This is a genomic window from Kitasatospora sp. NPDC058406, assembly GCF_042722765.1.
Lineage (GTDB): Bacteria > Actinomycetota > Actinomycetes > Streptomycetales > Streptomycetaceae > Kitasatospora.
Map to the genome: position 1 here is coordinate 1 of NZ_JBHXKE010000013.1, position 56,598 is coordinate 56,598.

Consider the following 56,598-nt stretch of genomic DNA (forward strand, 5'->3'; position numbering starts at 1 on the left):
CCGCCTTCGACCTCGCGGCCGCACGATGGACCGCCATCGGCCGCCCCTACCCCGCCGCCCTCGCCACCGAACGCGCCGCCCGCACCCGCACCGACCTCGACGACGTCTCCGCCCGCCTCACCGCACCGATCGCCACCTTCGAACACCTCGGCGCCACCTCCGACGCCGCCCGCTGCCACCGCACGCTACGGGAACTCGGCAAAGCGACCTCCAACCCCCGCGGCCGGGCCGGCTACGGCGACCGCCTCTCCCCCCGCGAAGAACAGATCCGCGACCTCCTCACCACCGGCGCCACCAACAAGGACATCGCCGCCGCACTCTTCCTCTCCACCCGCACCGTCGAGAACCACGTCGCCCGCGTCCTCACCAAACTCCGCACCACCCGCGCCGACCTCACCCGGACGAGCGGCGAGAGGGACTGACGTCCGGTCCACCACCGGGGAGGCGAGCCCGGATCCTCGAGGCGAGCGCTGCGGCGAGCCGGCCTGGACGTCCAGCGCTTGACGGCGGGCCGGCGGACCGCTGTCCGCGGCGGAACCGACCGGGATCGACCCACCGGCCGGTGACCCGGCAGGGACGCCGGCTGTCCCGACGAGGGTGCCGGCCCGCGCGGCACCGGGCAGGCCAACGGCAGTCCCGGCCCCGACCGGCCTGATCACGGTTGCGTAACGCGACGGGCTCCCGCGCCGGCTTCCGGCTCCTTCCCAGCGACGCGGCGCACACCCGTGGAACACGCGGCACATCCACCCGCCCCGGGCCGCCGCCGTCCGTCGGGCCACCGCCCGCCCGGCGGTCCGAACCGTTCACGAACCGCCCCGGAACGACACACCGGCAGCGCAGCCGGCGGCAAGGAACCGTCAACCGTCCCGAAGGAACAGCATGCCGCTCCGCCCGAGTCCGACGACCGCCCGCAACGCCCGACGGCTGGCCGGCGCCGTGCCCCTTGCCCTCCTCACCCTCGGCGCGACCATCGCCCCGGCCGCCGCGGACGACTCCAGGTCGTACGACTTCGAGAGCATCGCCGCCAAGGAATGGCCGTTCAGGGCCGTCAACGGCGAAGGCTCCGTGACCACCGCTCCCGCGCCCGAGCGGGCCGGCACCGCGGCGCGGTTCACCGTGCCCGACGACGGCCACTCGTTCCGCTCCGAACTCGCCCTCAAGGGCCTGAGTGCGGGGACTCACCGCTTCGGCTTCTCCCACTACCTTCCGAACGAGTGGAAGCAGGTCGACGACGACATCATCGTCGCCCAGTGGTTCAGCACCCAGCCGGACAGCGAAGGGGTCAAGCCGGTCGTCGCGCTGGCGGTCCACGGCGGCGAGTGGCGGCTCAAGGTGCACTGGCTCAAGGACCTGGCCACCTTCGAGGAGTACGAGTCGGTGATCCCGCTCGGCACGGTGCAGCTCGGGCACTGGAATCGCTGGGCCCTGGACATCACCTGGTCCACCCCGTCCACGCCCGGCTCGATCACCGTCACCCGGGACGGTGTCCAGGTCGGCGCCCATCGCGGGAACAACAACTACCACCGCGGCGAGCCGCCGCACTTCAGGACCGGCGTCTACCGTCCGGCCTGGCGGCCGGAGAAGCCGAAGCACCCGACCGGCGGACCGGACATCGTGCTGTTCGTCGACGACATCGTCATCACCACGGGGCCGGCGGGCGCCCCGGCCCCGGCGGTACCGACCCCGGCGGTCCCCGTGGCCCCCACGACACCGGCGGCGTCGGCTCCGGCCTCCGGCGCCGCGCGCACGAGCCCCGCCGCCCCCGTGTCCGGCCCCGCCGCGTCGGCACCCGCCGCAGCAACACCCACCGCGTCCGCACCGGCCGCGACCACGTCCGTGAGGTCCACGCCCCCCACCCCGACGGCCACCGGGACCACGGCCGCCGCGGCCCCGGCCGGCACCGCCTCGTCGGCTCCGGCGGCCGCGGCCCCCGCCGGGCCGTCGACCGAGTCCGGCCCGGCGACCTCCTCCCCCGAGCTCTCCAGCACCGGGGCGAGTACGGACATCGCGCTCGTGGGGGGAAGCGTCGCCGTCGTCGTCGGCACCTTCCTGCTCCGCCGCCGCAAGCAGCCGGGCCGTCATCGGTGAGGCCCCACCGCCCCGATCGACCGGGTGCGGGCCACCCAGGCCGGGGCCCGGGCGGCTGACGGCTTCCCCGACCGTTCGGCGGATGCGACCGTCGCCGCGAGCGGCCGGCGGGACCGGCGGGACGCACTCCGGGCCCGCGGACGGCCCGCTCATCCCGATGAACGGACCGGGAGGGATCGACCGGCCGGCTCAGCCGTCGGGTCGAGCGCGTCGCGCAGCATGGTGCGTGAGGTAATGCCGAGCCGCTCGTAGATCTGGTACAGGTGCGCTCCGACGGTCCGGTGAGAGAGGAAGAGGCGCTCGGCGATCTGCTTGTTGGTGAGTCCGGACGCGGCGAGGCGGGCGATCTGCAGCTTCTGCGAGGTCAGTCCGTGGATGCCCGGGGCCGCGGGCCTCGACCTCCGGGAGCCCGTCGCCCGAAGCTCGTACATCGCGCGTTCGGCCCACGGCCGCGCGCCCAGCTCCTCGAAGGTCGCCAGCGCGGCGCGCAGCTGGGTTCTGGACTCGGAGGTCGTGCGGGCGCGGCGCATCCGTTCGCCGTAGGCGAGTCGGACCCGGGCGTGGTCGAAGCGCCACCGGTCGCCCCCGGGGGTGTCCACCGCCAGGGCGAAGAGACGCAGGGCCTGCTCGTCGTCGTCGGTGCACAGGGCTGCCGAGGCCTCCGTCAGCATGGCGTGTCGGGAGGACACGGTGGTGATGCCGGCCTCGCGCATGGCCCGGACGTGTGCGGCGGCCTCCTCGCGCCGGTTGATCCGGACGGCGGCTTCCACGAGGTTGGCGGCCACCCACAGGGCGTGGGGGGCGTGCGAGGCCAGGGTTCCGGCCGGGCTCACCGCGTCGGCGTGGTCGTAGGCGAGCGTGAAGTCCCCGCGGCCCAGGGCCGCGACGGCGGCGGCGTGGTGGGCGTAGTGGGCGGCGCAGGGCGCACCGTGGTCCGTGGCCCAGCCGATGATGACGTCGGCCGTCGCGAGACTCTCGTCCGCGTGGCCCCGGGCGCCGAGGACGACGGACCTGATGTAGAGGAAGTACCAGGCGAACGCGCTGTATCCGTGCTCCTCGCACGCCTGCAGGCCCTCGTCAGCGAGGTCCAGGGCCTCGTCCCACAGTCCGGTGAGGTAGTCGTCCAGGCACAGGTGGATGAGCGCGGAGATGTAGCGCCTGGCCGGGCCGCCCTCGCGTCCCGCCCGCACCACCTGCCAGGCCGGTTCGCGGACCTCGCCGAGGCGGTCGAGGTAGAGGGCGCCCGTGCCGACGCGGGTGATCCGCACCGGGTCGGGCTCACCGGCCAGGGAGGCCACGAGGACGTCGAGTTGTCCGTGCGCCGCAGCCCCGGTGCGGGCGGGGTCGGAGAACGTTCGCCCCAGGACGGCCAGGATGGGGGGCGGCTGGGGGGTGAGGCGTCCCACCGCCCGGTAGTAGACCTGCCACAGGTCGTGCCGGGCGCCGAAGAAGCAGACCACGGCCAGGACGTGCAGCGCGTCGACGAGCGCCTTGTCGCCGGCGCGGTACCGGTGGGTGCCGGCCGCGGACTCGATTGCCTCGCTCAGCAGCCGGTGGGCCGTGGCCACGTCGCCGTTCCCGTTGAGGAGGAGCAGGGCCGAGGCGGTGGCGGAGTGGAGGGAGTCCTCGCCCTCCGGGGCGGCCTGGCGGGCGTCGTCCAGGAGACGTCGGGCGCTGGAGAGGGCTCCGGTGGACTCCGCTCCCAGGTAGGCGGCCTCGGCGAGGCGACGGCTGCGGTTCGGCCCTTCGGGAGAGAGCGAGGCCGAGCGGATCAGCGTCCGCATGGCCCCGGCGGCGTCCCCGCGACGCAGGGTGAGGCCCGCGGCGTGCTCCAGGAGCGCGGCGACCTCCTCGTCGGGCTCCAGGGTGGCCTCGCCCAGGTGCCAGGCTCGGCGCTCCGGCCGGTCGGCCAGCACGTGGGCCAGCGCCGCGTGCGCGGCGCGCCGTTCACCGCTCAGCGCCTGCCCGACCACCGCGGAGCGGATCAGCGGATGGCGGAACCCCAGCCGCTGCCCGCCCTCCTCGATGTGCACCAGCCGCTCGCGCTCGACCGGCGCGAGGTGCTCCAGGCCGTGCCCGGCTGTGGCCCGGCGGGCGGCTGCCTGCAGTACGCCGAGGTCGCCGGTCCCTTCCAGGGCCGCGAGCAGGAGAAGGCTCCGGGAGGGGGCGGGCAGCCCTGCGACCCGGGAACCGAACAGCGTCTCCAGTCGCCGGGTGAGGGGCAGCACGGCGGGCGAGTCGGCAGCCGCGGGCCGCAGCGCGGCCGGCAGTTCCAGGAGCGCCAACGGATTGCCGCCCGCCTCGGCCAGCAGTCGGCGACGCGCACCGCGGGCGAGCCCCGGGAACCGGCTGCCGAGCAGCCGGGCCGCCGACTCGTCGTCGAGGGGCGGGAGGTCGTACGCGGGAAGGCCACCGGTCTCGTGCGGGTGCGCGTCGCCGGTGCGCGCCGCCGCCACGAAGCTGACGCCCAGACCGCCCAGACCACTGAGCCGCCGGGCGACGAAGCCGAGCACCGCGGCACTGGCACGGTCGACCCAGGGAAGGTCGTCGACGACGATCAGCAGCGGCCTCCCGTCGGCCACCGCCTGAAGGAGCCGCACCACGGCGTTGGAGACGAGCAGCTGGTCCGGCGGATCCCCGTTCTCGAAGCCGAGCGCCACGCGCAGCGCGCGGCGCAGGTCCGCGTCCAGGTCCTCCAGTGCACCCAGGGCCGGGAAGAGGAGCTGGTTGAGGCACGAGTAGCCGCAGTCGGCCTCGAATTCCAGGCCCGCCGCCCTGAGCACCGCGACACCGTCCGCACCCGCGGAGCCGGCCAGCGCGTCCAGCACGGCGCTCTTCCCCACACCGGCCTCCCCGGCCAGCAGCAGCGCACCACCGCCCGCCCCGAGGCGCAGCCGCTCTCGCACCCGTCGCAGGTCGGCGTCCCGGCCGACCAGCGGATCCCCGACGCCGGGCGCGCCGGGCACATACCCATCCCCCATGACCGCCCCTCCCCAGGACCGACCCCGCCGCTCGTGCGCCGGAACGGATCTCCGTCGAGGAGCATCGTCCGCGCGGCCGTGAGCACCCGGGCCGCGTCCAGTATGCCGGACCAAGATCGCGGACGCGGCCGGGAGGACGCGGAGACGGACCCGGAGGTCCGGCCCCTGCCCGGGGTCTCCGACCGACGTCGTGCCCACTCACCGGCGGGCTTCCACCGGACTGTGGCACGACATCGGCCGACAATCAACTCGCCCTCTGATCAGCATCTTTGGACTTGCCGGTCCATTTTCTGCCGCCTAACGTGCTGATCGATCCACCGCGACGAACCCGCACTGGAAGGTGTCATCCCATGCACGCGATCCGTATCGAGGAACACGGCGGCCCCGAGGTCATGCGCTGGACCGAACTGCCGGACCCGGTGCCCGGCCCCGGCGAGGCACTGGTCCGACTCGGTGCCGCCGGCGTGAACTACATGGACGTCGGCGCCCGGGCCGGGGGCGGCCCCGGCTGGGCGGCCCCCGCCGTCCTCGGCGCCGAGGGAATGGGCTACGTCACCGCCCTCGGCGACGGGGTGCGGGACCTGGCCGTCGGTGACCGGGTGGCCTGGTTCTACCACCCCGGCAGCTACGCCGAGCTGCTCGCCGTACCCGCGGACTCGCTCGTCAAGGTGCCCGACGGCATCGACGACGAGATCGCCGCCGCCGTGATGATGCAGGGCCTCACGGCCAGCCACCTGAGCACCGAGACCTACCCCATCGGCGCCGACGACACCGCCGTGGTGCACGCCGCGGCGGGCGGCGTCGGCCTGCTGCTCACGCAGATGATCAAGTCCCGTGGCGGCCGGGTGATCGGTCTGGTCTCCCGGGAGGAGAAGGTACCCGCCGCCGAGGAGGCCGGCGCCGACCACGTCCTCGTCCACTCCGGCGCCGGATTCGAGGACCGGATCAGGGAGCTCACCGGCGGGCGCGGCGCGGACGTCGTCTACGACGGCGGCGGCGCGGGAACGTTCCACTCCTCCCAGGCGGCCCTGCGCCCGCACGGCGTGCACGCCTACTACGGCCCCTTCATGGGCGTCCCGACACTGCGGCCCACCGACCTGCCCGACAGCATCCTGCTCACCTACCCTGTCGTGCACCACCACGTCGCCACGCGCGAGGCCCTGGTGCGGCGCACCGGCGAGGTGTTCGACCTGGTCCTGGACGGGCGGCTCACCCCCCGGATCACCGGCCGCTACCCGCTCGCGGACGCCGCCCGCGCCCACGCGGACATAGAGTCCCGCCGCACCACCGGCAAGCTCCTGCTCCTGCCCTGACCGCCCGCCACCCGCTCCGGCCCGCGCCCTGCGCCCTGTGCCCGCGCCGCCGCCGGCCCGCTTCGACGGAACACACCAGCCCGCCCCGGGAGGATCCATGACACTGACCCGCAAGGGCGCCGCGACCAGGCAGCGCATCGTCGACGGCGCGGCCGAGCAGATCCGCGAACAGGGAGTGTTCGCGGTGCGGTTGGAGGACGTCATGGCCCGTACCGCGACCAGCAAGAGCCAGCTCTTCCACTACTTCCCCGGCGGGAAGGACGACCTGCTCCTCGCCGTGGCGCGCCACGAGGCGGACCAGGTCATCACCGACCAGCAGCCCGAACTCGGCTCCCTCACCTCCTGGACCGCCTGGGACGAGTGGCGCGACAAGGTCCTCGCCCGCTACCGCGGCCGGGGCAGTGACTGCCCCCTCCACACCGCACTGGCGCAGCTCGGCGGCACCACGGACGCCGCCAGGGTCGTAGCCGGCGAACTGCTCGACCGGTGGCAGCACCAGCTCGCCAACGGCATCCGCCACATGCAGTCCCGCGGTGGAATCGCACCTGGACTGGACGCCGACCGGGAGGCAGCGGCTCTGCTCGCCGGCATTCAGGGCGGCGTGCTGATCCTCATGACCACGGGCAGCTCCGCCCACCTTGAGGCGGCCCTCGACTCCGGCATCGCCCACCTGCGCGCCTCCGCCCGCCGGCACCGCTGACCACTCACCGCCCGGCGCCGCCACGGACCGGCCCACCCGCCCGGCTCACGCAGGCGCGGCCGGGGGTGGGCAGCCGCCGGGCCCGGGCAGGAGGGCCGGAGGTGCGGCGGGCGCACGGTGGGGACACCGTGTACCCGCCGCGACGGGTCAGTCGATGGCGTCGAGGACCTTGCCGAGGTCGACGAACTTGAAGCCGGTCGCCTCACGGTCGCCGTCGGCAGGGGTCTCCTGGCCGTCCTGGACGACCAGCAGGCCGTGGGGGTAGCGCGCGCCGAGAGGTGCGTTGAGGGCGGCGGCGCCGTCGCAGACCTCGGAGCCGTCGAGGGTGGTGGAGGCCGCAGTGATGCGGAAGGCGCCCTCGAACTCGTTGTCGTCGTCACGCTCACGGTCGTAGGCGACGAAGGTGTTGTCGCCCTGGCTGGAGGCGAGGAGATAGCCGTCGCCGTCCGGCTCGGTGATCAGGGTGAGCCCCTCGACGTCAGCCGTCAGGCGCTTGCCGCCGTAGCCCGGGTCGGCGCCCGGCGTGCACTCCTCGGTCTCCTCGTCGTACGTGCCGGGCACGCCGTACTCGCGCACCTTGTCGATCAGCGTCGGCGTGCCGGTGAGGCCCGCGTCGATGCGCCAGATGCCGACGTCCTCCTGCCCCGCGTACAGGGTGCCGTCCGCGGGGTCGACGACCATGCCCTCGACCTGGGGCAGTTCGCCCGGCTCGGCACAGGGCGTCCAGGAGGTGCCGTTCGGCAGACGGAAGGAGGACGGCAGGTCGATGGTGCGCACCTGGCGGTAGTCCACCGTGCCGTTCGGGGTGGCGATCAGCTCCAGCAGGGCGAGGCGGGTGCGGTTGCGCTGGCTGACCACCGCGTAGGAGCGGCCGGTGTTGCGGTCCGACCAGGTGGCCAGGCCGTAGGCGGTCTTCTGGTCGTTGATCTCGGCCTGGTCGGTGGAGAAGACCGGGCGTACGGCGGGGTCGGTGACGTCGGTGAGCGGGCCACCGGGCTTGTCCCGGTCGATGCGGTAGATCCGCAGCCGGTCGTTGCCGCGGTCGCTGACCACCGCGACGTCGGCGCGGCTGCCGGCCAGGCGCAGGCCCTGCACCAGGTCGACGTTGTTGAAGCGGCCGGGGGCGTCGTCGGCGCCCGGACCGGCGGGGGCGGGGATCGACTGCACCTGACGGGCGTCCAGGTCGTAGACCCGCAGGCCGCCCTGCTTGGCGGTGGCGACGACCAGGCTGCGGCCCGGGTCTGCGTTGTTGCGCCAGATCGCCGGGTCGTCCGCGTTGGCGTCGCCGCCGGCCTCGTCGTCGTACAGCGGCGCGGTCTCGGCCTTGGGCCGGATGCTGCTGATCGAGGAGGCCTGCGCCGGGAGGGCGACGGAGACCGCGAGGGCTGTGCAGAGCACGAGCGTGGAAGCGCGAGCGGCCAGACGTATCGTCATGTTTCTTCCTTTATGAGGGGTTTGCCCTGACAAGGAAGACGCTCGCGGGCCCATCTGCCATCCCCGCGACCAAATGGTATCCGATAGCTGAACACGTTGCGAAGTCCTGGGAGTCACTCTCTGCCACCCTGCGAACCCCGGAGGCACCTCCCAGGTGACGAAGCATCAGAGCCTCAACCGACCAGGGGCTCCAGTACGAAGACGGGGATCACCCGGTCGGTCTTTCTCTGATAGTCGGCGTACGGCGGGTACGCGGCGACCGCGCGATCCCACCACTCGGCCTTCTCGTCGCCGGTGACCTCACGGACCGTCATGTCCCGTCGTACGGCGCCGTCCTGGAGCTCGACGTGCGGGTCGGACTTGACGTTGAAGTACCAGACCGGGTGGCGCGGGAAGCCGCCGTTCGAGGCCACGGCCGCGTACCGCCCCTCGTGCTCCACGCGCATCAACGGGGTCTTGCGGATCTTGCCGCTCTTCGCGCCGCGCGTCGTGAGAATGACGACGGGCAGGCCCGTGTCCCAGAGCGTCGCTCCCTGCCTGCCGTCCGAACTCTCGTACAACTCGACCTGATCGCGCACCCACTGCACCGGACCCGGCTCGTACTCACCTTCAAGAGGCATCGCGTTCACCCATCGTCACGTCATGAAGTGCGGTGTCCGACAGGCGGTCAGGTACGACGCAAAGTGCCCACGACCAGCAAGAAGAAGAATTGTCGAGGCCCTTGCTTCCACCCCGGTCGGAGTCACCTCCCAGGTGGGGAAGCATATCGGGTACCACCCACGTGTGGTGTCGGGTGCTTTCCCGCGTGTTCGCGCCGCCGGCCTCCGAAGTGCGTCCGGAGGTGGCGGTCCGCCGACTGTCGACCCGCGTCGACGGCGACGCCCCGCGTGACCGGTTCCGGGCCGAACCCGGTGACATGCGGGTGCTGTCCAGGGAGACTGGCGACAGACGTGTACGAGCAGTCGAAGGCCGAAGGGCAAAGAGTGGCACTGGCGAAGAAGGGTTCCCGCCGCATCGTCGTCGACGGCGTCGAGTACCGCTGGCGAGTGAGCAGGAAGCCGTGCTGCGACTACGACGGCATCACCTTGGGTTACATGGTGGAGGACGCGGCCTGTCCCGGAACGACGCTCGTCGTGGAGACCGGTCGGCCGGCCGTGCTCGAACCGAACATGCTGCCGTCCGAGGTGGTCCTGCCGCGCGAAGTCGCCGCAGGTATTCGGGCCGCGCGGTCGAACGGCTGGACGCCCAGCTCCAACGGTTCGCCGTTCAAGCTGCACCTTTCCGCTGTCTGACCGGGCCGTGCCGAAAAGGCGCGGCAGCGCGGGCGGGCGACCGGTCTCCCACGGGATCCCGGTGCGCCGGTCCACCAGCCAACAGATCACCACCTACCGGGCGTCAGCCGACTACGCCGGAGCCTGGGCCCGTGTCCCGCTGCCGCTCAGGCACCCGTGGGGGCCTCCGGCCCTCCCGAGGGTGCCACCGGCCGCGGCATACAGGTGGGAGTTCCGGACGGGCCGGGTGTGGCGGTGGCGCACGGGTCCGGGTACATCGGCCCGATCAGTGAGACGCGGCTGATCCGGTACGGCCCCTGCCCGTACCAGCCGTGGAAGTGGACGGTCACTTCGTGGGAGTTCCCGATGGCGACCTTGGCCCGCAGACCGGTCCAGTCCGCCGCCCCGTCGGCCCAGAGCTGGACCTCGCCCGTGCCCGTACCGGTGCCGGTGATGCGCACGAAGGCGTACGCGCCGGACACGTACGCGGAGAAGTCGTAGCTGGTACCGGCCACGACGGCGACCTTCTGGAAGCAGCCGGCGTAGTCGTGGCTGCCGGGCCGGCCCTCGACGCCCCGGGCGAGTTGGACGACGTCGCCGTCGCAGGACCACCCGTGGGGCAGGGGGCTCCCGAAGTCGCCGTTCCTGATCCACTCCAGGGGTGCCGGCTGGGCGGACGCGGAGCTGCCGGCGGCGAAGGCCGCCGCCCCGGCGAGGACGAGGGCGCCGAGGGCGGCGCCGATCGGGCTTCCGCCATGGGCGTGGCGACTGCGGCTACGGCTACGGTTGCGACTGGACGAACGCATGGCGTCTCCGATGTGGGGGTGTCCGGACGGTGCGGGAGCGGGAGCCCTCGGGCGGTCAGGGAATGTAGGTGCGCGAGCAGCTGGGGCTGGGCGAGGGAGACCCCGGGCCGGGGCTCGCCGTCTGCGGGTCCGGCTCGCCGCACGGGCTCGGGGGGATGCCGGGGCCGACGAAGGACACCCCGCGCACGCTGAAGGGGGCCTGCTCGTACCAGCCGTGGAAGTAGACCGTCAGCTCGGTGGTGTCAGGACCGGTGGCGACCTCTACCGTCAGGGTGTTCCACTCGCTCTCGTTCGACCAGGTGGCGGCGCTCTCGCCACCCGCGCCGGAGGCGCCCACGAAAGCGTACGATCCGCGCACCGAGGCGTTCAGGGTGTACCGGGAATCGGGCTGGACCCGGACCTTCTGGGTGCAGCCCGCGTAGCTGGTGGCGGTCGGCCGGCCGGTGATGTGGTGCTGGTGCGGGACGGTGCTCCGCGAGGCGCTCGCCTCGCAGTCCCAGATCCACGGGTAGGAGTCGAAACGCCCGTTGACGATCAGCTCGACGTTCGGCAGGGGCGACGCCGCCGAGGCGGCCGGCGCGAGGGTGGAGCCGCCGAGGGCGAGTGCGGCCGCGAGGCCGAGGAACAGGCCGACGCGGCCGGTGCGGCGGGTCGGGCCGGTGGATGCGCGCATGCCGTCTCCGGATGGGGAGTGCCAATGGGGCGGCGGTGCGAGGGAGTTGCCCACACCCTGGTGGATCCGGAGCATCTCCGTCAAGGGGAGGCAAAGAAGGTGAGGGCGCCCCTGCCCCGCCGCCGGGCGACAGTGCCTGCGAGACGGCCATGCGGACGCCGAAGCGCTCCGTCCTCCGACGGGCGCGGGTGTGCCGCCGGTCATTCCTGACCGGCGGCGCCCACCACGGCGTCACCCGGCTCCTGCCTCTACCGGGCGCGATCACCCTTCCGGCGAAGCGGAGTTCCGCGCGGGTCTGCAGGCCCGACCGGCCACGAAGGGCAACCGGACGATGAGGCCAGGCCCGGACGGCGGCTCCCGGCGCAGGGCCGCCGTCCGCACCGCAGCCGGGGCGGCGGGCGGAGCGGCGGCTCCCCCGGTCCCTCGCCGTAGCGCGCCTCCGCTGTGGTCACGTCGTAAGAATCTTGGCCAGGCGGGCCGCCTCCGTTCGGACGCGACCGGGTGCGGCGGATCCGGCCAGGATGTCGAGGGCCGGGAGGGTCGTGCGGATGCCTTCGGCCGCCGCGCACTCGGCGGCGAGGGCGAGGACGTCGGCCAGCGCGCGCCGCCCGGGTTCGTCGGCGGCCTCGGTGATCACGGCCGCGAGCGTCGCCCACACCGCCGGACCCGCGCCGCTGCGCGCGGCATCGGCCAGGACCGGCAGGATCCGGTTCGGCTTCACCACGGACAGTCGCCAGAGCGCCGCGAGCCATTCGCCGAGCACCTCCGGCCGGAGCCGACCGCGTGCGGTGGCCGTCAGCAGGAAGTCCAGCGCGGCGGTGCGGCTCTCCGCACGGGTGGCGGTCAGCCCGTAGGCGAGCAGGAGGTGACTCACCGGTCCGAACTCGCCCGGGGCCTCGGCGAACCGGGGCAACAGGGGGTCGGCTCCCCGCGGAGCGGACGGGTCCGCGCGGAACGCCACGGAGGGCAGGCCGTGCGCGGCGACGGCCTCCGGGTGCCAGGGTGCCAGCCAGGCCAGGTGGAGGAGCTCGGTCGACGAGAGCGACGGCACGCCCACGAACCGGGCGTGCTCGGTGGGGTCCGGGACGGCCTGGAGGAGGTCGGTGACACCCTCGGGCACCGCCGCGTCGTCGGTGTGGGCGAGGGCGTCGGCGTCCGCCACGACGGCGCCGTCGACGGGCAACGGTGCGATGCGCGGGAGGGTGGGCGGGCGCCGACCGTGCGGGCCGACCGGTTCGGGCTGGAACGGGGACTGGACGTGGAACCGCTGCGGTGCGGGCGGCGCCGGGTCTGCGGGCAGATCGAAGCCGAGCCCGCCGGCGGCGGTACGGACCGCCGCCAGCGCGTGCGGGGCCACCCGGAGCAGCGCTTGGGCCACGTCCTCGGGCCAGGGCCGGGCACCGGCGTTCCGGTACGCCGTGAGCCGCTCCACCAGCACGGCCCCGTCGATCGTGCCGTCGCCCGCTGTGGGCGTCGCGAGCAGGAACGGCACCGGCGCGGTGGTGATCCGGCGCGCCGCCTCGTGAATGCGCAACGCGGGCGCCACGGCCGGAGTCCTGACGTAGGCGGGCAGGCCCAGCAGGGTGGCGGTGTGCCGGTCCGACTCGTTCGCACGGCCGGTCAGGGCGTCGAGCAGGCAACCGAGCGCTGCCTCGATGCTGCGGATGCCCAACAGCCGGTTCGGGTCCCGGTCCCGCCGTTCGGCGAGGGGGGCGAGCGCGTCGCGAAGGGCGGCCTCGTCACGGTGGTGCTCCGCGACGAGGGCGGCGAACACCGTCTCGAACTCCCCGGGGTCGGGCAGGCGGGCGGCCATCACGGCACTCAGCCGCTCGGCGGCTTCCAGGGGGTCGGCGGGTGGGACCGGCAGCTGGGCGGGACCCCCGTACGCCGCCACGACGGGCATGTCCTCGCTCGGCCCGGCGCTCGGGGCCGTGAGGGCCAGCAGACTGCGGGCGTCGCGCTGAAGGGCGGGGCCCAGGCCGTCGGCGGCGGCGCGCACGGCTTCGGCGGTGGCGGGCGTGACGTGCGGCAGGTAGCGCGCGACCAGGCGCAGGGCCTGCTCCTGGATCGCGGGCGCCGGGTGGGTGAAGGCGGTGACGGCGGCGGGCAGCAGGTCCTCGGCCGCGGCCGGGTCACGGCGCAGCGCGGCCTCGACCTGACCCAACTGGGCGGTCGCGAGGGCCTTTTCCGGTCGGGCCAGGACCCCGGCCGTGAGTTCGGCGAGCAGGTCGCCCGGCAGCCGCGCGTTCACGGAGCCGAGTGCCTTCTGGGCGGCCTTCGCCGCACCCGGCGCACCGTCGACGGCCAGCTGGACGTGGTCACGGGCCCGGGCGAGGATCTCCTCCGCGTCGAGGGCCAGTGCCGTGTGGAGCTGGAGGAATCCGCGCAGGTTGCCGGGTCGGTCACCGCGCAGCAGCAGACCGAGGCACAGGTCGATCAACTCGGCGCGGTCGAACAGGCCCTCGCCCGCGAGTGCGGTGAGCGCCGTCGGCCACTGGTTCTGCGGGCCGTGGCCGGCGGCGTACCGGTCGGTGAACTCGGTCCCGACGTCGGGGACTTCGAAGAGCCGACGGACGAACTCGCCGATCCGGGGCTGCGCACGCAGCCAGGAGAGCAGCGAGTCGTGGTGCGGCACCGGCTCGCGCAGGCCCTGGTCGGCGAACCACTCACCGATCTCGCGGTGGTGGTAGTGCATCAGGCCGCCCTCGCGCAGCCAGCCGATCACGTAGCCGTCGGTGGTGGGGACCTCGGCGCCGGACCAGACGGCGAGGCCGTGGGCGATGAGCCAGCGGTTGGCGTCGCCTCGCGCGGGCAGCCATTCGGCGAGCCGCACGGCGAGTTCACGGTGGAACGCCGCGTCACGGTGCGGCACGAGCAGCGCCCTCAGGACGACGTGGTGGTCGGGGCTGGTGGCGCCTCCGCCGGGCAGCGGCCAGGAGACGTCGAGCAGGCGCCGGGAGGTCAGCCAGTCCAGGGCCTCGGTCGGGGTCGCGGCGGACAGGATCCCGGCGAACTGCAGGGCGGCGAGCTGGTCGTAGGCGGCACGGTACCGGCCGGGGTCGCCCGCCGTGAGCTCGCGCACCAGCTCGGTGCGGAGCTTGCGCAACGGCGCCCGCAGGTGACGCAGTTCGGCGGCGGGGACCGGGCCGAGCCGGTCGATCACCCCGTGCGGGAACCGGGCAGCCACGAGGGCGCGCACCTCGTCCCAGCTGATCGTCTCGTCTGCGCGGTCGGTCACGGCGCCCCCACTCGGTCCGGTTGATGATCACGAACCTAGCCCGCGCCACCGACAACCGCGTACGCGGGTGGACGTGCGACCAGCGGCGACGCTCCCGGGTGCCCGGGAGGGGGCGGGGTGCCACGGGATCCGAGGACCACGTCGCCGACCGTGTCCACCGTGTCCACCGGGAAACGGACCGGCGGGCCGACCCCGCGAGGGGCCGACCCGCCCGTGGGTCGCACTGCCGGACGAGCCCGGACCGCCGGAACGGTGCGGGCCCGGACGGCGGGAGGGGGGATTCTCGCCGTCCGGGCCCTGTCCTGACCGCCCCACCCCCTTCTCACCCCGATCCGGCGGGACAAACCCCCGACTCCGGGCAGCGACCAGTGACCGGCTTCGGCCAGGGTGCGGTGCGCCGGGGCCCGGGAGTCTCCGTGGTCGACCGCCGCGCGAACGGGCGGTCAGGATCGGCCGGTCAGGACGGGCCGTTACCGCGGCTCAGACGACGGCCCCGTTGCGTTCGCGTGCGGGCGCGGCTCGGCCGGCACTCGGCCGAGCCGGGTCCTGCGGCCGGTCGGGGTACCGCTCCTGGAGCAGCACGGTCACCGGCATCGCGGTGAACACCGTCGACGCGGTGCCCACCACCACCCCCGCCAGCAGCGCCACGGAGAAGTCGGTCAGCGAGTCCCCACCGAGGACCGCCAGGGCCACGAGGACGAACAGCGCGCCCATTCCGGTGTTCACCGTACGCGGCAGCGTCTGCGCCACCGCGCGGTCCGCGAGCTCCGGCCAGCTCGACGACCTGCCGCCGCGGCGCAGTTCACGCAGCCGGTCCAGGACCACGACCGTGTCGTTGACCGAGTACCCGACCACGGTGAGCAGCGCGGCGAGGAAGACACTGTCCACGGGCTTGCCCAGCCAGGCGAAGAGGCCGACGACGAGCAGCACGTCCTGCATCATCGCCGTCACCGCCGCGGCCGCGTACGTCCAGCGGAACCGGACCGTGAGGTAGAGGAGTTGGGCCGCGACCGCCACCCCGAGCGCGATCACGGCGTAGGTGCGCAGTTCGCTGCCCAGACTCGGCCCGACCAGGTCGTCGCGTTCCACCGACACCTCCCCGGTGACGGCGGTCAGTGCCTCCCGGATCCGCTGCTGCTGGTCGTCGCCGGTCTCCTTGGTACGGACGGACACGCCCGTGTCGCCCGTGGTCTGCACCACCGCCTGTGGGAACCCGGCGTCGATCACCGCCGCACGGGCGGCGTCCGCGTCGATGTGCTTCGCGGCGGTGTACTGCGCCACCCGCCCGCCGGTGAACTCGACCCCGAACTCCAGGCCGCGCACGCCGATGCCGCTCAGGACCAGCAGCAGGAGCCCGGCGCAGACTCCGAGCCACCGCCGCCGGTGGCGCATCAGCCGCGGCGGTCGCCGGGTCAGGCGCACCCGCAGCCGGCCGACGGTCGCCAGTCCCGTCAGGGCCGGCCGCCGGGCGACGAAGGGCCGCCGTACCGCCCATTCGGCGAGCAGCCGGGTGATCAGCATGGCCGAGACCATGGAGGCCAGCACGCCGATCGAGAGCGTCACTCCGAAGCCCTTGACCGGCCCGATCGCGAAGACGAAGAGCAGCCCGGCGGCCAGGAGCGTCGTCACGTTCGAGTCGGCCACGGCACTCCACGCCTTCGCGAACCCGGTGTGCAGCGAGCGCCGCAGGTCGCGTTCCGGTCCGCGTTCCGGTCCGCGCTTCTGTCCACGGGACTGGGCGCCGAGCCTGGCGTACTCCTCCCTGGCCCTTTCGAAGACGAGCACGTTGGCGTCCACCGCGATGCCGACCGCCAGCACGAAGCCGGCCAGTCCCGGCAACGTGAGGGTCGCGCCGAGCGCGACCACGGCGGCGTACGAGATCAGGCCGTAGAGGGCGAGCGCGATGGTGGCGAGTACGCCGAGCAGCCGGTAGACGGCAATGATGAAGATCGCGGTGCACAGCAGGCCGATGCCCGCGGCCAGAGCGCTGGCCCGGATCGCCTCGGCGCCGAGCGAGGGGCCGACGGTGCTCTGCTCGATCGCCTTCACCGGCACGGGCAGGGCGCCGCCCTCCACCAGCGCCGCGAGATCACGGGCCTCGTCGGCCGAGAACGCGCCGGTGATCTGTGCCGAACCGCCGGCGATCCCCCGGCCGCAGGGCACGCTGTCCTGCATGCCCGGCGCGGACACGATCCGGTCGTCGAGCACGATCGCCACCCGCCGGGCGGGGTCCGACGGCCCGGCGCAGGCCGCGTCTCCGGTGAGGCGCGCCCAGGTGTCGGCGGCCGCCCCGCGGAAGGAGAGGTCGATGCCCCAGCCGCTGCCCGACCGGGTGTCGAGCACCGCCCGGGCGCTCTTGACCCCGTCGCCCGTCAGGGCCGGCGGGCCCAGGAGCAGCTGCCTGCCGGGTACGTCGGGATCGGCGAGGGCCCGCGAGCCGTCCGCCGCCGGGGACCCGACCGGTCCGTCGGCGGCTGCGGTGGCGCCGGTGACGGCGTGGAAGGTGAGCTGTGCGGTGCGGCCGATGACCTCGGCGGCCTTGCGCGGGTCCTGGACTCCGGGAAGTTCGACGACGATTCGGCGCTCTCCGGAGCGGGCGAGCGAGGGTTCGGCCACGCCGAGGCCGTCGACCCGGCGGCGCAGCACCTCCAGCGCCCGGTCGGTGGCGGCGGCGTCGGCGCGCACGCCGGGTGCGTCCTGGGTCTCCAGGACGATGCGGGTCCCGCCGCGCAGGTCGAGGCCGAGGCGGGCGGGTGTGGTCAGGGCGACGTAGAACGAGACGCCGACGACGGCGAGCGCGAGGAGCGCACGCCAGAACGTGGCACGACGAGAGGACATGGGTTCTCCACGGGCGGTCCGCGGGATCCGGGCATCGCCGACGGGCGGGTGCCGTTCCCGGGGACGGGCGGACGCAAGGGGACAACGCGCCGCAACGAGCCTCCGGCGTCGAACGGCCGGATCCCTCTCGTTCCGGGCCGCGGGCATGCCGCGGCTCCCGGGACGGCGGGCGCGTGGAACGTCAGCTGCTCCGGGTGGAGGGAGGACCGCGGGTGAGCCGCGGGTCGTACGCGCCGCGGGGCGGTGCCCGTTCCTGTCGCGGCCCCGGGGCGGACGCCCCCGTCAGGGGCGCGGGACCGGCCGGGCACGCGCACGCGAGGACGGCCGGCGGCAGAACGGGCAACCGCGTGGCGGGTTCCGTGGCCGTCGTCCGTTGCAGGGCGGCATCCGAGCCGCTGCGCTCCGGCCCGCGCCGGACCTCCGGACGTGCGGGGCCGACCGGCACGGGGGTGGCGGGTGCGGCCGAGGGGACCGCCGGCGCGGGGGCGGCCTGCGCGATCGGGGCCGTACCGAGCAGGACCAGGCACAGGGCCCAGACGGCGAGGAGTACGCACGGCAGCGCCACCGCCGTGCCCGGACGGACACGACGGCCCGGCTCGGCCGCTCTCACCACCCGTTCCCTCACCACGCTCCTCCCGCGAGTGACTCACTGTAGGCGACGACGCCGTCCGACGGTGCAGCGGTCCGATTCCTGTCCACCCGGCCGACGGTGAGTGCCCCTTCGGCCGGTGGCCGTGCGGGCGCGGGGGCATCACCGTGCGGGCCGCAGGGGCATCACCTCGGCGGGCCTGTACCGCGGGCGCGTTCGGCGAACCAGAACCCGGCCGACACCGCCGTCCGTGACGAATGCCCCGCGTCGCAGCACGACGACCGTGCCGGACGGATCCCCGCACGTGGGGAGACTGCGTGCGCTCCGGGGCAGGCCCGGCACCTGCACGTCGGGGCGAGGACGACGGGTCCCCTCAGGCGTGGGCCACCGTGCGGGCCCGGTACCAGGCGACCGTCGCAGCCGCGCCCTCCTGCGGCGTGGTGACCTCGGCGGGACCGAAGGTCCGGCGGTACAGCCCGTCGTCGACGGTCCAGGGGCGGTCGAACTGGTACCAGATGTCGACCAGTTCCCGGGCGGCGGGGTTGGACAGTCCGACCAGTCGCATGAGCGGCTTCGCGGTCGCGCGGACGCGGGCGCGGGTGCCGGCTGCCGCGGCGACCTCCTCGATGAACTGCCGCGGGGTGAGCGCCGGGGCGGCGGGGAGGACGAAGGCCCGCCCGTCCGCGGCGTCGCTCTCGCCGAGCCGGACCAGCGCGGCCGCGACGTCCGGCAGGTAGTGCAGGGTACGGGGGACGTCGAGGCGCCCGGGCCAGAAGACCGTCCGGTCCCCGAGTACGGCCGGCACCACTGCGGCGCCGATGACGCTGTTCGTACCGCCGGGACCGTAGTAGTCGGCGGCCTGGCCGATGGTCACGCGAAGGCGTCCGCTGTCATGGGCCCGCAGGAGCCGGTCCGTCATCGCCTTGCGGACGGCGCCCTTGCGGCTGCTGGGTCGCTGGGGCGTCTCCTCGGACACCGGCCCGTCGATCGGTCCGTACCGGTAGAGGTTGTCGGCGAACACGAGCTTCGCGCCGGCCGCCGCGGCCCCTTCGACGATGGCGTCGGTGAGCCCGGGGAAGTCCTGCGGCCATCGGTGGTAGGCGGGTTGGGCGCAGTGGTACACGACGGCGGCGCCGGCGAAGGCGGCGCGGGCGCCCTCGGTGGTGGTCAGGTCGGCAGTGAGGGAGGTGACGCCGGCCGGCACGTCGATCGGCGTGCGCCCGACGGCGCGGGGGCGGTGGCCGCCGCGCACGAGTTCGCGGACGACGGCGGACCCGATGCCGCCGCCGGCGCCGAGGACGACGTGCAGAGGGGTGGGCATGGTGCGCTCCTTCGATGGGACGGCTGGGATACGACGGGTTCGGTGGTGGTGGCGCCGGCGTCGGCGGCGAGGTCGGCTGGGCGGGTCCCACCGCGCCGCCGGCCCCGAGGGGAGCCGCCGCCGGGGCTCCGAGGAGCGGCGAGGTCAGCGGGCCCGGCGCGCGAGAACGACGGCAGCGGCCAGGAACCACAGCTGGAGCAGGGCCGAACCGATCGAGGTGGCGGCGCCCGGATCGGCGCCGGCGAGTTCGACCAGCGGCAGGGCGAGACCTGCCGCGGTGAGGAGTGCCGCGATCAGCAGCCACCGCGGTGCGGTGCGGGCGCGCAGGGCGGCCACCGAGGCGCACACGAGCCAGCCCACCGCGAAGAGCGAGACGCCGAGGACTTCGCCGACGCCGCCGCCGAAGTCGTTCAGCACCTGGTACTGCACGGCGACCGCCTCGCGTGCGGCCGCGTCGGACGCAGCGCCGTAGGTCTCGGCGAGGCCGGGCATCGCCAGCAGCCAGCGCGAGATGCCGATCGTGCGGGCGAGGGTCGAGGCGACGGCGAACCCGACGGCCAGACGCGTGAGCAGGCTCTCCGTACCGCCGGTCAGGGCCCTGCCGGTCCACACCGCGACCGGCAGGAACAGGACCGAGTAGACCAGGTAGACGGCGTATCCGGCGCGGACGGCACCTTCGTTCTCCAGCAGCCGCGGCAGCGCGATGGCGGCGGGGTCGTCGAGGCTCGCGGGCCAACCGATCGCGGCTCCGAGCACCACGATCGGGACGATGAGGAGGAGGCCCTCGACGGCCAGCAGAACGGCGGCCGTGCGCCGGGGGTCGAAGGCGCGGGGCGGGACGCCGGACAGAGGGACCGGGTGATGGGTCACGGACATGGACACGAACTCCTTGCGAGTGGCGTTCACTGTGCGACTAGTGTTCGCACTTTAGCGAGCAGTGTTCGCGATGTAAACGGCAGTCGCACTTTGCTAGAGTGTTCGCATGCCCTCACCCACCCGCCGTGAACGGCTCCGCGCCGAGACCCTGGACGAGATCAAGGCCGTCGCCCTGCGCCAACTGCGCGAGGTCGGAGCCGCCCAGCTCTCCCTCCGCACGGTCGCGACCGACCTCGGCATGAGCCCCGCCGGGCTCTACCGCTACTTCGACAGCCGCGACGCGCTGCTGACCACGCTGATCACCGACTCCTTCGACCGGCTCGGCGACGCCCTCGAACAGGCCCGCGACGCCGACCCGGACGCCGACGTGGCCGACCGGCTGCTCGCCGCACTCGCCGCCTACCGCCGATGGGCCGTCGAGCACCCCCAGGAGTTCGGCCTGATCTACGGCACCCCCGTCCCCGGCTACGCCGCCCCACCGGACGGCCCGACCAGCACCGCCACCCGACGCGTCGGCGGGGCACTCGCGCCCCTGTTCGTCGAGGCCTGGCAGGAGGGCCGGCTACGCCTGCCCGACGACGTCGCACCCGACCCGGCCCTGGCCCGCTACGCCGCCGAACTGCACCCCGGCCTCCCGACCGCCGCCGCGGCCGCGATCCTCGGAGCCTGGACCCGGCTGCACGGGCTCGCCGTCCTTGAGGCCTTCGGCCACCTCCGCTGGCTGAGGAACGAGACCTCCGATCTCGCCGAGCAGCAACTCCGGCTGCTCCTCGCCGAGATCGGGCTCTCCCCCGCATCCGCCCCCCGCTGAAGCACCGCCCCCACCGCCCCCACCGGGCCCACACGCCCACACCGGATCGGCCGGGTCGCCGAGGCTGCAACCGAACCCCTACGCGCACGAGTTCGCCTGACCCGACGACCGGAGGCAAGGTTCGCCCCCGTGCTGCTACGGGCGGAGGGCGTCCAGCAGTATCGGCAGGGCGTGGCGGAGTTCGCGGTACCCGTAGGTTCCGGTGTGGGTGCCGGGGAAGACGTGCGTGGTGACCGGCGCCCCCAGGCCCTTGAGCCTGCGGTCCAGCGCCCGGGCCTCGAAGCCGCAGGCGGCCTCGGTGACGGAGACGACGTCGTCGGGGAACAGGGCGATCCACTTCTCGGTGCCGGGGATGTGGACCTCCGGCTCGTCGGCGTCGAGCGGGCCGGGCGTGCCGTCGCCGGAGGAGAGGTAGACGGGCGTGTTCCGCAGCCCTTCGGCCCGGTAGTACGGGTCCCAGTCCAGCCAGACGTCCCACTGCTTCCAAGGGTCTCCCCAGATGGCGTAGCCGTCCAGGCCCACATAGGCCGCGCCGGACAGCCACATCTCCGGGTGGCGGACGGGGTGGAAGGGGGCGCTGAAGGCGGCCACGGCGCCGAACAGGCCCGGGATTCGGGCGGCCATGCCCAACGCCCCGAAGCCGCCCTGGGACTCTCCGGCCGCAGCGCGGCAGGGTCCGGCGCCGTAGTCGCGTTCGACCAGGGGGATGACTTCGCGGAGGAAGTAGGTGCGCACCAGGGGTCCGCCGGCCCGGCCGTGGTTCCACCAGTCGGTCCAGAAACCGAAGAGCGGCATGGCCGGCATGACCACGAGGACGTCGTGGAGTTCGGCCAGCTCCTGAACCTTGAACATGGTGGCCCAGGTGGTGTGGTCGCCGTCGCCGCCCGCCAGGAGGTAGAGCGTGGGCCACCGGTCGCCGGGCTTTCGGCGGTCCCAGCCGCGAGGGGTCAGGAGGGCGACGGGGACGGTGCGGCCCAGGGCCGCGGAGTCGACGGTCAGCTCGATCAGCCGGTCGTCCACCTGGCGTTCCCTGATGGCCCGGCCGGTCGTGCGGGCAGGCGAGGCGGCGGCCGGCACCGATGGTCCGCCGGCCGCGAGGAGGGCGGTACCGGTCAGCAGCGCACGGCGCGTCGATGAGTAGGTCACATCCGCCTTCTCGGCAGCGGGCCCCGACTTCTTGAGGGACGTACCGGCCTGTCGCGTCATGTCTCCTCCGCAGGGCGGACTCCTGCCCGGACCACCCGCCGCCGGCCGCTCCGGAGCTCGCCGTAGCACCCGAGGGCCGAGGACCTGTCCGGGATCACGGCGTGGGTGGGCGCCGGGCGGTGCGGGTGTGGGCTGGACCATGAGGTAGGCGGCGACCATGCCCGCCCTATAGCTTGACCCTTTATGACGGCCTTTCGTATCGGTGTGATGTACGACCGCTCCTGGGACCCGGCCGGGCTGCCCGCCTTCGCGCGCGAGGTCGAGGCGCTGGGGGTGGACGACCTGTGGGTCGTCGAGGATCTGGGGTGGAACGGCGGGATCTCGGCGGCGGCGGTGGCTCTGGGCGCGACCGAGCGGCTCCGCGTCGGCATCGGGATCGCGCCCGCGCCCTTGCGCAGCCCCGCGTTGCTGGCGATGGAGGTGGCCACCCTGGCCAGGGTCTTCCCCGGCCGGCTGGTGGCCGGGATCGGTCACGGTGCGCGGGAGTGGATGCAGCAGGTCGGTGTGGCCCCGCGGTCGCCGCTGGCGCTGCTGGAGGAGACCCTGAACACGGTGCGCGGCCTGCTGCGTGGCGAGCGCGTCACCGTGGACGGGCGTGAACTGCGAATCGACGGGGTGGAGTTGGTCCACCCGCCGGCGAAGGATGCGGTGCCGCCGGTGATTGCGGGCGTCGTCTCGCCCAAGTCTCTGGAGCTGGCCGGCCGCGCCGCGCAGGGCACGCTCGTGGCCGAGGGCCACGGCCCGGCGGATCTGCGCGCGGTCCGCGCCGCCGCGGAGCGCGGCGGCGCGGGCGCGGACTACACGATCACCGCCTTCACCTTCGTGGGCGTGGGAGGCGCGGCGGCGCCGGCCCTGCGGGACGCCGTGGCGGGACACGCGCAGTGGCTGGGGCGCGAGGAGTCGGCGACGTTCGCGGCCGGGGGCACGGCGGCCGAGGCCACCGCAGCGCTCCGCACGCTCGCGGACGCCGGCGCGCAGACGGTGGTGGTGCGGATCTGCGGTCCCGAGCCGCTCGCGCAGCTCCGCGAGGTGATGGCAGCCCTCGGCAGCTGAGGACCGCAGTGCCCGCCGCGGAAGCGCTTGAAGGGTTGACGCCCCAGAGAATGAGTGGTTGATTACTCACAAGCAAACGGAACGGCGACGTTAACCCCCTACTCCTACGGGTTCAATCGTCCGACCAGATGGCAGCCCGCAGACGGCCATCCGATCGGGCAAGAGAGTGAGTGATTGACCACACCTAGTCTGCTGCATGATCGGTCAGGCATGACCCCTCACCGCCGAACGCACCACCGACACCGCCGTCGACAGGAGCACCCCGGCGTCGCCCGATTCACGGCCCCTGGATCGCGAGCGCCGACCCCGCGGCTCCACTCCCCAACCGCAGCACCGCATCCCAGATCACGACCATTCGATGGAGGACCCGATGTTCGACAACCGAGGCGAGCTGGCGCAGTCGTTCGAGAAGCACGACGAGACGCACGCCGAGAAGCACGACGGAAAGCTGGACCGGAAGGCCGACAAGAAGGCCGTGAAGAAGCGTCGGCGCACCCGGCAGCGGACCGCGGAGATCGCGGCCTACTCCGGCCTGGGAGTGGTCGTCCTGGCCGAACCCTGGCTGCTACTCCTGCTCGCCGTCCCGGCCCTGGTGCTCGCCCTGCGGGACTGACCCGCTTCGCGGATCCACCCCTGGCAGCCCGTCACCCGAACCGCGGGGTGGCGGGCTCCCGGCCTGCCACCGGGAGCGGGTGGGCGCGGGGATCGCCGTTCGACCTGCGGTCCGCAGACCGGGCGGGCGGTCACAGGCAGGCAGGGAACGGCCACCCCGGGTGACCTTGATCACAACACCGTGTCATCCGCGAGGGGCGAGCCATTAGTGAGAACATGATCCCGATTCCCGGCACCCGCAGTGCCGACGCCGAACCCGGCACCCCCGACCCCGCCGTCACGGAGCTGCGCCATCTCCTCTTCGGGGCCGACCGGGCCCAGGTGCACGGCCCCTGGCAGGAGTTGGCCACCGACCCGTCGATGCACCGGCAGCACGAGACCGATCTCTCCGACCAGCTCGACGCCTCCTACCGGCGTCTGCGTCGTCTGAACCGAATCACCGATCCCTTCGAACTCTCCCGCGACCCCTACCGGCTGACGGCCCTTCACGAGTGGACCGGCCCACTGGACGGCGCACTCACCGTCCTCGCGGGCATTCACTACAATCTCTTCCTCGGCAGCCTGCTCGACCACGATCCCCACCCCAAGCGGCCGTTGACCGAGTACGCCGCCATGGACCGGATCGGCACCTTCCTCTGCACCGAGCTCGCGCACGGCAACGACGCCACCGCCCTGGAGACCACCGCCGCCTACGACCCGGCCGACCGCACGTTCACCCTGCACACCCCGCACGTCGGCGCCCGGAAGTTCATGCCCAACACCAGTCTGGCCGGCGGCCCCAAGTCCGCCGTGGTGGCCGCACGGCTGCTGGTCGAGGGCCGCGACCACGGCGTGTTCCTCTTCCTCGTCCCGCTCACCGACCACCGGGGCACCCTGCCCGGGATCACCGTGCGACCGCTGCCGCTGCGCCCGGGAAGTCCGGTGGACCACTGCCTGACCTCCTTCGACCAGGTCCGCCTGCCGTACGAGGCGCTGCTGACCGGCGAGCAGGGCCGGCTCGCGGACGACGGCACCTTCACCAGCGCGGTGGGCAGCAAGCGGAAACGGTTCCTCACCGGAATCGGCCGGGTCACCCTCGGCAAGCTCTGCATGAGCGCCAGCGGGATCGGCGCCGCCCGGGCCGCGCTGGCCACCGCCGTCCGCTATGCCCACCACCGCCGGGTGACCGGTGCCCGGCCGGACCGCCGGGTACCCGTGTGGGCGCACCGCACCCACCACGGTCCGCTGGTCGAAGGGCTCGCCACCGCCTACGCGATGACGGCACTGCACCGGGTGGCGACCGCCCGGTGGGCCGAGCGCGACCGCACGGACCCGGAGGCCGTCACCGTCGCGGAACGCCAGGTCGCCGTGGCGAAGGGCTGGATCACCTGGCAGGCGCGTGCCCTGCTGATCGAGTGCCGTGAGCGCTGCGGGGCCCAGGGCCTCCTCCCCGTCAACGGAATCGTTTCCGCGGCCATCGACGTCGAAGGGACGATCACCGCCGAAGGTGACAACCTCGCGCTCTGGGCGAAGACCGGGGCCGAACTGCTGCTCGACCGGGATCCGCCGCCGGCCGGCGCCACCGAGGGCAGCCTGAGCGACCCGGCCGTCCGTCAGAGACTGCTGCAGACCGCCGAGCACCTCCTGCTGGTCCGCGCGCGGGCCCGGCTTCGCGAGGCACCCGCCGGCGACGGCCTGCGCCGCTGGAACGCCGCCGCTCCCGCCGCCCTGGACGCCGTCACCGCCCGGGCCGAGCACCAGGCCGGGGCCGCCCTGCTGGCCTGGGCGGTGCGCGCCACCGATCCGCAGGCCCGCGCGGCGCTCCTGGACCTGCACCTCGTGTTCACCCTGCGGCGTCTCCAGGCCCGCAGCGGCACGCTGCACGGTGAGCGGCACCTGACGGCCGCCCGGCTCGACGAGTTGCCCGACCTGATCGAGCAGGCCATCGCCCGGCTCGCCGACCAGTCCCTCACCCTGGTCGACGCCTTCGATCTGCCGGAACGATTCTTCGCCCTGCGTCCGATCGCCAACGCCGACTACCAGGAGGCCTTCGAGGACGCACCTGCCCACGGGGACCTCACCGTGGGCGCCTGACGGAGGATGTCTGGCGGAGGGCTCTGACGGCACGCGGCCGTCCGACAGCGGAACGGCCCTCGCCAGGCGCCCCTGGGAGGGCGCCGGGCGAGGGCCTCGCGCGTCCACCGTCCGGCATCGTGGGGACCGGTAGAGGGGGAAGCCCCGGGCGCTCAACCGACCGGGCTCGGCCGTCGAGCGGGCGGCGGCCGGGGCGACCGCTCGTCCGTCAGACGGAGGTGGAGAGTGCTACGTGGCGCCACTGGTCGAGTTCACGCCGTACAAGATCCAGTTTCGCCTCGACACGCTCGACCGCGTCTGCGCCCAACTGCAGGCGCAGCGGAGGCTCGGCGGTCTCGGTGACGTCCACGACGGCTCTGGCGGCCTTCGCCGGGTCGCCCGGCTGCCGGCCGTCGTTGTGGACCAGTGCCTCGCGCACCGGTCCCGCGGCGGTGCTGTAGTCGGCGATGGTGGCCGGCTCGATCCGGAGGCTGGCGCTGCCCAGGAAGTCCGTGCGAAAGCCGCCCGGCTCGATGATCGTGACGCGGACTCCGAGGGGGGCGAGTTCGCCGTGGAGTGCTTCGGAGATGCCTTCGAGGGCGAACTTCGACGCGCCGTAGAGGCCCGTCGCCGGCGCGGTGGCGAAGCCGGCCACGGAGCTGATGTTCAGGACATGTCCGGATCGCTGGGCGCGCAACGTCGGCAGGGTCGCCCGCAGCGTGTTGAGCACGCCGAACACGTTGACGTCGAACAGTGCCCGAGCGGCCTGGTCCGAGGTCTCCTCGATCGCGCCGACGAGTCCGTACCCGGCGTTGTTGGCCACGACGTCGATCCGGCCGAACCGGGCGAGCCCGGCCTCCACAGCGGCCGTCAGCTGCTCCGGTTCGGTCACGTCCGCGTTCACCGCCAGCAGTCCGTCCGGCTGGTGCGGGTACGCATCGAGCACCGCCGACACGTCCCTCGCTGTAGCGATCACGCGGTGTCCCCGGTCCAGAGCCTCGCGGGTGATCTCCGCGCCGAGCCCCCGCGATGCCCCGGTGACAAACCAGATACTCATGCTTCTCCCCTGTTCCGTCGACCCGACGGGCCGACGGCTCGACGCTAGACCCTAGAGTCGGGTCTAGATCAACAGCTGGGTGAGGGGGGCGCTCATGGACCTGAGCATCGGTGAGGTGGCGCAGCGCAGTGGGCTGAGCGTGCACGCGTTGCGGTTCTACGAGCGGGAGGGCCTGTTCGCCAACCCGGTACGCCGTCTGTCCAACGGCCGCCGGATCTATCACGAGGAGGATCTGGGATGGCTGGCGATCTGTACGAAGCTGCGTTCCTCCGGCATGTCGCTGGCGATGATCCGGCAGTACATCGAGCTGGTCCGCCAGGGCACGGGCAACGAGCACGAACGGCTCGAACTGCTGCGCCGGCACCAGGACCACGTGGAGGCCCAGGTCCGGGAGCTGCAGGAGACCCTGGACGTGATGCGGCACAAGGTGCGGATCTACGAGGAGCATGTCGCCCGGGGCGAAGCCGACCGGCTCTGGAACCCGTCCCACCCGGATGCCGGGGCCTGCTCGGAACCGGTGGATCGGCTCCGTGAGGTCGCACCCTCCTGAGCGATCTTCCCCGCCGGGCCCTGGCGTCGGACCGGGCGGGGAAGCCCGGGCCGATCGGGAACGTGATCGCCGGTGCCCTGGGAGGAATGGTTCGCCGGGACCATCCGGGCAGGCGGTTGAGTGGCCTCCTGCGTGGTCAGGACACTAGGTTCGACGTTGATCAAGGGGGTGGGACCGGGCATGACGGTCGACGGCAGATGGTTCGTGTTGGTCGAGGAGAGCTACGAGGGCAGGACCGACGACGGCGGCACCTCCTGGCGGCTCGGCCGCCAGGAGGAGGCGGGTACCTTCGAGCAGGCCCGGGAGGCGGCCGTGGAGACCGCCCGGACCTTCCGGCCCGGGGGCTGGCTGGGAGACCACTGGAACCCGCACCACGGGCGGCGTATCTACCAGTTGACGGACCGGTCCTGGCTGGTGGAGGTCACGCAGGGGCACCAGAGGAGAACGTTCCGGGTCACCCTGGGCAACCTCGTCGAGGTGGTGGCCGAGACCGAGCCCGCGCCCGTGGCCGCTCCGAGGAGGAAGGGCCTCTTCGGCCGCGCTCAGGGCTCCTGACAGAGGTGGTGGGCCTGAGCCGGTCAGCGGTCGGTGTCGTGCGCGAGGCCGCCGGGTAGCAGGACCTGGTCGGCCGCGTCGTCGCACGCGACAAACCTGGCGACGTCGGCGATGGTCCCCGGGATACTGGTCGCCCATGGATGAGGTCAAAGTCGTTGTCGCCCATCCCGAGCGCGCCACCCTGCGCGTCGGCGACGTGTTCCTGAAGGTGGACGCCGATCAGGCGCGCGTCGACGTCGAGGTCGAGGCGATGTCCCTCGCGCCGGTTCCGACCCCCGAGGTCCTGTGGCGCAAACCGCCCGTCCTCGCGATCGCCGCGCTCCCGGGGACGACGCTCGGGCGCCTCGGTGGGCCGTCGACCGGGTCGTCGGCGGCGTGGGCCGCGGCGGGCGCCGCCATCCGGAAGCTGCACGACGCACCGCTGCCGCCCTGGCCCGGCCGGGCCGGCCGCGGCACCGCCGCGCTGGCGGCCGAACTCGACGACGAGTGCGAGCTGCTCGTGACGAAGGGTCTCCTGTCCGCTGACCTGGTCACCCGCAACCGCCAGGTCGCCGAGGCCGCGCTCCGGCCGTGGACTGCGGCGTTCACGCACGGCGACCTGCAGATCGCCCACGTTTTCGTCGACGGCGACGAGGTCACGGGCATCATCGACTGGTCCGAGGCGGGCCAGGGTGATGCCCTGTACGACCTCGCCACCTTCACGCTCGGACACGAGGAGCACCTCGACGACGTCGTCGCCGGCTACGGCACCGACGTCGACCTCGACGTGATCCACGCGTGGTGGTCGTTGCGAAGCCTGCTGGTGGTTCGCTGGCTGATCGAGCACGGCTTCGACCCGTTCGCGCCGGGATGTGAGGTCGACGTGCTGAGATCCCGGATGTGAGGCGGCGCGGACCCGACTACTGCGCAGGCGTTCCGACGCATGCGCAGGCCCCCCCGGGGGGCGCATCGCCTGCCCGTACTGACGACGCCGGGCGCCGACGTAGAGCGGGGCGCCGTCGCACCGGGGCCGGCCGTCCGGCAGCCGACCAGGTCCGGAGGCGGCGGGGTACGGCGTACCTGCCGCGGTGTCAGTCCTACCGGTCGGCCGTCACTGGTGCGGGATTTCGATGCCGGCGGCGCGCAGGTGCGCCTCGACCAGGGTGTTCAGCCGGGCGATGGCCGGCTCCTGATCCTCCCGGTGGTGGTTGATCAGTCCGTACCGGGCGGAGGCGTCGGACCGGCGCCGGGAGCCCGCCGGCACCTCCAGCAGCGCGCGGCCGGCCAGGAGCTTGTCGGCCATCGAGGTCGCCAGCTCCTCGATCCGCGGGTCGTCGGGGTGCCAGGACGCCACCTCCAGGCCGCGCTTGGTCAGTTCGACGAACTCGGGATCGCCCAGTCCGCGTTCGAGCCTGGTCAGGAAGGTGTCGAAGACCTCCGGGGCCAGCGCCCGGGCCAGCACCAGGGCCTCCCGTTGCGTGGCGACGTAGTCGGGGCCGAAACCGAGGGCGGCGAGCCGGTCCAGGACCGCGCAGGCCCGGTCGGGCAGGAGGGCGCGGTCGCCGTGGGCGAGCCGGTGCAGCGTGTCGCGTCGCGCGATCAGGTCCTCGACCTGTGCGGTGAGCCGGCGGTGGACATCGTCCAGGGCGGCGGCGAACCGCTCGGGAACGGCATCGAGCAGCTCGCCGATCTCGGCCAGCGGGACGCCCGCTCCGGCCAGGGTCCGGGCCTGGACCAGCCGGAGGAGGTCGGCCGACCCGTAACGCCGGTAGCCGGAACCGTCACGTTCCGGCTCGGCGACCAGGCCGAGCCGGTGGTAGTGCCGCACGGTCTTGATCGTGACGCCGACGAACGCCGCTGCCTGACCGATCGTGAGCCCGCCTGCCATCGGCTCAACGCACCCGCAGATCGTGGGCGGCCGTGTCCCCGGGCGCCGCGCCCTCGCGAGCCGCGTCGGCGCGGACGTCCTCGGGCACGGTCGAGCGGTGGCCGCAGGCGGCCTTCGCGCTCACTGTGAGCTGGGGGTTGCGGATGATCACAGAGGTGAGGGTAGCGCGCGTCCGCTCCCGTTCGTCTCCCGCCCGCCCCCCCTAGGTGTCGCGTTGACCTTGACCTTGGGTCAAGGTGCACGCTCCTTCCAAGGCCGCCACGAAGGGGCCGGGCAGCCACCGGGGCCGCCGTGGAATCGCACACCGTGGACAAGGGGATTCATGATGGCAAGGGACGACAGCGGCTTCTCCGAGGCAGGGCTGCGCCGGCTGCACGACGTGCTGGCACGGCACGTCGAGTCCGGGAGGATTCCCGGGCTCGTCGCCCTGGTCAGCCGCGACGGCCGGACGCACGTCGAAGCGCTCGGGACCATGCGGCACGACGGGGGCGCGCCGATGCGCCGGGACACGATCTTCCGGATGGCGTCCACCTCCAAGCCGGTCACGACGGCGGCAGCGATGATCCTGCTCGACGAGTGCCGGCTTCGGCTGGACGAGCCGGTGGACCCGTGGCTCCCCGAGCTCGCCGACCGCCGGGTCCTGAAGCGGCCCGACGGCCCGCTGGAGGACACCGTGCCCGCGCGGCGGCCGATCACCGTACGGGATCTGCTGACCTCCACGTTCGGGCTCGGACTGGACTTCGATCTGCTGGAGTCCCCGATCCGGGCCGCCACCTTCGAACGCCTCGACTACAGCGTGGCGTCCGGCCCGGCACCGGACCCGGACGAGTGGATGCGCCGCCTCGGGGAACTGCCGCTGTCGTACCAACCCGGAGAGCGGTGGCAGTACGACCTCGGCAACGAGGTACTCGGCGTGCTGGTCTCCAGGGTCACGGGTCGGCCGTTGGAGACGTTCCTGCGCGAACGCGTCCTCGAACCGCTCGGGATGAAGGACACCGCCTTCCACGTGCCCGCCGAGAAGATCGACCGGCTGCCGCCCCTGTACGGGCCCGACCCGCAGACCGGGGAGTTCCACGTCTGGGACGAGGCGGAGGGCGGACGGTCCAGCCGGCCCCCGGTCTTCCAAGGTGCCGGCGGCGGGCTGGTCTCCACCGTCGACGACTACCACGCCTACTTCCGGATGCTGCTCGATCACGGGGTGCACGGCAGCGAACGGGTCCTGTCCCGGTCCGCCGTCGAGCTGATGACCACCAACCGCCTCACACCCGGGCAGCAGGCCTCCCGGGACGCCATGTACCGGAGCATCGCCCACATGACGGTCGGCCAGGGGCAGCAGGGCGGCTGGGGTTTCGGGATGGCGGTGCGCACCCACCGGAGCGACTACGCACCCGTCGGTCAGTTCGGCTGGGACGGCGGTACGGGCACCACCGTCCACGCCGACCCGGACGACCGGCTCACCGGAATCCTGCTCACCCAGGTCGGGATGTCCACCCCGGACTCGGCGCGGCTCATCCACGACTTCTGGACCACGCTCTACCAGGCCACCGATTCCTCCTGAGGATCCCGAGCGGCCTGCGGGACGGCCTGCGGGACGGGCGACGGGACGGCTTCGTCGCACCGCCCGTCCCGCAGATCGCACCCGTGCCCGGGGGACGGCACCTGGGCCGACGCCGTACTGAGCGTCCACCCCGGCCGGAGCCGAACCCGTCGTGCCGCTCCCCGCAGCGGCCACGGGCTCGGCGGATCAGCTGCGGGAGCCCGGCCCGGGGTCCTACGGTGTTCGCATCGGCGTGACCGTGCGTCAGGTACACAGGACGGGTTCGGTCGGGGTGGAAGAGGAACGGGTGGCCGCCGTGACCGGGCCGAGGGGGCCCGGTCACGGATCGGGGTCGGGGTCGGGGTCGGGATACGCGGTCGGTGGCCGGCTCGTCCTGACCTCCGCCCACGTCACCGGACCTGTCGGCACGAGGGTGGAGGTGTTCCACCCGGGCGGTACCGGCAGCGCGGGCGGGCGCGTGGTGTGGGCCGGCACACCGAAGGAGCGTGACGACGCCGCACTGGTCCTGGTCGACGACTCCGAGCACTGGCAGCCGCCGACCGCGCCCGTCCGGTGGGGGCGCACGGTCACCAGACGCCCTGGCGCGCGGTGCGAGACCTGGGGCGTACCGGACGAGGCCCAGCGCCACGGCCGTCCGATCGAGGCCTCTCAGCTACGCGGGGAGGTGAACCCGGGCAGTGGCTTCGTCGGTAACCAGTACGTCATGGACCTGCGCACGCCCGTGTCCGGGTGGCGCGGCGGCGGGACGTCGCCGTGGGGCGGCCTGTCCGGCGCCGCGATGTTCTGCGACCGCCACCTGACCGGCGTCGTGGCCGCGGATCGGAACCACTCCGCCCACGGCCGGCTGAACGTCGTCCCGGCCTACGTCCTCCACCACGACCCGGCGTTCCGCGCCGCCCTGGCCGAGCACGGTGCCGGCCCGGTCGGGGGTCTGGAGCCGGTGGAGTTCCAGGACCTCACCGACCGCGCCGGCTCTCCTGCCGGCCGGCCCGTTCCTGCGACACCGGCGGCGCTGCTGGAGGCCGGGCGGCAGACCGTTCCCTTCCACGGCCGCGAGGACCTGCTCGCCGAGATGACCGCGTGGTGCGCGCTGGGCGGGTTCGGAGTGTGGCTGCTGCACGGTCCGGGCGGTCAGGGCAAGACCCGCCTCGCCCACCACCTCGCCCACCTGCTGACTGCCGACGGCTGGGCGGTGCTGTGGCCGCGGGCCGCCGCCACGACAGCCCAGCTGCTGGACGTGCGGCGGGCGGCGAAGCCGGTGCTGGTCGTCCTCGACTACGCCGAGACCCGCCCCGAGCAGCTCGGGGCCCTGATCGAAGCCGCCGCCGAACACCCGGGGACCAGCCCCCTCAGGCTGCTCCTGCTCGCCCGGACCGCCGGCGACTGGTGGCAACAGGCCACCACCGCCACCCGCCAGGCCGAGGACCACCTCGCCACGGCCCGCACCCACCGCCTCACCCCCCTCGAAGACGACCCCGGCCGGCGGGCCGGCCACTACCGCGAAGCCGTCCACGCCCTCGCCACGGCCCTCCCCCTCGTCCACGGCCTCGCCGGACACGACTGGACCGCGGCCGCCGACTCCCTGCCCGTGCCCCGGCACCTCGGCCACGATGCCTACGGCAACGCCCTCACCCTCCACATGACCGCCCTCGCCGACCTCCTCGACGCCACCGGGCCCGAACCCCGAATCGGCGGACCCGGACCGGCGGGAAACGGCGGGACACACGGGCGGGCACAGGACGTCGAGGACCGGCTGCTCGGCCACGAGAGCCGGTACTGGCGCGACAGCGCCACCGCCCGTGGCCTCAGCCCCGCCTTGAGCACGGCAACCCTGAAGACCGCACTCGCCGCCGCCCACCTCGTCGGCGCCGGCGACCGCGAACACGCCGACCGGCTCTGGCGACGACTCCCGGCACTCGCCGACCAGCCCCGCGACCGCCGCGACCAGGTCACCGCCTGGCTCGCCACCCTCTACCCCGCCGACGCCGCCCCCGGCGGGCCGCCCTGGGGATCACTGCAGCCCGACCGCCTCGCCGAGCGCCACATCGGCCGCACCCTCGACACCGACCCCCGTCTCGCCGACCACCTCCTCACCGACGCCGACGAAGGCCGGGCCGTACAGCTCCTCACCGTCTACAGCCGCGCCGCCGCCCACCCCGTCTTCCACCGGCGCCTTGAGAACCACCTCACCGATCTCTGTCTGCGCCACGACCGGCAGATGGCCCGACACATCGTCACCACCGCCATCCGCACCGACCACCCGGGGCCCCTGATCGCCGCCCTCGACGCCATCACCGGTGATTCCAGCACCCCACCCCACCGTCTCGCCGGGCTCTACGGCCTACTCCCCCACGCCAGCCAGCGTCTTGCCTCCACCGCGGCCCGCCTCTGCCACGAACTCGTCGAACACCACCGCACCCTGGCGGCAACGGACCCCGGCGTCCACCTCCCCGACCTCGCCATGACCCTCAACAACCTCTCCGTCCGGCTGGCAGAGGTGGGCCGGCGGGACGAGGGCCTCACCGCGATCGAGGAAGCCACCGACCACTACCGCACCCTCGCGACGGCCGACCCCGGTGCCCACCTGACCAACCTCGCCATGGCCCTCAACAACCTCTCCGTCGAACTGGGTGGTGCGGGCCGGCTGGACGCTGGGCTGGCCGCGATCGAGGAAGCCACCGCCCACTACCGCACCCTCGCAGCGGCCGACCCGAGCGCCCACCGACCCGACCTGGCGATGGCCCTCACCAACCTCTCCGTCCGGCTGGCGGACGTGGGCCGACGGGACGAAGGGCTGGCAGCCGCCGCTGAGGCCACCGCCCACTACCGCACCCTGGAAGCGGCCGACCCCGGTGCCCACCTGCCCGACCTCGCCAAGGCGCTCAACAACCTCTCCGCCCGGCTGGGAGCCGTGGGCCGACGGAACGAAGGGCTGGCAGCCGCCGCTGAGGCCACCGCCATCCGCCGCACGCTGGTCGCGACGAATCCCGACGCCCACCTGCCCGACCTCGCCAAATCCCTCACCAACCTCTCGGTCGGGCTGGGCGAGGTCGGGCGCGGAAGCGAGGGACTGACCGTCGCTGCGGAGGCCGTCGGCCACTACCGTGCCCTCACCAGCAGCAACCCGGGCGCCCACCTGCCCGACCTCGCCATGGCCCTCACCAACCTCTCCGTCCGGTTGGGCGGTGCAGGTCGGTGGAACGAAGGGCTGGCCGCGATCGAGGAAGCCACCGCCCGCTACCGCACCCTCGCAGCGGCCAACCCGAGCGCCCACCGACCCGACCTGGCGATGGCCCTCAACAACCTCTCCATCCAGTTGGGCGAGGTGGGTCGGTGGGACGAAGGGCTGGCCGCGATCGAAGAAGCCACCGGCCACTACCGCACCCTCGCAACCGCCAACCCCGACGCCTACCGACCCAACTTGGCCCTGACCCTCGTCAACCTCTCCACCAGGCTGGGCGACGTCGGCCGACAGGACGAAGGCCTGGCCGCCGCCGCTGAGGCCACCGGCCACTTCCGCACCCTCGCAACGGCCAACCCCGACGCCCACCGACCCAACCTCGCCAAGGCCCTCAACAACCTCTCCACCCAGCTGGGTGGTGCGGGCCGGCGGGCCGAAGCGCTGGCCGCGATCGAGGAAGCCACCGGCCACTACCGCACCCTCGTGGCGGCCGACCCGAGCGCCTACCTACCCGACCTGGCGATGGCCCTCAACAACCTCTCCGTCGAACTGGGGGGTGCGGGCCGCCGCGAAGAAGGCCTGGCCGCCGTCCGAGAAGCCGTCGCCATCCGCCGAAGCCTCGCTCAGGTCTACCCCGCCCGCTTCGAAATCGCTCTGCAACAGTCCCTGGACGTGGCCGAGTGGCTCGAAGGGCTCGAACCGTAGCGCAGAGGAACAGCACACGCTCGGGGCAGCACTCCCGCCGGTCGGAGCGACCTGTCGGCCGTCGCCCGCTGATGCCACCGTCACCACTCGGTCAGCGACGAGACCGGCGGCGTTGCGACGATCACGCGAATCCGCCGCCGCCGTCGTCATCACCTCGACCCCGTGACCGGGGCTAACGGGCCACGGGTGGGGCCCGGGGGCCGGCTGTGCGGGCCGGGCCCCCGGGTGGTGTGGGGCCGTCAGCCGGCAAGGTGCTCCAGGGTGAAGACGGTTGCCCGGTAGGAGTACTGGGCCACGGGCGAACCGGCGGAGCCGGCCGGGTCGGCGACGGTGGCGAAGCTCCCGCTGTGCGCGATCCGGAGAAGTACCTCGCTGGAGCCGGGCGAGGTGTGGACCAGTGTGAAGAGCTGGTTGAGGTAGATCCACCCCGAGCAGTCGAACACGTTGAAGTTGGCGCCGTCGGCCAGTCCCTCGGTCGTGTCGTTCGGGTTCTGCTTCCAGACGCCCAGGCAGGTGTTCTCGTTCTGCCGACTGCGGAAGATGAAGATCTGGTTGTCGGCGTTGTAGTGGCACATCTTCCACTGCTGGTGGTAGCCACCGCTGTCGGGGCTCTGAACGGCCTGCCCCCAGGGGCTGGCCTGGTTCCTCTCCACGAGCTGTCCGAAGGGCGTCTTGATCCGGTAGTAGCCGTCGTCGCAGACGTAGCCGTGCCACTCGCTCGACGCCGGACCCCGGGGCGCGGCCGACGCGGGGCCGGCGAGCAGGGTGAGGCCGGCCAGTGAGGCGAGGGCGGCGGCGCCGAGGGCGCGCAGCGCCGTGCCCCGGCGGGTGGTGGGGTGGCGCAGTGGGTTCGTCACGAGGTCCTCCGTCGTCAGGTCGGTGGGCACGGTCAGCAGCTGCTGATGAGGAGTTGGGCCGCCCGGCGCACGGTGCCGGCCGGTTGGACGGGGGCGCAGCCGACCGAGCCGATCTCCGGGGACTCGTAGGTGGTGAAGGTCCCGGGGCTCGACGAGGTGGTGACCCAGATGCCGGTGGTGGGGCCGGTCTGGGCGCAGATGCGGTTGACGTACTGGCCGGTGACGACGCGGGTCCCACGGTAGAGGCCGTACCGTCCGGGCGAAACGAGGTTCCAGGTGTCGCTGACGGTCTGGGTGGTGGTGCTGGAGGTGGTCTTCTGGACCGAGAAGCCGATCTTGACCTCGACCTTGGCGAACAGCGCGCTCGCGCTGGCGGTGATCTCGGTCCTGTTGTCGACGGTGGTGGTCACCGAGCTGACCCGGCTCAGGGTGTCGCTGTGCTGTCCGGTGGTGCCCGCGGTGACGTTGTAGATGAGGAAGTCGGTGACGAGGGGCGTGACTTGCAGGTTCAAGGGCTCCGTGGTGGCGTGGTCCACGGCGGGGTTGCAAAGGGTCGGGAGGGGGTCGGCATGGGCGGCGGGAGCGGTGCCCAGGCCCAGCAGGCCCACCGCGACGGCGGTGGTGGCCGAGGCGGCGACGGTGCGCAGGCGCGCCTTGCGGGTGGTGGTCATCTGTGTTTCTCCAGCGGTCGCGGAAACAGGGATGAGACGTGCGCGCGACGACGAGTGCGCGCACACGCCTCGTACAGGAGCAGGAAGGTCATGCGCGTGCGTATGCGTCATTGGCGATGCTTCGGGCCTCGCAGCAGTGCCGCTGCCGTGGTGAGGCACACGACGGCAGCGGCGCTCTGCGTGAGGCGGGCCTCTGTGTCCAGAAGCTTGAGGACCCTGGTCAGGATCGGTTCCTCGGAGATCGCATGCGCGGGACAGGAACCGGGGTCGGGGTCCGTACCGGCCGGCGGTCGGTACGCGCCCGGACCGTGGACCTCCGCGGTCCGGGTGAGGAAAAGTCTCGTCGTGGCGCACCGGGCGCCGGTAGTGGCCGATGCCACGAGCCGGGCGGGCCGTGTCATGGTCGGCCGGTGACAACTGTCATGACGTTTGGCTGGTTCGGCCACAGACAGACGGCGACGGCGGACTCTAGGCTGACCGGAAATGATCATCTCACCTGCGGGGCCCAGGACGGCCGAGCCGGGGCGGCTGGGCCGCCTGACCTGCTGGACGCTGCTCGCCCTGGGCCCCCTCTGGCTGCTGCTGGCCGCGAACGACCTCGCGTTCAACCTGGGCACCAGGACCCAGGTCATGGCTGCTCCGGTGCTGATCGCCGTCGCGGTCCAGCACACGCGTCTCATCCGCCGGGCGGTCCCCGTCGGCCGCGCGGGCCGGGCCCCCCTCCACGGCTCCGCGACCGCCGGAGGGCGGTGGAGCTTCCTGCTGCTGGCCGCGGCGATCGCGATGTGGGGCGAGATGGCGGACCGCCCGTACACCGCACTCGACTGGGCCATGCTGCCAGGGGCCATGGCGGCGGCGCTGGCCCTGTCCCTGCCCGCCCGGGCGCGCCGCCGGCTGCTGACGGCGGTCGCGGTGGGCTGCGCGGTGCTGGGCGAGGCAGTGGCGCAGTGGCGTCACGACCACCCCGAACTACTGCCCGGGGTGCCGGCGGCGACCGGCGCGGGGATGGTGCTGTTCATCGCCGGGGTGGAGTTGATGCTGGTCCGGCTGTGGCGGGCGGTGCTGGAGGCCGAACACCTCCGCGAGACCACGGCCACCCTCGCCGTGGCCGAGGAGAGGCTGCGGTTCGCCGCCGATCTGCACGACCTCCAGGGCCACCGGCTCCAGGTCATCACGCTCAAGGGCGAGCTGGCCGAGCGGCTGATCGGCCGCAGCGACCACGAGGCACGCACACAGGTCCGGGAGATCTCCGAACTGGCCCGCAGCGCACTCGAGGAGTCCCGGGCCGTCGTCCACGGCTACCGGCGAGCCAGCCTGAGTACCGAACTGACCAACGCCGCGGGAATCCTGGAGGCCGCCGGGATCACCACCACCATCGACGGCGACGCCGCACGCATCCCCCACCAGCTCCAGCCGGCCTTCGCCGCCCTGGTCCGCGAGGGCGTCACCAACATCCTCCGCCACAGCCGCGCCCGCCACTGCCGCATCACCATCACCGCCGGCCCGGGCCGGGCCCGCGTCCTGCTGCGCAACGACGGAGCCCCCTCACGCCCGGCGGAGCCCGGCAGCGGCCTGGCCGGACTGCAGGAACGCTTCCACGCCATCGGCGGGTACGTACGCATCGCCACCCAGCCCGACGGCCACTTCGAACTGACCGGCCACAGCCACCGGGAGACCCCCGAGTGATCCGCATCCTGCTCGCCGACGACGAGGACCTCACCCGCGGCGCCCTCGCCGCGCTCCTCGGCCTCGAACCCGACCTCACCGTCGTCGCCCAGGCCCCTGACGGCCCCACAGCGGTCGAAGCCGCCACCCGCCACCCGATCGACATCGCCCTCCTGGACCTGGAGATGCCCCACCTCGACGGCATCTCCGCCGCCCAGGCCATCCACCGCCACCGCCCCGTCCCCACCGTCCTCGTCACCCGCCACGCCCGGCCCGGGGTGCTGCGCCGCGCTCTGGCCGCGGGCATCCACGGCTTCGTCCCCAAGACCACCCCCGCCACCCGCCTGGCCGCGATCCTGCGCGACGTCCACGACGGCGGCCGCTACATCGACCACCAGCTCGCCACCCACGCCCTCACCGAAACCCCCTGCCCCCTCACCCCCCGCGAACTGGACGTGCTGCGCGCCGTCCACCACGGCCAGGCCATCAGTGCCCTCGCCACGGAGCACCATCTCGCTCCCGGCACCGTCCGCAACTACCTCTCCGGTGCCATCACCAAACTCGCCGTCCGCACCCGCCACGAAGCGGCCCGCCGCGCCTGGGAGGAGGGGTGGATCTGAGCGCGTGCGGGGTGCCTCCGTCCGATGCGACGTACTGTCGGTGCGGGTGACTACGGTGGCACCGGGAGCGCGGCCCGCGTTCCCGGCCTGCACGTGTCCCCGCCTGCCGGGCGAGGCCGCGCGCGCCGTCGACCGCCCGACCCCTGAGAGACCCTGTGCGCCTGATCTTCGCCCACCCCGATGACTTCCCCCACTACGAGCACGTCGAGGAACTCCTCAACGACGAGTTCGAGACCACCCTGCTCCGTACGGACGTGTCCGACGACCTGTGGATCGAGCTGATCAGCTACGACGCCGGACAGGGCGTCATCGTCTACGGCGCCGCCCGGTTCGGGCCCTACTCCCGCTACGTCGAGGAGGCCGACACCCGCGAGGAGGCCGAAGCGCGGTACGAGGAGATGGTCCGCGAGGCCGCCGACGAGGAGGCTGCCGCGCAGCCGGGCTGAGCCGCGTTCCGCCGCCAGGTACGCGGGCGTGTTGGACATGCGGTTCGTAGACGAATGTCCACTAGTCTGCGTCGACGAAGTGACTGGTGACGTCACAGCGACGAGAGGACCGACCATGGTGAAGAACTACGCGGATCTGCCGACGCCGGAGTCCGTGCGCATCATCGACTTCGACGAGGCGAAGGCCGTCCCGGGGATCGTTCCGGGCACCTTCATCCTGGTCGTCAACGGCGTCATGCCCTACGTGAACATGACGGTTCGTCTCTCGCCGCTGGTCTACATCGAGCGTCCGGAGTACTGGGGCATCGAGGTCATCGGCTCGCTGCCCGGCATCGGGCTCCCCGCCACCACCCCGTACACGGTCTCCCTGCCGCTGGACGGCATCCTGGGGACCAGGGGAATCGAGGTGATCGGGGCGAACAGGACCGAGCAGATCGCCGTCCCGTAGCAGGCCGGGCACCGAAGGCGTTCTCCGCCGGGCTCGCCTCCGCGCCCTCGGCCGTGCGTTCGTGACCGCTCCCGGGCCTGGTGCCGGGGCGGCGCGCCGTACCGGTCCCGCGCCCCGCCGCCGGAACCGGTGCCCCGTTCGACCGCTCCGCACCCGACAACGATCCGCACACGTCCGGCGGTTCGGAAGCGCCCGATCAGTCGATGACGGCCGTGGCCTCGATCTCGACCAGATGCTCGGGGACGTCCAGCGCCGCGACACCCAGCAGCGTGCCCGGCGGCACGGGCGTGACGCCCAGCTTCGCGGCCGCCCGGGCGATCCCTTCCAGGAGCAGGGGCACCTTGTCGGGGGTCCAGTCGACGACGTAGACCGTCAGCTTCGCCACGTCGTCGAAGGAAGCACCGACCCCGGCCAGGGCCGTGCCGATGTTGAGGTAGCACCGCTCGACCTGAGCGGCGAGGTCGCCGTCGCCGACCGTGACCCCGTCGGCGTCCCATGCGACCTGTCCGGCGACGAAGACGAGCTTCGAGCCGGTCGCGATCGACACCTGCCGGTAGACGTCGATCTCCGGCAGTCCACCGGGGTTCACCAGGGTGATGGCCATGCTGCTGTCTCCCTCGCCAGGGGCGCCCGCGGTCCGAGGCCGTCGAGCCACGATGCGTCCGCTCTCTTGTGGTTACTTGGGAACCGTAGGAGAGTGTGCGCTGACATGGAAGAACGCACTTTTCGGTGACTGAGGAACCTCATGGTGACCAAGCAGTTCACGGGCTCGACCGACAACGCAGACCTGCGGCGGGCCGACTCCCTGGCGCGGGAGATCTTCTCGGACGTCGCCAACAAATGGGCGCTCCTGATCATCGAGTCCCTCGGGGAGCGCACCCTGCGCTTCGGTGAGCTGCGGGACACGGTCGAGGGGATCAGTCACAAGATGCTCACCCAGAACCTGCGCATGCTGGAGCGCAACGGCCTGGTCGAGCGGACGGTGCACCCCGTCGTGCCGCCACGGGTCGAGTACACCCTCACCGAGCCGGGCCAGGCCCTGCGAGTGACGATCGACGGGCTGTGCGACTGGACCCACCGCTACCTCGGACACATCGAAGCCGCCCGGCACCGCTCCGACGGCTGACGCGCGACCTGCCGGTCGCCGTCGCGCGGCCTGCGGCCGCTCGGCCGGTACGACTCGGCCGGGCGGGTCACGGCAGGGGCCCGACCGTTTCCCCGGCCCGCGAACGGGTGATCCCTCTCCGGCCAGAGCGGCGGGCGTTCCCGTCGCCGCGACGCCCTCCGGAGGCCCCGCCGTGCCACTGCGCTCCCGCCGTTCGCCGCTCACCGCCCGACCGCGGCCCACCCGCCGTCCAGGGCACGCGGTCACCGCACTGCTCGCCGCCTCGATGGCCCTGGCACCGGCCGCGCCCGCCGCGGCGGAGCCCCGCGGCGACGACCGCGAGCTTCGGGCCCGCCTGCAAGAGCTGGTCGACCGTCCGGACGGCCCGCCCGGCGCCATCGCCGTACTGCGCGAGGACGGGCACGTGCGGGTGCTCCGGGCCGGAGTCTCCGAGGTCGGCACCGGCCGCCCGCCCCGCTCCACCGACCACATGCGGCTGGCCAGCGCGGCGAAGGCGTTCAGCGGCGCGGTCGCGCTGCGCCTGGTCGACTGCGGGCTCCTCGGACTGGACGACACGATCGCCGACCGGCTGCCCTCGCTGCCGGGCGACTGGGGAGCGGTGACGCTCCGTCAGCTGCTCCATCACACCAGCGGGCTGCCGGACTACAGCATGGCGCAGGGCTTCGTCGACCTGATCGTCGCCGACCCGCACCACGTGTTCGACTCCCAGCACTTGCTGGACTTCGTCGCCGACGAGGACCTGGAGTTCACCCCCGGATCCCGCTACCAGTACTCCAACTCCGACAACATCGCCGTCGCCCTGATGGCCGAGGCCGCGACCGGGCAGCGCTACGAGGACCTGCTGGCCTCCCAGGTCTACCGGCCGCTGGGGCTCACGCAGACCAGCCTCCCCTCCGGGTACGAGCTGCCCGAGCCCTACCTGCACGGCTACGCCGTCCAGCCGCCCGACCCGCCGGAGGACGTCAGCACGCAGTTCGGCGCCTCGGGCGCCTGGGCCTCGGGCGGCCTGGTGTCCACTCCGAGGGACTTCAACACGTTCGCGGCCGGGTACGCGGGCGGCCCGCTGATCAGCGACGAGACCCGGCAGCAGCAGCGGGCCTTCATCGAGGGCGCCTCCGAGCCCGCCGGCCCGGGCGCCAACCGTGCCGGGCTGGCGATCTTCGAGTACACCACCCGCTGCGGCGTCGTGCTCGGGCACACGGGCAACACCGCGGGCTACACGCAGTTCGGCGCGGGCACCACGGACGGGCGCCGCAGCCTCACCGTCTCCGTCACCAGCCAGGTGAACCAGCGGGTCAACCCGGACCTGCTGGCCCACCTGCGCGCCGTAGAGGAGGACTTCGTGTGCGCGCTGCTGGCCGACTAGAAGCTGCCCTGCGGCTCATGTGACCGGCTACTCATCCACCCATCGTTCCGATCACGGGTGGGGCCCTGCGCGCGAGCTGCTGGTGCTGTTCCTTCTGTGCCCGGTCGGGCTCTCGATCGCGGCGGGCGACCAGGGCGGGGTCGTCCAGGTGATCCTGGGGTGGTTCTGCGGCTGGCTGATCGCGGGGTTCGGTGCTGCCGTGCTGTTCGCGGCGCGGTCGGCGTGGCGGGAGCGTCGGCTGCACCTGCGGGGCATCTCGGTGGTGGCCGAGCTGACCGAGCAGGAGCTGGTCGACGTCCCGGACCAGGAGCCGCCGCATCACCAACGGATGCGTCTGGCCTGCGAGTTCACCCGCCTCACCCGCCACGGCGGCCGGGGTCGGCCTGATCGGGCTCGCGGTGGCCGCTCCGTTCGCCGTCCTGTCGTGATCGGACGCCTCGATGCCTCCTCCTCGCCGGCCCGCGCGGCTCGACGAGGACGCCTCGACCATGTCGCCCCCGCGCGCGGGCCGGCCGGGGAACTTCGACGCTGCCCGTCCGGGCAGTGGGCGCTTCGTGGGCGGCCGAACCGGCCTGGTTGGGCACGGGTACTGCGGAGCCGGGGCCGGTGGGGCTCCGACCGTGGGTCGCCGCAGGCGCGGGCAGTCCCGGTTGTACGCCGGGGCAGCCGAACGGGGCTGCGCGGCCGTTACTCGCCGGTGTTCGGAGACGGCGCGTCAATTCGACTGTGAGTCTTCCGGGGAGGTGCTCCTGCCCGTGGAGGTCGGAGAGCAGCCGTCCGCCGACTGTCGGCGGTGGGGCCCACGCGCAGCCTGCCGTCCGGCAGGTACGTCGGCGGCCCCGACACCTCGGTCATGGCCGGGCCCCGCCGTCCGCGGCACCCTGTGGCCCGTTCCGAACGAGGTCACGGCCCTCCCGACGGGGGTGCGCCCCAGCGCGGGAGTGCCCTGCGAGGCGGCGGCCGAGACCGTCAGCGGACCGGCACCGGGTCCCGCCAGATGTCCATAGGGACGGCGCGGACCGCACGTCCGTCCGCGTCGAGGATCCGGCCCATCCGTTTCACGGTACGCAGCGACACCCGGCGATCTGCCACCCGCAGGTCGGGGAACCGGCGGGTGAGTGCGGCCTCCAGCCGCTGGACGTCGGCGAGGGAGCGCTGCCAGACGGAGAGGACGAGGTTGTGCGCGCCGGTGACGGACACGCACAGCCGGACCTCGGGGAGTCTGGCGAGCTGGGGGCCGACCTCGTCGAGCCGGTCCGGGGGAAGGTCCGCCCGGAAGGTCGTCATGACCGGTCGGCCGGCGTCGCGGGCGGCGATCTCACAGCGGAAGCGGATCGCGTCGGAGGCGGCCAGCCGGTCGAGGCGGCGGCGCAGCGTGGACGGGCTGAGCCCGGTGGCGGCGGCCAGCTCGGCTTGGTCGAGGCGGCCGTCGACGCCCAGTCTGATGAGCAACTCTCGGTCTTCCCGACGGACTTCAGCTCGTACGGCGGGTGGTGGCCCGTTGGCCGCCGGGTGATCGTCGTGCAGTTCCACGCGCTGGGCGGGGTCCAGCGAGTCCAGCCTCCAGCGGATCCCCTCGGCGTAGAAGCCGGTCGCCAGGTGGGTGCGGACGGCGTTGACCCCGGGGAGGCGGCCGAGCCGTTCGGCGGTGTACCGGGAGACCGCCGCCAGGTCGGTGAAGGCCGCGGTGACGACGAGGTCGCAGCCCTGGGAGAGATGGTCGATGCTCATCACGTGCGGGTCCTCGGCCAGGTCGTCGGCGATCTGGCCGAGCCGGTCGGGAGCGCAGTCGAGGTCGAGGTAGGCGACGCACCCGGGGTCCTCGGGGTGCGGCAGTCCGTAGGCGGTGACCCAGGCGATCCCGGCCTCCGAGAGTCGGCGCCAGCGGCGGGCGGCGGTGACCGGACTGATCCCGAGGGTCTGGCCGAGCAGCGACCAGGGGGCCCGGGGCCGCAGCTGCATCGCGTTCACCAGGGCGAGGTCGAGCTCGTCCGCGGTCACGTCGGAGCGGGTCACCGTCGACTGCCGGTGGATTCGTGCATCGAAGGGCCTCTCGTGGCGTGATCCTGCGAAATGACGGGAAACTCCCGCCGAAAGAACCAGAATCACGGAGCAGATCGCTCTGCACAAGTTCCCGCCACGCGCGGGCTCGATGGAGGTACCTGTGTCCCTGCACGACGATGCTCTCGGTCTGGCCCCGGACCTGGTCCGGCTCCGCCACGACCTCCACCGGTTCCCCGAGTTGGGCCTCGCCCTCCCCCGCACCCAGGAGCGGGTGCTGAGGGCCCTGGACGGACTGCCGCTGGAGGTGAGCCTGGGCACCTCACTGAGTTCGGTCACCGCGGTGCTGCGCGGCGGACGGCCGGGGCCGGCGGTGCTGTTGCGCGCCGACATGGACGGTCTGCCGGTCACCGAGAAGGCCCCGCTGCCGTTCGCCGCCGACAACGGCGCCATGCACGCCTGCGGACACGACCTGCACACCACCATGCTCGCGGGCGCCGCACACCTTCTGGCGGCACGGCGGGAGCAGCTCCACGGCGACGTGGTCTTCATGTTCCAACCCGGTGAGGAAGGCTGGGACGGCGCCGGAGCCATGCTGGCCGAGGGCGTGCTGGACGCGGCGGGCAGGCTCCCGGTCGCCGCGTACGCGCTGCACGTGGCATCGGCCCTGCCGCACGGGGAGTTCAGCTCCCGGCGCGGTCCGATCCTGGCCGCCTCCGACGCGCTGAACGTCACCGTCCACGGTGCGGGCGGCCACGGCTCGGCGCCGCATCGGGCCAAGGACCCCATCCCGGCGGCCTGCGAGATGGTCACCGCCCTGCAGACCATGGTGACCCGCCGTTTCGACGTGTTCGATCCGGTGGTGATCACCGTCGGGCTCCTCCGGGCCGGCACCCAGCGCAACATCATCCCCGAGACCGCCCGCTTCGAGGCGACCGTGCGAACCTTCTCCGCCGAAACGCGGTCGAAGGTGGCCGACGTCGTGGTGGAGCTGGTGGAGTCCATCGCGGCCGCCCACGGTCTGCGGGCGGAGGTCGAGCACCGCTTCGAGTACCCGGTGACCGTGACCGACGGAGCCGAGACCGACTTCCTGGCGGACACCGTCCGGGAGGTCTTCGGCGAGGAGCGCTTCCAGACGATGGCGAACCCGATGACCGGGGCGGAGGACTTCTCCCGGATACTTGCCGCCGTTCCGGGATCGTTCGCGTGGCTCGGCGCCGCCCCGAAGGGGATTGACGACCCCGCCGACCTGCCGCTCAACCACTCGCCCTACGCGGAGTTCGACGACGCGGTGCTCCCCGACGGGGCCGCGCTCTACGCCGAACTCGCCACCCGCCGTCTCGCGGCCTGAACCCGTTCGCCCAGGAAGGAACAATCACGCACATGTCCGACCCGCGCGACGTGGTCGAGCAGCAGCTCGCCGCCTACAACAACCACGACATCGACGCCTTCGTCGCCACCTACGCCGAGGACGTCACGGTCCACCGGGCCGACGGAAGCCGGCTGCGGGGCCGGCAGGCCCTGCGGGACAAGTACGCCGGACAGTTCGCCGAGGGCCGCTGCCGGGCGGAGATCGTGGGGCGGCTCGTCGAAGGCGACCGGGTGGTGGACCACGAGATCGCCCACGGGCTGGCCGACGGGCCGGTCCGCGTCCTGGTGGCCTACCGGGTGCGCGGAGGCCTGATCGACCGCGTCGACTTCCTCAACTGAGCAGCATCGACCCGCACCGGTGGCCCGGCGCAGCACCCCCGCTGACCCACCCACCCACGAACCCGACCTGATCCGACCTGATCCGACCGGCCAGAAGGTCACCGGCTCCGCGCAACCGAGCCGGCGGCCGGACGTACGCCCGGTCGGCAGAACCGCCGGTCGGTAGATCACGGAGGTGCCACCCGTCGCGGAGATTGCGCGTCGGCGAGACGTCCTGTCACCGCTGCCCGGGAGGTGGAGGTCAACGAGTGGGGAATCCACGGCCTGACCGGTCGGGCGCGGCCCACCGTCCCCAGCCCCCTTGGCGGCGGTTACGCCGTACCGGCCCGCCGGCCCATCCGGATTCCGGGCGGCCTCACGCACTGCGGCGGCGGGCACACGGATGCCCGGTGTGCGGCGGTCAGGAGACGGAGACGGGGGCGGGCGAGCGTGCTCGAGCGAGGGTTGGAGGCCGGGTCGGCCGCGCTGGAGCGCTCCCGGCCTCCGGCGCCCCTCGCCCATCGGCGACGGTCTCGGCGTCAGTCGCGGTACTCGCAGAGGTAGGCGGTCTCGACTGCGGCCTTGACCTGGAACCTGCTGTCGGCCGGAACGTTGAACCGGTCACCGGCCTTGAAGGTCTCCCACTGCTCGGAGCCGGGCAGCTTCACGGTGAGGGCGCCGGAGACCACGTGCATGATCTCCCGCTTCGCGGTGCCGAACTCGTACTCACCCGGTGCCATGACGCCGACGGTCGCCGGTCCTTCCTCCGCGGTGAAGGCGATCGACTTGACCGTGCCGTCGAAGTATTCGTTGACCTTGAACATGGGCGTCCTCTCGGAAAAAAGGGCAGGCAAGGGCAGCCCGCGCGTCGCGGGCCGGATCTTGGTGAGGGAAGGCTAAGGGTAGCGGCCGCCCTTCCCCACGCAGAACGCGGCTGCCGCCTTCCGCCGACCACGAAGCCCGAGGACACCATGGGCGGCTGCGGACTCCGGGACCGCTCGCGCGGGATCGCCGTCTCGGCTGTCCCGTCGTGGTCAATGCGTTCCAGAAGGAGGCGCCCCGGAGGGCCGGCCACCTCTCCGGCCGGGCGCAGTGGTGGGCCTCCGCACAGATGTGAACACCGTCAAGGCATGCCGGCATCGCACTCCGCACCTGCCAATGAGCCGACACGGAATGGCCGCTGGAAATACCGGCAGACGACGAACGACACCTGCTAGCCTGCGTACGACCTGAAATCCGAGTGATCGAGGAGTGGCAGACGTGGCGGGTGACGACGACATCTCCGGGTGAGATCCGGATCTGACGGCCACCGGCCGGTGCTTCAGGAGCGCCGCAGCCGAGGTGGTCTTCTTCGTCGTGCCCCTTTCCCGTATCTGCCCGGGGCAGAGCTCCCAGTCCTGCCCTCAGTCTCTTTCGAGGTCACTTCCATGTCCGACGCCGCCGTCATCTGCTCGAACGTCTCCTTCGCCTGGCCGGACGACACCCCGGTCTTCCACGACCTGTCCTTCACCCTGCCCACCGGGCGGACCGGCCTGGTCGCCCCCAACGGCTCCGGAAAGAGCACCCTGCTCAAGCTGATCGCCGGAGAACTCCAGCCCGCGACCGGCGTGTTGACCGTCAGTGGCAAGCTCGGCCACCTCCGTCAGAGTCTCCCCCTGACCGCCGACCTCACGGTCGCCGAGGTACTCGGCATCGCCGACATCGTCCAGGCCATCGACGCGGTCGAGTCCGGCGACGTCGACGAGGAGCACTTCGCCGTCATCGGCGACGATTGGGACATCGAGGAGCGCACCCGCGCCCAGCTCGACCGGCTCGACCTGGCTCACCTCGCCCTGGACCGCAGCCTGAGCACGCTCAGCGGCGGCCAGATCGTCTCCCTCGGCCTCGCCGCCCAACTCCTCAGGCGCCCGGACGTGTTGCTGCTCGACGAACCGACCAACAACCTCGACACGGAGGCCCGGCACAAGCTCTACGACGTGCTGGCGGACTTCAACGGCTGCCTGCTGCTGGTCAGCCACGACCGCGCGCTGCTCGATCGCATGAACCACATCGCCGAGCTCAGCAGCGGCGAACTGCGTTTCTACGGCGGAAACTTCACCGCGTACGAGGACGCGGTGCGGGCCGAACACGAGGTCGCCGAGAAGAACGTCCGCAACGCCGAGCAGGAACTGAAGCGGGAGAAGCGGGAGTTGCAGCAGGCCCGCGAACGCGCCGACCGCCGTGCGAGCAACGCCGCCCGCAACCTCAACAACGCCGGCCTGCCCCGTATCTTCGCCGGCACCATGAAGCGCGGCGCACAGGAGTCCGCGGGCCGGGCGGGGCAGATGCACGCCTCCCGGGTCAACGAGGCCAAGGCCCGGCTCGACGAGGCCGGGCGCGCCCTGCGCGAGGAGCAACGTCTCTCCCTGGACCTGCCTGACACCCAGGTACCCGCCGGGCGCAACCTCTTCCTCGGCGAGGGGTTGCAGGTGCGCCACGCCGGCCGGCCCGTGTTCGCCGACGGCGGTGTCCACCTGAACATCCGCGGCCCCGAGCGCATCGCGCTGACCGGCCCCAACGGCGCGGGGAAGTCCACCCTGCTGCGGCTGGTCATCGGTGACCTCGCCCCGGACGACGGCCGGATCACGCGCAACGACGGCCGGATCGCCTACCTCTCGCAGCGCCTTGACCTGCTGGACCTGGACCGCACGGTGGCGGAGAACTTCGCCGCGTTCGCCCCCGAGCGGCCCGAGGCGGACCGGATGAACCTGCTCGCCCGCTTCCTGTTCCGCGGCGCCCGGGCCCACCTGCCGGTCGGCGTACTCTCGGGCGGCGAGCGACTGCGCGCCACCCTGGCCTGCGTGTTGTGCGCCGAGCCGGCCCCGCACCTGCTGCTCCTCGACGAGCCGACCAACAACCTCGACCTGGTCAGCGCGGGCCAGCTCAAGAGCGCGCTCAACTCGTACCGGGGCGCCTTCCTGGTGGTCAGCCACGACGAACGGTTCCTCGCCGAGATCGGGGTCAACCGCTGGCTGCGGCTCGCCGACGGAGCACTCCGGGAAACGGGAGCCCCTGCGGTGTGAGCCGCCGACGTATCGGGCCGGTCGGGGCCGGCCAGGGCGGTTGCGCCGGTGCGGTACGGCGACCCGGTGGCGGCGGCCGGCGGGCGGGCGGGGGGGGGGCGCGGGGCCCCCCCCGGGGGGGCCGCCGGGGGGCAGGGGGGGGGGGGGGACCGCGGGGGGGGGGGGGGGGGGGGGGGGGGGCCCGGGGTGCCCCCCCGCCCCCCCTCCGGGGATGCCGACGGTGCAACTGGTCGAAGGGCTGACCGGTCAGGTGTGACTCAGCACGCGTCTCGCCACGTCACTCCGGTGAGCCTTGTGGCGCCCGGAAGCAGGCGGGTATACGCCGTGGTCGAGACCGTCTCAGGTGGTGCTGTCACGAGCCTCACGGAAGGAGTTCTCCTGCGTGGGCGTGGAGACGGGCAGGTACAGCCGGCCCCGCCTGCGCGGGGAGGACAGGAGTGGACCTCGACCCGGAACCCCTCACAGACGCCGGGGTCCGACACCGTCCTCGGCGAGTGCGTCGCCGGGGTTCAGCAGGGCGCAGGCCTTCATCGAGAGGCAGCCGCAGCCGATGCACCCCGTGAGTTCGGCCTCCAGCCGTTCGATGGTCTGCCGGCGCTCCTCCAAGCGGCGCTTCCAGCCGCGCGAGGCGCGCTGCCACTCGTGATGGCTCGGCGGCCGGTCGAGCGGCACGTCTGCGAACGCCTCCTGAAGGTCCTGCAGCGGGATGCCGATCCGTTTCGCCACGGAGATCAGTGCGACGCGGCGCAGCATGTGCCGGGGGTAGCGGCGCTGGTTGCGCTCGTCGCGCTCGGAGGCGATCAGGCCGAGTTCCTCGTAGAACCGCAGGGCGGACACTGCCGCCCCGGTCCGCGCGCTGACCTCGCCGATGCCCAACCAGTCGTCGGGAGTGGCCCTGGCGTCGCCGGGCTGGTGGGTCGCCATGCATCGCCTCCTCTTGACCTCAAGCTTACTTGAGGCCCTACGGTCGGCCGTGCCAGAGCGGCGAACAGCACCGACCCGGAGAGGACGGCAGCCCCGATGACCTATGTGATCGCCCTGCCCTGCGTGGACGTCAAGGACAAGGCATGCCTGGACGAGTGCCCCGTCGACTGCATCTACGAAGGGGAGCGGATGCTCTACGTCCAACCCGACGAGTGCATCGACTGCGGTGCCTGCGAGCCGGTCTGCCCGGTCGAGGCGATCTACTTCGAGGACGACACCCCGGATCCGTGGCAGCCGTTCAACACGGCGAACGCCGAGTTCTTCACCGACCTCGGCTCCCCCGGTGGCAGCGCGAAGCTCGGCCTGATCAAGAAGGACCACCCGATGGTGGCGGCGCTGCCGGTCCAGGACACCGCCTGACCGACCGGGAGTGGGCGCCGTGTGCGACCCGGCGCCCTTCCGTCCGAGCTGGGGAAGCCCGGGAAGGCGGCTTGAGAAGTCGCGCAGACTGGCCTGTTGCGCACACAAAGGGGCGGGGGTTCGCTCAGATCGCCGAAGCAGTCACCGAGGCTCGGGGGGTGGCGGAGATGAGAGCTTCGCGAGGTACTCGCGCTGCCGCGGCCAGGGCGCGACCCGGCGGCAGTCACCGTCACCGTGGTCGATCGCTTCGGCCGGGCCGGGACACATGCGGCCCGCGCGACGGGCAGGTCGTTCGCGAAGTCCGCGATCGGACGATCCTGGTAGTCACTTGCGGTGGTCAGGCCGGATCCCGCCGCAGGCCATCGCAGATGCGCGGGCGACGGGATTGCCGCCGACCAACGGGAAGCGACCAACGGGAAGCGGGCGACGGGAAGCGGGCGGTGGGCTCCGCAGGCGGCCCGAGGGCAAACGAGTCGATTCGGGACAGTCAGTCCTGACGCATCATCAGAGCCTTTTCCCCCGAAGGCGTTCAGGCGTCTCAGGATAAATCTGACGGTGTCTCACTGAGCAGGTCCACGGCCTGAGACGCTCCGTGAAGTCTCAAAGATCCGGACGCCCCTCGACCCGTGGATCACCGCCGGGTCAGAGTTGTCGCCATCGGGCGGGGAGACGGCCGGACGGAAGCCATCGGCACCCGTCCGTACGGACGACGAGTACGGACGAACCCGCGTGGTGAACCGAAAGGCACCTGCACGCGCCCGTTCCGCGCCCCGTACGGCACGCCCGCGGGCCGTACGGCCGGACCACCGGCGGCCGAGAGCGCCTCAGCGGCCCGGCCGCCGGTGGCCCCTCGGCGCCGGCCTCGAACCGCCCCAGGACGTGACGCCGCCGACCGGTGGACCCGTCACGTCCTCGCCCACCCGTCCCGGGCTTCCCGGGCGAACGAGAACGAGAGGCAAGTCCATGTCCGTAACGAACCTCCGCCCACCCACCCGGGCTCCCGGCGCCCGGCTCACCTCGACGGCGCTGGCCCTGGCAATGATCCTCTTCGGCCTCCTGCTCGGCCCCACCGCGGGGCAGGCCCACGCGGTGGACGTCCGGCTGCTCCAGCGCGACCTCGCTGGGCTCAGCTACGCCCCGCTCAGCGGCGTCGACGGCGTCTACGGCTCCCAGACCACCGACTCCGTGCGGCACTTCCAGCGCGACAACGGCCTGTCCGTGGACGGCGTCGCCGGGACGAACACGATGACCGCGCTGCTCGCCAAGGTGAGGCAGGTCCAGGCCAAGGCCGGCGTCTCGGCCGACGGCGACTACGGCCCCGCCACCATCAACGCGGTGCGCAGCTACCAGAGCGCCCGCCACCTGGAGGCCGACGGCATCGCCGGCCCGCAGACCATGGGCGCGATGAACATCGACCGCATCACCTCCAGCGGCACCGGCAGCAGCAACGACACCCGGCTGCTCCAGCGCAACCTGACCGGTCTCGGCTACCTGGGCGAGGGCGGTGTGGACGGGGTCTACGGCCCCGCCACCAAGAACGCGGTGCTCTCGTTCCAGAGCGACAACGACCTCTCGGTCGACGGCATCGCCGGGCCGCTGACCAACGCGGCTCTGACCGCCAAGGTGAAGCAGGTGCAGGGCAAGGCGAACACGCCCGCCGACGGCGACTACGGCCCCGCCACCATCAACGCGGTGCGCAGCTACCAGAGCGCCCACGGCCTGGAGGCCGACGGCATCGCCGGCCCGCAGACCATGGCGTCGATGGGGATCCCCCGCGAGCTCGGCGGCGGCACCCCGGGCGGCGAGAGCGGCGGAACCCCCACCGTTCCCCCGCTGGACGGCAGTGTCCGCGACAAGATCGTCCAGGCGGCCCGCTCCCAGCTCGGCGTCCACGAGTGGGGCAACAACTGCAACCCGTACGGCCCCTGCGTGGCCTGGTGCGCCCTGTTCACCAGCTGGGCCTGGCGCCAGGCCGGCGTCAACTTCAGCACCGCGTTCAGCGGGGACTTCTACTACTACGGCCGCAACCACGGCACCCTGCACAGCGGTCTGAGCAACCCGCAGCCCGGTGACGCCATCGTCTTCGGCACCGGTCCGCAGAACACCAGCACGAGCGTCCACGTCGGCATCATCGAGAAGGCCAACGCCGACGGCACCGTCGACACCATCGAGGGCAACTCCAGCGACCAGGTGATCCGCCGCCACTTCTCCCCGGCGGCCCGCGGCGCCTACGCCATCATCTCCCCCGCGGGAGGCTGACCGGCGCGCTTCGCCGCCCTGCCTCCGGACGCGACCCGCGCCCGGAGGCAGGGCGCCGCTCGCGGTGCGGAGACCGGCCACGGGCACCGCGGTCCCGCTGTGCCGACGGGCCGGCGGCGGATCACCCCGCGGGCGCGGCTCCCGGCGGAGGCGTCGGGCCGGCCCGACATCACCCGTCGAATTGGCCTGATGATGCATCAATAACTATGCACCCATACCGAGTTCGTCCCGTAGCGTTTGCCTTCCACTGCGGGGACCCGCGGTGTCCGAAGGGGAGGGTTGAATGAACTCGCTTGCCTCGAAGGCTCGTTGGCTGGGTTCCCTGGCCGCCGTGGGGGCGCTGCTGCTCACCGGGTCCGGCTCCGCCGGCGCCGTCACGGGCCCGTCCGACGGGCCGGTCCCGGGTGTCCCGCGGACCGTCGAACTGGACTCGTCGCCCGCCTCGGTGGCGGTCGGCCCGGACGGGCGCAAGGCCTACGTCGCGGTGAAGGACAGCATCGACGGCGCCAAGGTGAAGGTCGTCGACACCCAGAGCGGGGCGATCACCGCAGTGGTGACGCTCTCCACCGGACTCGGGGCCGGTCCCGGCCCGGTCGCGGTCAGCCCCGACGGTTCGCGCGTCTACGTCTTGTTCTCGACCGCCCGCAGGGCACCGCTGTCCACCCTGGCCGCCATCGACACGGCCACCGACGCCGTGGTCTCCAGCACGGCGGTACCGGACCAGCCCCGGCCCGAGGGAACCCTCCCCGGGGCCCTCACCTCACTGGCGGTCAGCCCCGACGGCGCCAGGGTCTACGTCGGCCAGAACGGGCCGGCCCGCTTCCACCGCCCGGCCGAACCGAACGCCCGGATCCTGTCCTTCTCCCCGCAGCAGCAGGACTTCACCACCGCCGTGCCGGTGCCCGGCCGCTACCTGGGCTCGATCGTCACCCTGCCGGGCGGCGCCGCCGCGTACGCCGCCACCGACGAGAACCTGGTCCACCTGGACACGAGCACCGCGACCCCCGCCGTGGCCGGGGCCGTCGCCGCCCCGATCGGCGCCGTACCGAGCCTGGCCCTCTCCCCCGACGGCACGCGGCTCCACGGCGTGGGGAGCAGCGGCACCGGATACGCCGTCGACCTCGCCACCGGCACCCTCACCACCCTCGACATCGCCCCGGGCCAGTGGTTGCAGAACCCGTCGGTGGGCGCGGGCGGCACCCGGCTGTACCTCGTCCAGCAGGACCTCACCGGCACCGACGGCGCGGCCTCGGTCCTCGCCCTGGACACCGCGACCAACACCCTCGTCCCGGGCGAGGGCATCACCGGCCTCACCTGGGTGACGGGCCTGGCCCTCGGCCCCGACGGCCACACCTTCTACCTCACCGCCGGCTCCGGCCTGCAGATCATCAGCCTCTGACCGGACCCCGGCCCGTGGCCGGGGCGCCGGCGGCTCAGGCCGCGCCCGGAGCGTCCGCGAGGCGGGCTTCGATCTCGTCGAGGATCGGCCGGTAGGCCGCCTCGGCCGCCCGCATCAGGGTCCCGCACTCGGCGAACAGCCGTCGGGAGCGGGCCCCGCGCCCGGGCACCAGATCGTACCGGCGCAGGCGCACCGTGCGCCGGTCCACCATGAAGCCGGCCTTGCTGCGCACGCCGTGGGCGTGGCGCACGGTGTCCTCGGCGTGGCGCAGCAGGTCCTGGTAGGCGTCGTGGGCCACCTTCCAGCGGGTGGCGTCCTGCTCCGTGCCGGGCACCTCGACGCCGCGCGCCGTCGGGTCGACGACGTCGTACAGGGTGAACCCGAGCCCCTCGGGCACCCGGGCCCAGGACATGGCGTTCCACGGCCACGCGATCAGGGTGTAGGTGCGCTGCTGAACTCGGATCACGCGGTCCCCCCGGGTCTGTGCGCGCCGGGGCCGGCGCCCGCCGCCAGCGTAGAGGCACGGTCCGTGCCCGGCGAGCAGCGGGTACGCGGTCCGGCAGGGGTCCGGTGCCCGTCCCCGTGGCCGCGGCCCCGTGCGGGTACGCCGGAACGGTCGCGGGAGGCGGTGGGCGTTCGCCGGGCGGGCCAACGGAGCCGGTTCAGGAGGGACGGCGGTGCCGTCGGCCGGTCGAGGCGTCAGTCGACGGCATGCCCGGCCCCACGTCCCACTGGTCCGATCGGAGCCGGCCGGGCGACGCGCCCGGCGTCGTAGTCCGCGCGGCTGCGCCGGATGCCGCCGCCGTGCCGGTCGGCCCACCGGGCCACTGCGGCCAGAACCTCGCACAACTCCTCTCCTGCCGAGCTGAGTTCGTAGTCGACACGCGGCGGGATGGTCGGTGTCACCCGGCGAAGCACCAACCCGTCCCGCTCCAGACGCCGCAGCGTCAGGGTCAGCATGCGCGCCGACACCCCCTCCAGGAGGCGGTTCAACTCGCCGTACCGGCGCGGACGGTCCGCCAGTAGCGCGACGACGAGCGGGGTCCACTTGTCCCCCAGGCGGTCCAGCGCCTCGCGGGCCGGACACTCCTCCAGCACGTCCCGGGCGCGGGCAGGAACAGGAGTGTGAGCAACGGACAGCAAAGTGCGTTCTTCCCTCATCCGCGCCGTTCTAGCAGCATCGGATCGAGGCAGACAAGGCCGGTCCGCGATCCGGCCGATCACTGCCGGGCTGCCCCGTCGCGGGCATGGCCCCGTCCCCCCTGTCATCGGCAGATCAGGAGATCAGCATGCGCGCCGTCGTCTTCCACCGTCACGGTCCGGCCCACGTACTGGAGGTGGACCGCGCCTTCCCCGACCCGTCCCCCGGACCGGACGATGCCCTGGTCAGGGTCGCCGCCGCGGGCGTGAGCTTCGCCGACACCTGGCTGCGCTCCGGCAGGCTGCACAGCATCGGCCACGCCCCGCCTGCCCGCTTCCCCGTCGTGCCCGGCGGCGAGGTCGCGGGCACCGTGGTCGGGGTCGGCGCGCACGCCGACCCCGCGTTGGTCGGCCGCCGGGTCGTCGCCGTCCTGGCGGCGGGGTGCGGCGGATACGCCGAGTACGCCGGCGTCCCCGCCGGCCACCTGATCGCTCTCCCCGAAGGGCTGGGGCCCGCCGACGCGGTCGCCCTGGCCGTGGCGGGCAGCACCGCCGTCGGCGTGGTCGCCGCCGCACGCCTCACGGGAACGGAGACCGTCCTGGTGGAGGGAGCGGGCGGCGGAGTCGGCCATCTGCTGCTCCAACTGCTGCGCGGCGCCGGAGCCTTCAGGATCCTTGCCCTCGCCCACGGCGACGCCAGGCAGTCCCTCGCCCGCGAATGCGGCGCCGACCACGTCATCGACTCCAGGGATCCCGACTGGCCGGGCCTCGTCGCCGACGCGGCAGGGCCCGCCGGCGTCGACGTCGTCCTCGACACCGTCGGGGGTTCCCATTCCCGCACCGCCCTCGGCCTGCTCAACCCCGGAACCGGCCGCCTGGTCGCCTACGGCACCGTCGGCGGCGACTGGCCCGAGATCACTCCGGCCGATCTGATGTACCGAGGGGTGGCCCTGGTCGGCTACGGCGGCCAGGCCGCCGATCCCCTGGCCCGCCGTGCCCTGACCGTCGCCGCGCTCGCCGCCGGTCTGCGCCCCCACCTCGGGCTCGTCCGCCCCCTCGACGGGGCCGCCGAGGCCCACCACGCGATCCAGACCGGCACCCTCACCGGCAAGGCCGTCCTCCTGCCCTGACCGGCACCGGCCCGTCCGGAGGCGGCGGAGCGGAATCAGA

At 73.1% G+C, this 56,598-nt stretch carries 49 protein-coding genes (1 of these 49 only partly in view); 27 read left to right on the top strand and 22 right to left on the bottom strand.

The features are described 5' to 3' along the window. Both ACFWOG_RS04670 and ACFWOG_RS04675 read left to right on the top strand, forming a co-directional pair. Positions 1-422, top strand: a 422-nt coding sequence (locus ACFWOG_RS04670; protein ID WP_380354780.1) for a response regulator transcription factor, incomplete at its 5' end; no start/stop codon positions are given. Positions 423-879: 457 nt separating this feature from the next. After that, on the top strand, positions 880-2,088 hold the full coding sequence (locus tag ACFWOG_RS04675; protein ID WP_380354782.1) for a polysaccharide lyase: 1,209 nt from the start codon (positions 880-882) through the stop codon (positions 2,086-2,088). Between the two features lie 149 nt (positions 2,089-2,237). Here ACFWOG_RS04675 and ACFWOG_RS04680 read toward each other — a convergent pair whose 3' ends face one another. After that, positions 2,238-5,069, bottom strand: coding sequence for an AAA family ATPase (locus tag ACFWOG_RS04680; protein WP_380354785.1), 2,832 nt, complete (start codon positions 5,067-5,069; stop codon positions 2,238-2,240). Between the two features lie 350 nt (positions 5,070-5,419). Between ACFWOG_RS04680 and ACFWOG_RS04685 the strand changes: the two genes are divergently transcribed. Both ACFWOG_RS04685 and ACFWOG_RS04690 read left to right on the top strand, forming a co-directional pair. Continuing rightward, positions 5,420-6,382, top strand: a complete 963-nt coding sequence (locus ACFWOG_RS04685; protein ID WP_380354788.1) for a quinone oxidoreductase family protein — start codon at positions 5,420-5,422, stop codon at positions 6,380-6,382. 97 nt (positions 6,383-6,479) lie between these two features. After that, positions 6,480-7,082, top strand: a complete 603-nt coding sequence (locus tag ACFWOG_RS04690) for a TetR/AcrR family transcriptional regulator (RefSeq protein ID WP_380354791.1) — start codon at positions 6,480-6,482, stop codon at positions 7,080-7,082. A gap of 147 nt (positions 7,083-7,229) precedes the next feature. On the opposite strand, the gene ACFWOG_RS04695 is transcribed toward ACFWOG_RS04690, so the two are convergent. Both ACFWOG_RS04695 and ACFWOG_RS04700 read right to left on the bottom strand, forming a co-directional pair. After that, on the bottom strand, positions 7,230-8,516 hold the full coding sequence (locus ACFWOG_RS04695; RefSeq protein WP_380354794.1) for a phytase: 1,287 nt from the start codon (positions 8,514-8,516) through the stop codon (positions 7,230-7,232). A gap of 173 nt (positions 8,517-8,689) precedes the next feature. After that, positions 8,690-9,136 (bottom strand): nitroreductase family deazaflavin-dependent oxidoreductase, encoded by a 447-nt coding sequence (locus ACFWOG_RS04700; RefSeq protein WP_380354797.1) that lies wholly within the window; start codon positions 9,134-9,136, stop codon positions 8,690-8,692. A 330-nt stretch (positions 9,137-9,466) separates the two neighbouring features. On the opposite strand from ACFWOG_RS04700, the gene ACFWOG_RS04705 reads away from it, so the two are divergent. Then, a complete protein-coding gene (locus ACFWOG_RS04705) occupies positions 9,467-9,808 on the top strand; it encodes a hypothetical protein (protein WP_380354800.1) in 342 nt (113 codons plus the stop codon). A 146-nt stretch (positions 9,809-9,954) separates the two neighbouring features. Here the strand turns inward: ACFWOG_RS04705 and ACFWOG_RS04710 are convergent, their stop codons facing one another. From ACFWOG_RS04710 to ACFWOG_RS04735, 6 genes are all read right to left on the bottom strand, one after another. Beyond that, the gene (locus ACFWOG_RS04710) at positions 9,955-10,593 is read right to left on the bottom strand and encodes a hypothetical protein (RefSeq protein ID WP_380354803.1); all 639 of its coding nucleotides are present in this window, start codon (positions 10,591-10,593) and stop codon (positions 9,955-9,957) included. A 55-nt stretch (positions 10,594-10,648) separates the two neighbouring features. Then, complete coding sequence (locus ACFWOG_RS04715; protein ID WP_380354806.1) at positions 10,649-11,266, bottom strand: hypothetical protein; 618 nt, start codon at positions 11,264-11,266, stop codon at positions 10,649-10,651. Between the two features lie 448 nt (positions 11,267-11,714). Further along, on the bottom strand, positions 11,715-14,504 hold the full coding sequence (locus ACFWOG_RS04720; protein WP_380354808.1) for a hypothetical protein: 2,790 nt from the start codon (positions 14,502-14,504) through the stop codon (positions 11,715-11,717). Between the two features lie 480 nt (positions 14,505-14,984). Further along, positions 14,985-17,342: a protein translocase subunit SecD gene (gene secD, locus ACFWOG_RS04725; RefSeq protein ID WP_380354811.1), complete on the bottom strand. Its 2,358-nt coding sequence runs from the start codon at positions 17,340-17,342 to the stop codon at positions 14,985-14,987. Between the two features lie 962 nt (positions 17,343-18,304). After that, complete coding sequence (locus ACFWOG_RS04730; protein WP_380354814.1) at positions 18,305-19,252, bottom strand: NAD-dependent epimerase/dehydratase family protein; 948 nt, start codon at positions 19,250-19,252, stop codon at positions 18,305-18,307. 144 nt (positions 19,253-19,396) lie between these two features. Then, entirely contained in the window at positions 19,397-20,128 is a 732-nt protein-coding gene (locus tag ACFWOG_RS04735; RefSeq protein WP_329877219.1) for a DUF4386 family protein, read from the bottom strand. Between the two features lie 106 nt (positions 20,129-20,234). On the opposite strand from ACFWOG_RS04735, the gene ACFWOG_RS04740 reads away from it, so the two are divergent. Next, the gene (locus tag ACFWOG_RS04740) at positions 20,235-20,939 is read left to right on the top strand and encodes a TetR/AcrR family transcriptional regulator (protein WP_380354816.1); all 705 of its coding nucleotides are present in this window, start codon (positions 20,235-20,237) and stop codon (positions 20,937-20,939) included. A gap of 135 nt (positions 20,940-21,074) precedes the next feature. Here the strand turns inward: ACFWOG_RS04740 and ACFWOG_RS04745 are convergent, their stop codons facing one another. Continuing rightward, a complete protein-coding gene (locus ACFWOG_RS04745; RefSeq protein WP_380354818.1) occupies positions 21,075-22,145 on the bottom strand; it encodes an alpha/beta hydrolase in 1,071 nt (356 codons plus the stop codon). Positions 22,146-22,328: 183 nt separating this feature from the next. Here ACFWOG_RS04745 and ACFWOG_RS04750 point away from each other — a divergent pair, with 183 nt between their 5' ends. The 3 genes from ACFWOG_RS04750 to ACFWOG_RS04760 all read left to right on the top strand — a co-directional run bounded on the left by ACFWOG_RS04750 (position 22,329) and on the right by ACFWOG_RS04760 (position 25,883). Beyond that, a complete protein-coding gene (locus ACFWOG_RS04750; protein ID WP_380354821.1) occupies positions 22,329-23,198 on the top strand; it encodes an LLM class flavin-dependent oxidoreductase in 870 nt (289 codons plus the stop codon). A gap of 370 nt (positions 23,199-23,568) precedes the next feature. Further along, positions 23,569-23,811: a hypothetical protein gene (locus ACFWOG_RS04755; protein WP_380354823.1), complete on the top strand. Its 243-nt coding sequence runs from the start codon at positions 23,569-23,571 to the stop codon at positions 23,809-23,811. Between the two features lie 215 nt (positions 23,812-24,026). Beyond that, the gene (locus ACFWOG_RS04760; protein WP_380354826.1) at positions 24,027-25,883 is read left to right on the top strand and encodes an acyl-CoA dehydrogenase; all 1,857 of its coding nucleotides are present in this window, start codon (positions 24,027-24,029) and stop codon (positions 25,881-25,883) included. 208 nt (positions 25,884-26,091) lie between these two features. On the opposite strand, the gene ACFWOG_RS04765 is transcribed toward ACFWOG_RS04760, so the two are convergent. Beyond that, on the bottom strand, positions 26,092-26,919 hold the full coding sequence (locus ACFWOG_RS04765) for an oxidoreductase (RefSeq protein ID WP_380354829.1): 828 nt from the start codon (positions 26,917-26,919) through the stop codon (positions 26,092-26,094). 94 nt (positions 26,920-27,013) lie between these two features. On the opposite strand from ACFWOG_RS04765, the gene ACFWOG_RS04770 reads away from it, so the two are divergent. From ACFWOG_RS04770 to ACFWOG_RS04780, 3 genes are all read left to right on the top strand, one after another. After that, positions 27,014-27,469: a MerR family transcriptional regulator gene (locus tag ACFWOG_RS04770; RefSeq protein ID WP_380354831.1), complete on the top strand. Its 456-nt coding sequence runs from the start codon at positions 27,014-27,016 to the stop codon at positions 27,467-27,469. A 180-nt stretch (positions 27,470-27,649) separates the two neighbouring features. Next, the gene (locus ACFWOG_RS04775) at positions 27,650-28,024 is read left to right on the top strand and encodes a hypothetical protein (RefSeq protein WP_380354833.1); all 375 of its coding nucleotides are present in this window, start codon (positions 27,650-27,652) and stop codon (positions 28,022-28,024) included. Between the two features lie 136 nt (positions 28,025-28,160). Then, the gene (locus ACFWOG_RS04780; protein ID WP_380354836.1) at positions 28,161-28,907 is read left to right on the top strand and encodes a phosphotransferase family protein; all 747 of its coding nucleotides are present in this window, start codon (positions 28,161-28,163) and stop codon (positions 28,905-28,907) included. Positions 28,908-29,114: 207 nt separating this feature from the next. On the opposite strand, the gene ACFWOG_RS04785 is transcribed toward ACFWOG_RS04780, so the two are convergent. Together ACFWOG_RS04785 and ACFWOG_RS04790 are read right to left on the bottom strand one after the other, a co-directional pair. After that, positions 29,115-29,891 carry a MerR family transcriptional regulator gene (locus ACFWOG_RS04785; protein WP_380354838.1) on the bottom strand — a complete coding sequence of 259 codons (777 nt, stop codon included), beginning with the start codon at positions 29,889-29,891 and terminating at the stop codon, positions 29,115-29,117. 4 nt (positions 29,892-29,895) lie between these two features. After that, positions 29,896-30,042, bottom strand: a complete 147-nt coding sequence (locus tag ACFWOG_RS04790; protein WP_380354840.1) for a hypothetical protein — start codon at positions 30,040-30,042, stop codon at positions 29,896-29,898. Positions 30,043-30,216: 174 nt separating this feature from the next. On the opposite strand from ACFWOG_RS04790, the gene ACFWOG_RS04795 reads away from it, so the two are divergent. Both ACFWOG_RS04795 and ACFWOG_RS04800 read left to right on the top strand, forming a co-directional pair. Beyond that, positions 30,217-31,449 (top strand): serine hydrolase domain-containing protein, encoded by a 1,233-nt coding sequence (locus ACFWOG_RS04795; protein WP_380354891.1) that lies wholly within the window; start codon positions 30,217-30,219, stop codon positions 31,447-31,449. A 418-nt stretch (positions 31,450-31,867) separates the two neighbouring features. Continuing rightward, positions 31,868-35,335 (top strand): tetratricopeptide repeat protein, encoded by a 3,468-nt coding sequence (locus ACFWOG_RS04800; RefSeq protein WP_380354842.1) that lies wholly within the window; start codon positions 31,868-31,870, stop codon positions 35,333-35,335. A gap of 239 nt (positions 35,336-35,574) precedes the next feature. On the opposite strand, the gene ACFWOG_RS04805 is transcribed toward ACFWOG_RS04800, so the two are convergent. Together ACFWOG_RS04805 and ACFWOG_RS04810 are read right to left on the bottom strand one after the other, a co-directional pair. After that, a complete protein-coding gene (locus ACFWOG_RS04805) occupies positions 35,575-36,192 on the bottom strand; it encodes an RICIN domain-containing protein (RefSeq protein ID WP_380354844.1) in 618 nt (205 codons plus the stop codon). Between the two features lie 32 nt (positions 36,193-36,224). Beyond that, positions 36,225-36,863: a hypothetical protein gene (locus ACFWOG_RS04810; RefSeq protein WP_380354846.1), complete on the bottom strand. Its 639-nt coding sequence runs from the start codon at positions 36,861-36,863 to the stop codon at positions 36,225-36,227. A gap of 483 nt (positions 36,864-37,346) precedes the next feature. On the opposite strand from ACFWOG_RS04810, the gene ACFWOG_RS04815 reads away from it, so the two are divergent. From ACFWOG_RS04815 to ACFWOG_RS04830, 4 genes are all read left to right on the top strand, one after another. Further along, positions 37,347-38,549 (top strand): sensor histidine kinase, encoded by a 1,203-nt coding sequence (locus tag ACFWOG_RS04815; RefSeq protein WP_380354849.1) that lies wholly within the window; start codon positions 37,347-37,349, stop codon positions 38,547-38,549. Next, positions 38,546-39,148 (top strand): response regulator transcription factor, encoded by a 603-nt coding sequence (locus tag ACFWOG_RS04820; protein ID WP_329875976.1) that lies wholly within the window; start codon positions 38,546-38,548, stop codon positions 39,146-39,148. Before ACFWOG_RS04815 ends, ACFWOG_RS04820 begins: the two co-directional genes overlap by 4 nt. 155 nt (positions 39,149-39,303) lie before the next feature. After that, a complete protein-coding gene (locus ACFWOG_RS04825; RefSeq protein WP_380354852.1) occupies positions 39,304-39,594 on the top strand; it encodes a hypothetical protein in 291 nt (96 codons plus the stop codon). Positions 39,595-39,709: 115 nt separating this feature from the next. Beyond that, entirely contained in the window at positions 39,710-40,042 is a 333-nt protein-coding gene (locus ACFWOG_RS04830; protein ID WP_355404867.1) for a hypothetical protein, read from the top strand. Between the two features lie 196 nt (positions 40,043-40,238). Here the strand turns inward: ACFWOG_RS04830 and ACFWOG_RS04835 are convergent, their stop codons facing one another. After that, positions 40,239-40,646 carry a RidA family protein gene (locus tag ACFWOG_RS04835; RefSeq protein ID WP_380354855.1) on the bottom strand — a complete coding sequence of 136 codons (408 nt, stop codon included), beginning with the start codon at positions 40,644-40,646 and terminating at the stop codon, positions 40,239-40,241. A gap of 141 nt (positions 40,647-40,787) precedes the next feature. Between ACFWOG_RS04835 and ACFWOG_RS04840 the strand changes: the two genes are divergently transcribed. Then, the gene (locus ACFWOG_RS04840; protein ID WP_329875970.1) at positions 40,788-41,168 is read left to right on the top strand and encodes a helix-turn-helix domain-containing protein; all 381 of its coding nucleotides are present in this window, start codon (positions 40,788-40,790) and stop codon (positions 41,166-41,168) included. 172 nt (positions 41,169-41,340) lie between these two features. Beyond that, entirely contained in the window at positions 41,341-42,534 is a 1,194-nt protein-coding gene (locus ACFWOG_RS04845) for a serine hydrolase domain-containing protein (RefSeq protein WP_380354858.1), read from the top strand. A 969-nt stretch (positions 42,535-43,503) separates the two neighbouring features. Here ACFWOG_RS04845 and ACFWOG_RS04850 read toward each other — a convergent pair. Then, positions 43,504-44,535, bottom strand: coding sequence for an Lrp/AsnC family transcriptional regulator (locus ACFWOG_RS04850; protein ID WP_380354861.1), 1,032 nt, complete (start codon positions 44,533-44,535; stop codon positions 43,504-43,506). A 163-nt stretch (positions 44,536-44,698) separates the two neighbouring features. On the opposite strand from ACFWOG_RS04850, the gene ACFWOG_RS04855 reads away from it, so the two are divergent. Together ACFWOG_RS04855 and ACFWOG_RS04860 are read left to right on the top strand one after the other, a co-directional pair. Further along, positions 44,699-45,886 carry a M20 family metallopeptidase gene (locus ACFWOG_RS04855; RefSeq protein WP_329875968.1) on the top strand — a complete coding sequence of 396 codons (1,188 nt, stop codon included), beginning with the start codon at positions 44,699-44,701 and terminating at the stop codon, positions 45,884-45,886. Positions 45,887-45,918: 32 nt separating this feature from the next. Next, a complete protein-coding gene (locus ACFWOG_RS04860) occupies positions 45,919-46,245 on the top strand; it encodes a nuclear transport factor 2 family protein (RefSeq protein WP_329875967.1) in 327 nt (108 codons plus the stop codon). 518 nt (positions 46,246-46,763) lie between these two features. Here ACFWOG_RS04860 and ACFWOG_RS04865 read toward each other — a convergent pair. After that, positions 46,764-47,048, bottom strand: coding sequence for a pyrimidine/purine nucleoside phosphorylase (locus ACFWOG_RS04865; protein ID WP_380354864.1), 285 nt, complete (start codon positions 47,046-47,048; stop codon positions 46,764-46,766). Between the two features lie 603 nt (positions 47,049-47,651). Between ACFWOG_RS04865 and abc-f the strand changes: the two genes are divergently transcribed. Next, on the top strand, positions 47,652-49,286 hold the full coding sequence (abc-f, locus tag ACFWOG_RS04870) for a ribosomal protection-like ABC-F family protein (protein ID WP_380354867.1): 1,635 nt from the start codon (positions 47,652-47,654) through the stop codon (positions 49,284-49,286). Positions 49,287-49,745: 459 nt separating this feature from the next. Here the strand turns inward: abc-f and soxR are convergent, their stop codons facing one another. Beyond that, complete coding sequence (soxR, locus tag ACFWOG_RS04875; protein WP_329875964.1) at positions 49,746-50,210, bottom strand: redox-sensitive transcriptional activator SoxR; 465 nt, start codon at positions 50,208-50,210, stop codon at positions 49,746-49,748. A gap of 96 nt (positions 50,211-50,306) precedes the next feature. On the opposite strand from soxR, the gene fdxA reads away from it, so the two are divergent. The 3 genes from fdxA (at position 50,307) to ACFWOG_RS04890 (ending at position 54,288) form a co-directional block, all read left to right on the top strand. Then, positions 50,307-50,630 carry a ferredoxin gene (gene fdxA, locus ACFWOG_RS04880; RefSeq protein ID WP_329875963.1) on the top strand — a complete coding sequence of 108 codons (324 nt, stop codon included), beginning with the start codon at positions 50,307-50,309 and terminating at the stop codon, positions 50,628-50,630. Positions 50,631-51,593: 963 nt separating this feature from the next. Next, entirely contained in the window at positions 51,594-52,889 is a 1,296-nt protein-coding gene (locus tag ACFWOG_RS04885; protein WP_380354870.1) for a peptidoglycan-binding protein, read from the top strand. Positions 52,890-53,172: 283 nt separating this feature from the next. Further along, on the top strand, positions 53,173-54,288 hold the full coding sequence (locus tag ACFWOG_RS04890) for a YncE family protein (RefSeq protein WP_380354872.1): 1,116 nt from the start codon (positions 53,173-53,175) through the stop codon (positions 54,286-54,288). A gap of 34 nt (positions 54,289-54,322) precedes the next feature. Here ACFWOG_RS04890 and ACFWOG_RS04895 read toward each other — a convergent pair whose 3' ends face one another. Continuing rightward, complete coding sequence (locus ACFWOG_RS04895) at positions 54,323-54,754, bottom strand: hypothetical protein (RefSeq protein WP_329949953.1); 432 nt, start codon at positions 54,752-54,754, stop codon at positions 54,323-54,325. A 233-nt stretch (positions 54,755-54,987) separates the two neighbouring features. Continuing rightward, on the bottom strand, positions 54,988-55,449 hold the full coding sequence (locus ACFWOG_RS04900) for a helix-turn-helix domain-containing protein (protein WP_329949952.1): 462 nt from the start codon (positions 55,447-55,449) through the stop codon (positions 54,988-54,990). 128 nt (positions 55,450-55,577) lie between these two features. Here ACFWOG_RS04900 and ACFWOG_RS04905 point away from each other — a divergent pair, with 128 nt between their 5' ends. Next, positions 55,578-56,558, top strand: a complete 981-nt coding sequence (locus tag ACFWOG_RS04905; protein WP_329875958.1) for a zinc-binding dehydrogenase — start codon at positions 55,578-55,580, stop codon at positions 56,556-56,558. Positions 56,559-56,593: 35 nt separating this feature from the next. Here the strand turns inward: ACFWOG_RS04905 and ACFWOG_RS04910 are convergent, their stop codons facing one another. Then, a protein-coding gene (locus ACFWOG_RS04910) for a DUF2695 domain-containing protein (protein ID WP_329875957.1) crosses the window boundary here: on the bottom strand, positions 56,594-56,598 show its end. 286 nt of this gene lie beyond the right edge of the window; 5 of the gene's 291 nt are visible here — the last part of the coding sequence; its start codon lies off the right edge, out of view; its stop codon occupies positions 56,594-56,596.

Excerpts from the sequence above, each read along its gene's own strand:
- ACFWOG_RS04675 (WP_380354782.1), top strand. The coding sequence starts at position 880 with ATGCCGCTCCGCCCGAGTCCGACGACCGCCCGCAACGCCCGACGGCTG.
- ACFWOG_RS04680 (WP_380354785.1), bottom strand. The coding sequence starts at position 5,069 with ATGGGGGATGGGTATGTGCCCGGCGCGCCCGGCGTCGGGGATCCGCTG.
- ACFWOG_RS04685 (WP_380354788.1), top strand. The coding sequence starts at position 5,420 with ATGCACGCGATCCGTATCGAGGAACACGGCGGCCCCGAGGTCATGCGC.
- ACFWOG_RS04690 (WP_380354791.1), top strand. The coding sequence starts at position 6,480 with ATGACACTGACCCGCAAGGGCGCCGCGACCAGGCAGCGCATCGTCGAC.
- ACFWOG_RS04695 (WP_380354794.1), bottom strand. The coding sequence starts at position 8,516 with ATGACGATACGTCTGGCCGCTCGCGCTTCCACGCTCGTGCTCTGCACA.
- ACFWOG_RS04700 (WP_380354797.1), bottom strand. The coding sequence starts at position 9,136 with ATGCCTCTTGAAGGTGAGTACGAGCCGGGTCCGGTGCAGTGGGTGCGC.
- ACFWOG_RS04710 (WP_380354803.1), bottom strand. The coding sequence starts at position 10,593 with ATGCGTTCGTCCAGTCGCAACCGTAGCCGTAGCCGCAGTCGCCACGCC.
- ACFWOG_RS04715 (WP_380354806.1), bottom strand. The coding sequence starts at position 11,266 with ATGCGCGCATCCACCGGCCCGACCCGCCGCACCGGCCGCGTCGGCCTG.
- secD (WP_380354811.1), bottom strand. The coding sequence starts at position 17,342 with ATGTCCTCTCGTCGTGCCACGTTCTGGCGTGCGCTCCTCGCGCTCGCC.
- ACFWOG_RS04730 (WP_380354814.1), bottom strand. The coding sequence starts at position 19,252 with ATGCCCACCCCTCTGCACGTCGTCCTCGGCGCCGGCGGCGGCATCGGG.
- ACFWOG_RS04735 (WP_329877219.1), bottom strand. The coding sequence starts at position 20,128 with ATGTCCGTGACCCATCACCCGGTCCCTCTGTCCGGCGTCCCGCCCCGC.
- ACFWOG_RS04740 (WP_380354816.1), top strand. The coding sequence starts at position 20,235 with ATGCCCTCACCCACCCGCCGTGAACGGCTCCGCGCCGAGACCCTGGAC.
- ACFWOG_RS04745 (WP_380354818.1), bottom strand. The coding sequence starts at position 22,145 with ATGACGCGACAGGCCGGTACGTCCCTCAAGAAGTCGGGGCCCGCTGCC.
- ACFWOG_RS04750 (WP_380354821.1), top strand. The coding sequence starts at position 22,329 with ATGACGGCCTTTCGTATCGGTGTGATGTACGACCGCTCCTGGGACCCG.
- ACFWOG_RS04755 (WP_380354823.1), top strand. The coding sequence starts at position 23,569 with ATGTTCGACAACCGAGGCGAGCTGGCGCAGTCGTTCGAGAAGCACGAC.
- ACFWOG_RS04760 (WP_380354826.1), top strand. The coding sequence starts at position 24,027 with ATGATCCCGATTCCCGGCACCCGCAGTGCCGACGCCGAACCCGGCACC.
- ACFWOG_RS04765 (WP_380354829.1), bottom strand. The coding sequence starts at position 26,919 with ATGAGTATCTGGTTTGTCACCGGGGCATCGCGGGGGCTCGGCGCGGAG.
- ACFWOG_RS04770 (WP_380354831.1), top strand. The coding sequence starts at position 27,014 with ATGGACCTGAGCATCGGTGAGGTGGCGCAGCGCAGTGGGCTGAGCGTG.
- ACFWOG_RS04775 (WP_380354833.1), top strand. The coding sequence starts at position 27,650 with ATGACGGTCGACGGCAGATGGTTCGTGTTGGTCGAGGAGAGCTACGAG.
- ACFWOG_RS04780 (WP_380354836.1), top strand. The coding sequence starts at position 28,161 with ATGGATGAGGTCAAAGTCGTTGTCGCCCATCCCGAGCGCGCCACCCTG.
- ACFWOG_RS04785 (WP_380354838.1), bottom strand. The coding sequence starts at position 29,891 with ATGGCAGGCGGGCTCACGATCGGTCAGGCAGCGGCGTTCGTCGGCGTC.
- ACFWOG_RS04795 (WP_380354891.1), top strand. The coding sequence starts at position 30,217 with ATGGCAAGGGACGACAGCGGCTTCTCCGAGGCAGGGCTGCGCCGGCTG.
- ACFWOG_RS04810 (WP_380354846.1), bottom strand. The coding sequence starts at position 36,863 with ATGACCACCACCCGCAAGGCGCGCCTGCGCACCGTCGCCGCCTCGGCC.
- ACFWOG_RS04815 (WP_380354849.1), top strand. The coding sequence starts at position 37,347 with ATGATCATCTCACCTGCGGGGCCCAGGACGGCCGAGCCGGGGCGGCTG.
- ACFWOG_RS04830 (WP_355404867.1), top strand. The coding sequence starts at position 39,710 with ATGGTGAAGAACTACGCGGATCTGCCGACGCCGGAGTCCGTGCGCATC.
- ACFWOG_RS04835 (WP_380354855.1), bottom strand. The coding sequence starts at position 40,646 with ATGGCCATCACCCTGGTGAACCCCGGTGGACTGCCGGAGATCGACGTC.
- ACFWOG_RS04840 (WP_329875970.1), top strand. The coding sequence starts at position 40,788 with ATGGTGACCAAGCAGTTCACGGGCTCGACCGACAACGCAGACCTGCGG.
- ACFWOG_RS04860 (WP_329875967.1), top strand. The coding sequence starts at position 45,919 with ATGTCCGACCCGCGCGACGTGGTCGAGCAGCAGCTCGCCGCCTACAAC.
- ACFWOG_RS04865 (WP_380354864.1), bottom strand. The coding sequence starts at position 47,048 with ATGTTCAAGGTCAACGAATACTTCGACGGCACGGTCAAGTCGATCGCC.
- abc-f (WP_380354867.1), top strand. The coding sequence starts at position 47,652 with ATGTCCGACGCCGCCGTCATCTGCTCGAACGTCTCCTTCGCCTGGCCG.
- soxR (WP_329875964.1), bottom strand. The coding sequence starts at position 50,210 with ATGGCGACCCACCAGCCCGGCGACGCCAGGGCCACTCCCGACGACTGG.
- fdxA (WP_329875963.1), top strand. The coding sequence starts at position 50,307 with ATGACCTATGTGATCGCCCTGCCCTGCGTGGACGTCAAGGACAAGGCA.
- ACFWOG_RS04885 (WP_380354870.1), top strand. The coding sequence starts at position 51,594 with ATGTCCGTAACGAACCTCCGCCCACCCACCCGGGCTCCCGGCGCCCGG.
- ACFWOG_RS04890 (WP_380354872.1), top strand. The coding sequence starts at position 53,173 with ATGAACTCGCTTGCCTCGAAGGCTCGTTGGCTGGGTTCCCTGGCCGCC.
- ACFWOG_RS04900 (WP_329949952.1), bottom strand. The coding sequence starts at position 55,449 with ATGAGGGAAGAACGCACTTTGCTGTCCGTTGCTCACACTCCTGTTCCT.
- ACFWOG_RS04905 (WP_329875958.1), top strand. The coding sequence starts at position 55,578 with ATGCGCGCCGTCGTCTTCCACCGTCACGGTCCGGCCCACGTACTGGAG.